Below are 55726 nucleotides of genomic sequence, written 5' to 3' on the forward strand. Positions count from 1 at the left end.
CCGGCTACGGCGTTGCCGTGGTCAACGACTCGACCTACGGCCACGACATCAACCGGACCGCCCGCGACGACGGCGGCACGACCACCACGATCCGTACGTCGCTGATCCGCGCGCCGCGCTTCCCCGACCCGCAGACCGATCAGGGCGTGCACGTGGTCAACCACGCGCTGGTGGTCGGCGCCGGCATCCCGGACGCGATCGAGGAGGGCTACCGGATCAACCTGCCCGAGCGGGTCGTCACCGGTGCCGCGGGCATCGACCCGATCGTTGCCCTGGACAACGGCAACGTGATCGTCGAGGCGGTCAAGCTGGCCGACGACGAGTCCGGCGACGTGGTCGTCCGGCTGTACGAGTCCAGCGGCGGCCGGTCCCGCGCGACCCTCACCCCGGGTTTCGCGGCCGGCACCGTCACCGAGGTCGACCTGCTGGAGCGCCGCCTGGCCGACCGCGAGCTGAAGGACGGCGGCGTCTCGTTCGAGCTCCGCCCGTTCCAGATCCTCACCCTCCGCTTCACCCGCGACTGAGCACCACCTACGCCAGCAAGACCGGCAACTGAGCAACGCCTGACAGCTGGAGCAACGCCTGACTGCTGGAGCCAAGAAAGGGCCGCCCTGTCCCGGGCGGCCCTTTCGCGTTCCGGGGAGCGAGCACGCCACCTGATCGATCCGCGGCGTTCACAGTCCTGACGTAGCGTTGGTGGGGCCGACGTTGCCGACCTCGGGAGCTGGCATGACACGGACGCCTCTGCTCGGAGCGCGAACCCTCGACCGGGAGACGGCCCGCGCCCTACCGCCCGGCCCGCGGCTGCCGACGCTGGCCCAGACGGTGCTGTTCGCCGGGCACCGCATGACCTTCTTCCCGCGGATGCGCGAGCGGTACGGCGACGTCTTCACCATCCGGCTGGTCCCGTCGAGCCGGGTCGTCGTGGTGCTCAGCCGGCCGGAGCACATCCGCGAGGTGTTCACCACCCCGCCGGGCATCATGCACGCCGGCGAGGGCAACACCGTGCTGCAGCCGATCATGGGCGACCACTCGCTGCTCCTGATCGACGACGACGACCACGCCCGGATGCGCCGGCAACTGATGCCCGCCTTCAACGGCCAGGCCCTGCGCGGGTACGCGGAGATGATCGCGCGCCTCGCCGAGCACGACGTGCAGTCCTGGCCGGTCGGCGAACCCTTCCGCCTGCACGACCGGATGCGGACCCTCACCCTCGAGGTGATCCTGCAGGTCGTCTTCGGCGTGACCGACCAGAACCGGCTGGAGCAACTCCGCCCACTGGTCGAGCGGGTCGTCTCGGTCCGCCCGATCATCATGCTCGGCGGCTTCTACCCCCGCCTGCTGCGGCTGCCACCGTGGCGCACCTACCTCCGCATCCAGCGCCGCCTCGACGACATCCTGTACGCCGAGATCGCGGCCCGGCGGAACTCCGAGAACCTTGCCGAGCGCAACGACGTACTCTCCAAGTTGCTGGCCGCGGGCACCTGGTCGGACGTCGAACTGCGCGATCAGCTGGTCACCCTGTTACTGGCTGGACACGAGACCACGGCGACCGCACTGGCCTGGGCGTTCCACGAGCTGGCCCGCAAGCCGGACGAGCTCGCCGCCGGGCAGCGGGCCGCCGACGCCGGTGATGACGACCGGCTGGAGGCGATCACCAAGGAGTCGATGCGGCTGCACCCGGTCGTGTACCAGGTCGGCCGCCGGGTGACGGAGACCGTCGAGATCGCCGGCTACCGGCTGCCGCGCGGGACCACGATCATGCCGGCGATGGGACTCCTGCACTCCGACGAGCAGCACTACCCGCAGCCGCTGGAGTTCAGGCCCGACCGGTTCCTCGGCGACAACCCGCCCGCTCCCGGCACCTGGATCCCGTTCGGCGGCGGAGCCAGGCGCTGTATCGGGGCCGGCTTCTCCCTGCTGGAGGCGACCGAGATCCTCCGCGCCACCCTCACCCGGTACGGCGTCCGCGCGGTACGGGGGGCTCCGGAGACAGCGCAGCCGCGGAACGTGACCTTGGTCCCGTCCCGCGGCTGCGAGATCGTGGCGGAGCGCCGAGTCGGTCAGGGCCTGTCGGACACGCCCTAGTCCTCGAGGTCGCCGACGTCGCCCAGGTCGACGTCGCGGACGTCCTCGAGGTCGGTGTCGTCCTCGTCGTCCAGCTCGAACGGCTCGTCGTCGTCCACCACGTGCACGGCCGCCTCCTCGGCGCTCGCCGCCGCACCGTCGAAGCCGACGTCCTCGGCGACCAGCTCCTGCTCGTCGTCGGAGTGGGCGCCCTCGTCCGGCGCGACCAGGCGGCCGGAGCGCACCTCGCCGACCTCCGGGCCGCCGACGTTCTCACCGTCCTCGGCGTACGGGTCCACGTCCGGCTCCTCCTGGGCGATCCGCTGGTCCAGCGTCTCCCCCTCCAGCGCCTCCTCCGCCGTACTGCCGAAGCCTTCACCCGCGGACCACTTCTCCGGCGGCGAGTAGCCCTCGTCCAGGAGGTCGTCCACGCCGCGGTTGTCGAGGGTGTCCTCCGGCTGCAGCTGGTCCTCGTCGTCGACGCTGTAGCTGCCGTAGTCCTCACGGTTGTTCTCGGTCATGCCCCCAACCTTCGCTGTCCGGGCGGTGGGAAGCAAGGCGGCACCCGGCGCCCCGGTGCCGGAGCCCGCGCCCGCCGTCCCCCGTCCATGCCCTGGTGCCGTCGGGTCCGAGCGTGGAGTGATCCCCGATGATGGGGTGATGGACCCGGTCAGGCTGACGATGGCGCAGCTCCGTGAGCTGCGGGACGACATCGCACCGCGGGCCGCGCGCCGCTCGAAGGCGTCCGTTAACCGGCGGCTGGACCGCTGGCGCGACCGCGCGTTCTTCATCGCCCAGTGCTCCCTGGCCGCCGCCACCGCCTGGGCACTGGCCCGGTACGTCGTCGGCCACGCGCAGCCGTTCTTCGCGCCGGTCGCGGCGATGGTCTGTCTCGGGTTCAGCTTCGGACAGCGGCTGCGCCGGGTCACCGAGGTGATGGTCGGCGTCGCCGTCGGGGTCGGGGTCGGCGACCTGTTCGTGAAGCTCTTCGGCACCGGCGTCGTGCAGATCGTCTTCGTGGTCGCCCTCGCGATGAGCGTCGCCGTGCTGCTCGGCGCGGGCAACCTGATGACCACCCAGGCCGGCGTACAGGCGGCGCTTGTGACCACCCTGCTGCCGGATCCGGGCGCGGGCTTCAGCCGGTGGCTGGACGCTGTCATCGGCGGCGTGGTGGCACTGGCCGCGGCGACGATCGCGCCGGCCGCCGCGATTCGTCGCCCGAGGCAACAAGCCTCGGGGGTGCTGAACGAGCTGGCGGAGATCCTGATCGAGGCCTCCGACGGCCTCCAGGCGGGCGACGAAGAGGCTGTCACCGACGCGCTCAGAAGAGCCCGGGACAGCGAATCCCTGCTGGACGACCTCCGCAGCGCGGCCGACGAAGGAGTGGCCGTGGTCCGGATGTCGCCGTTCCGCCGCCGGCACCGCGGGCGGGTCCAGGAGGTCGCCGACCTGGTCGTACCGCTGGACCGGGCGATCCGGAACATCCGGGTCCTGGTCCGCCGCGTGGCGGTCTCCGTCTGGCGCGAGGAGCGGATGCCCGACGAGTACCCGATGCTGCTGGACCGGCTCGCGGACGGCACCCGGCTGATCGCGGAATCCCTCTTCGAGCCCGCCGCCGACGTCGCCGCGCACCGCGTCCTGGGCGAGCTCGGCCGCCGTACCGCCGTGATGCCGACGCCCCCGGGACTGTCCGCGGTGGTCGTCCTCGGCCAGATCCGCTCGACCATCGTCGACCTGCTCGAACTGACCGGTACGACATACGACGAAGCGCGTGAGCTCGTCCCGCTCCGGCACGACGGGCTGGATGAGAAGTAGGTCACTCCAGAACGGTTTGCCGGATCCCCGTCATAGCCGGCGCCGCGGTGCGTCTCACAGGCATGACGGTGGCGGCGCACCCGGACGGTCTTCCCCGCCGAGGTAGACCGCACGGAATTCGCATAACGCACGAGGCGCCCTGATGCGAGGCGTCGCCTGTTCCGTCGCCAGTGCCCCGCTCACGCGGAGCACACAGAACCACCCGCTGGCTGTCCTGACGCCGATTGCGCGAGGCTCAGGGCAGCCAGCAGGGTGGTTTCGTCATTTCCAGCCGCTACTTCTCAACCAGTACTTCGGTGGTCACCGAGTTCGCGATGAAGCACTCCTGGTGGGACAGGTGGTGCATCCGCTCCAGCGTCGCCTCGTCCGGGGTCTCGCCCGCGAAGGTGATCTCGGGGTGCAGCGTCACCCGGGTGATCGCGATCCGGCCGGCCTCGTTCTTCTCCATCACCCCGACCGCGCGATCGACGTACGAGTCGACCACCAGCCGCTTCTTCGCCGCGATGGCGAGGAAGGTCAGCATGTGGCAGGACGACAGCGCCGCCACGAACGCCTCCTCGGGGTCGACCCTCGCCTCGTTGCCCAGGTAGACCGGGTTGGCCGACCCGGGCACGGTGACCCCGTTGTCGAAGCGCCACTCGTGGTCGCGGCTGTAGGTCTGGTAGGTGAACTCGTGCTCACCACGGCTCCAGCTGATCGCGGCCACGTGCTCCGACATTTTCGAGTCACCTCTCCGAGACGTTCCCCCGGCACCAGGACGGCGCCGCCACGGGATTGCATCGTACGGGGGTGTCCCCAGGCAGCTTCGCGAGGAAGTCACTGTCGTACCGCGCGGTCATCCCCGCCACCGGGAAGTCGGTGGTGACCCACTGGGCACCGCTCGAGCGCGATCCCGATCCGGCTGGTCTCGTTCGCCAGCACCGTCGCCATCGGCTCGTCCGACCCGGGGCGGACCAGGTAGCCCTTGCGCACCAGCCGCTGGATCTCGGCCTGGTTGCGCGCGGATGTTCTGCTCCTGCAACTGCGGCGGGATCGAGGCGTGCGAGTAGAACAGGTTCAGGTCACCTGCAGCCTGCATCGAACTGTCATCGAGGTGAACGCTCCAGGAGTGGCAACGTTGTCCCCCTCGGCGTGCACAATGGCCCCATGGTCACCCCTTCTTCTGCCGGCGAGGATCCGGCAGCAGACAGCGGCACGGCGTACCCGTTGCGCCGGACCCCGACCCAGGACCGCGCGAGCCGCCAGGTCGAGCGGATCCTCGACGCCGCCTGCGCCGAGGTGGTCGAGCGTGGGTACGACGCCGCCTCGACCAGCAGCATCGCCCGCCGCGCGGAGATCGCGGTCGGCAGCGTCTACCGGTACTTCCCGGACAAGCGGACCCTGATCCAGGCGATCGAGCGGCGCAACCAGCACCGCTACACCGAGGCTGTCCGCGAGCGTCTGGCCGCGGTGGCGGACTGGCGCGAGGCGGTCGACGTCACCCTGGACACGTTCCGCGAGATGCACCGGACCGACCCCGGCTTCCGGGCGGTGGTGCTGAGTGGTCTGGGTGATCCGGACCTGGAGGCGACGCCTGGCGAGTTCGACGACCAGCACGCCGGCGAGTTCGCCGAGTTGCTGGTACTGCGCTTCGGCGCCCGCGACAGCCATGAGTTCCGGCTGTCGGTGACGCTGACCATCGCGATGGGCGAGGCCCTGTCCCACCTGGCCGAACGCCTGCCCGCGGACGACGTGGAGTACGTGCTGGCTCAGGGCCGGCCGGCCCTCCACCGCCTGCTCGAGCCTCACCTCCCTTGAGGCCGGCTCGAGCAGGGCTGACAAAATCAGAAGACCCCCGCCACCCGGGCGAGGGATCGAGGGGCGCCGGCTCTGCCCGTGTGACAGCCCCGGCTGAAGGAATGATCTAGGGCAGCGGAACCGGTGACCTCGGGCCGAACTGCGGCCAGTGGCTCACCTTGCCCGCGATCCTGGCCCGACGAGGCGCCCGGATGTCGTAGCTGACGATCACCCTGTCGTCCTTGACGTAGCTGCTCGCCGACGCCAGCGGGATCATCCGCTGGACCTCGAACGGGCCTTCGCCGTGTCGCGTGTAGTACTCGACAGTGATCTCCAGGCATTCCGCCGTCGTACCGCTGTCCAACTGACCGCGCACCGGTCCCCGCACCCGGGTGACTCGCCCCGCCGTCTTCTCCACTCCGTCGCCGCTGCGCTTCACACCCGCAACAACATCCGCCACGATGCATGCCGTGACCAGCAGCACCAGGCCGAACCCACCGATTACAACGATAGTCAACATGGCACTCACCCCCGACGCGCCGCCCGCTAGCGACGCGGTCGTCGTTCCGAAACTGCCTTGTGCGGGCCCTCCCGCACAAACGGTGAGACGCCACCTGGGGGTCGCAGGTTCCCAGGTTCTGACAAATGAGTTTCAGTTGTCGCCGAACATGCCGAACTCGTACTGCGGGGGCACCGGCCGCCCGGTGCCGAGGTCGCGCTGCACCCGCTGCCAGTACTCCGCGAGCGGGTTCGCTCCCTCCCGTACTCCGGCCAGTTCGATGCCCTCGTCCAGCAGGGCTTCCGCACCGGCGGGGTCACCGGTCTGGAGGAGGTACCGGACCCGGGCGAGCCGGAGCCGCGGGTCGTCCCGGACCTCCGGCGCGACGCGATGGAAGATCTCCTCGGCGCGGGAGTTCTCGCCGGCTTCCAGGCAGGCGTTGATCGCCTCGGCCATCAGCGGCACCACGCTGCCCGGGGCCAACTCGGTCGCCTGCTCGTAGTCGGCGAGGTTGTTCGTGCAGACCGCGAGGTTGCGGCTCGCCCAGGCGTTCGGCTGCCTCGTCCGGGAGGTCTCCCAGGCTGTGAGGGCGCCCGCCCCGTCACCGGCGTACCAGCGGGCGACACCGCGGTGGTACCAGACGAGCCAGTTGTCGTCATCGGCTGATTCCAGCAGATCCTTCCAGCTCACCAGGGTCCCGTCCGGTGTCTGGTCGGTCCCGGTCTCGGGGAGGTGTCCGTCCAGCAGTGGCAGCCAGGCACGCTCTCTTTCGGTCATGGTGTCCTCTGTGAACGGGGTCCCGCTGGAGACCTTCCAGCCGGTCCGCCGCAACTCCAGCGCACCCCAGCCTGACCCGGTTGCGAGCGACTGCGTCGGCTCGGCGTCCGCGATGGTCAACCACTCTTGCTCGCGATCCGGCAACGCTGCGAGCACCGACTCCAGTACTGCGCTCGCTCCGGTGCGGGCGGTCTTCCAATCGTCCGCATGAGCTGTGGTGGGGTCCACCGACAGGCGGCCGTAGGCCTCGAGCCAGTGCCAGTTGGTTGCTGCTGGCAACTTGACGTGTTCCATCTGGGTCCGGGCCAGGCCGGCCTGGATCTCGGCGTACCCGGCGCCTTCGAGTCCGGGGGACAGCCAGTCCTGCCAACGGCGGCCGCCCTTGGCCTCGCCCCAGACGAACAGCTTCCGGCCGCGCAGCCGCTGCGTCGACGCCTGCGCCAAACCGTTGCCCTCAGCATCGAGTGACGCGATCCAGGGGCGCTCCTCGGGCGGCAGTTCGAAGAAGAAGTCGACGGCTCGCTTGTGCCGCATCGAGTAGGTCAGGTCGAACCCCTCGTACTCCGGTACGCCGACCAGGTCGAGGCGGTTGCCGTAGCCGAAGCGCCAGGCCTGGTCCGCGGGCACGAGCACCCGGGTCTCCGGGGACTGCTCGACGGCGATGTTGGACCACCAGTACGCCGGGACCTCCTCGCTCGACGGGTTCTGGATCCGCGCGCCGACGTACAGGTGTTCGGAGTCTTCGGGGAGCCAGAAGTCGAGTTGGGTGACGAGGTTGCGGGTGCGTTCCCATTCCCAGAGGCGGAGCATGGGGGTGCCGTCGGGGCCGTCGACCTGGGCGGCGTGCAGGGGTGAGCAGGTGCCGGTCCAGTGGCCGGTGCTGCCGAGGTTCCACTCGACGCCGCCGGCGAACCAGGCGTTGCGCAGGGCGAGGTTCGCGGGTTGCAGGACGGGGTTGCGGTAGAGCAGCTCCTGGCCGGAGGTCTTGTGCACGAGAGAGTAGAGGCGGCCACCAAGGCTGGGGAGGACGGTCGCGCGGAGGTTGTCGTTCTCCAGCACGAGCGACGGCAGTGCGCGGTCGACCAGGTCGCGGTCGTAGCCGTCCTGGTCCAAACAGGGCAGGGTGCTGGCCAGCCGGCCGTAGCCGATGTTGTCGCGCATGTCCGGCGGCAGGTCGTCGGAGTTCTCGACCTGGTGCATCTCCTGCTGGCTGCGGAGCGGCGGCAGCGGGTTCTCGTCTCCCAGGGAGGCGGCGGGCAGGGTCAGCTCTTGCGCGGAAAGGGTCGTCACAGCCTTGATTCTTGCAAGTTCGAGCAGGTCCGTCCATCGTCCGTCCATCGTGGTCCGGTGTCCGCTATACATGGACTCCACCGGACGGTGAGGGGATGGACTGATGGACGCGGATGTGATCGTCGTCGGCGCGGGGCTGGCCGGGCTGGCCGCCACGGCGGAGCTGGCCGACGCGGGCAAGAAGGTGCTGCTGCTCGACCAGGAGTCGGAGGCATCACTCGGCGGCCAGGCGTTCTGGTCGTTCGGCGGGCTGCTGTTCGTCAACTCGCCCGAGCAGCGCCGGATGGGCATCAAAGACTCGCGTGACCTCGCCCTGCAGGACTGGCTCGGCTCGGCCGGGTTCGACCGGCTGGACGACGAGGACAAGTGGGCGCGGCAGTGGGCCGAGGCGTATGTCGACTTCGCGGCCGGGGAGAAGCGCCCGTGGCTGCATGCCCAGGGCGTGCGGCTCTTCCCGGTAGTGGGCTGGGCCGAACGCGGCGGGTATAACGCCGACGGCCACGGCAACTCGGTGCCACGCTTCCACATCACCTGGGGAACTGGCCCGGGTCTCGTCGCGCCGTTCGAGCGCCGGGTCCGCGAGGGGGTCGCCAAGGGGCTAGTGGAGTTCCGGTTCCGGCACCGGGTGGACGAGCTGACGGTGACGGGCGGCGTCGTCGACGGTGTCTCCGGCAAGGTGCTCGAGCCGAGTGACGTCGCCCGCGGCGTGGCCAGCTCGCGGGTCGAGGTCGAGGACTTCGCGCTCACGGCGCAGGCGGTGATCGTCACCTCGGGCGGCATCGGCGGCAACCACGACCTGGTCCGGTCGAGCTGGCCGGCGCGGATGGGTAAGCCGCCGACGGAGATGATCTCCGGCGTACCGGCGCACGTGGACGGCCGGATGCTGGGGATCACCGAGGCGGCCGGCGGCCGGTACGTGAACCGCGACCGGATGTGGCACTACACCGAGGGCATCCGGAACTGGGACCCGATCTGGCCGATGCACGGGATCCGGATCCTGCCCGGGCCGTCCTCGCTCTGGTTCGATGCCACCGGCAAGCGGCTGCCGGTGCCGCTGTTCCCCGGCTTCGACACCCTCGGCACGCTCGAGCACCTCATGACGACCGGCTACGACTACAGCTGGTTCGTGCTGACCCAGAAGATCATCGAGAAGGAGTTCGCCCTGTCCGGGCAGGAGCAGAACCCGGACCTTACCGGCAAGGACATCCGCGGCGTGCTCGGCCGGGCCCGCGGCGGTGCGACCGCGCCGGTGCAGGCGTTCATGGACAAGGGCGCCGACTTCGTCGTCCGGGAGAACCTGGCCGACCTGGTCCGCGGGATGAACGAGGTGGCCGGCAATGACCTGATCGACCTCGCGGACCTGGAGCGGCAGATCAAGGCCCGGGACCGCGAGATGGACAACACCTTCACCAAGGATCTTCAGATCACCGCGCTGCGCGGCGCCCGCAACTACCGCGGCGACAAGCTGATCCGGGTGGCGTCGCCGCACAAGATCCTCGATCCGAAGGCGGGACCGTTGATCGCGGTCAAGCTCAACATCCTGACCCGCAAGTCCCTCGGCGGGCTCCAGACCGACCTCGACTCCCGCGTACTGCGGGCCGACGGGACCCCGCTGCCCGGGGTCTACGCGGCAGGCGAGGTGGCCGGCTTCGGCGGTGGCGGCATCCATGGCTATCGCTCCCTGGAGGGCACCTTCGTCGGCGGCTGCATCTTCACCGGCCGTACTGCGGGGCGCGCCGCGGCCAAGGCGGTGTCCTGACGGCCCATCCGCGCACGGGCTCTTGTGTGGCGTGATCCCCTGTCCGTGAGTCGGCCGGCCTTCTAGCGTTGCGCGCAGCCAACTCTGGGAGGACCTCCTATGCGCCGCCTCGCTTTGTCTGTTGCCGTGTTGTGCCTGGCTGGTGGTCTCACCTTGCCCGCCGAGGCTCATGGGTGTCCGCGGCTGCGGGTGCCAGGGGCGGAGTACCAGGTTGTTGCTTGTCTGGATGAGCTGACGACGGCGGGGACGGTCGCGTCGGGGCATACCAATCCGGCCGACTACGCAGGGCTGACGCATGCGGGGTTGCCTCAGCAGTCGGGGGTGCCCGGGGTGCAGATCGACGGGTACTTCCCGGACACCTCGCGGACGAATGCCAATCACGGGTGGAACCACGATTCGCAGTACGTGATCCGGCTGCCGGAGAAGTGGAACGGCGGGCTGGTGGTGGCGGGGTCGCCCGGGGTGCGAGCGCAGTACGCGAATGACCGGGCGATCTCGGACTGGGTGCTTGCGAAGGGGTATGCGTTCGCGGCGACCGACAAGGGGAATACCGGGGCGAACTTCTTCACCGACGGGGTGAAGCCGGGCGATGCGATCGTCGAGTGGAATCAGCGGACGACGCAGCTGACCCGGGCCGCGCGGGCAGTCGTCGCCCAGCGCTACGGCCGCGCGCCGCGTGAGGTGGTGGCCGCGGGCATCTCGAACGGCGGCTACCTGGTTCGCTGGCAACTGGAGAACCACCCGGAGCTCTACACCCGTGGCGTGGAGCTGGAAGGCACGCTGTGGACCGCCAACGGCCCGAACCTGCTGAACTTCCTGCCGCCGGCGATCAAGGGCTACGAGCAGCACTCACCCGCACAGATCGTTGCCGCGGGCTTCGATCCTCGGTCGGACTTCCTCTGGGACTTCCACTACACGGTCTACTGGAAGCTCACGCAGCGGATCTACGCGGCCGAGCTGGACCCGACGTACACCGGAACCGAGGCCGACTACGACTACGCGTCCCGCCCCGCCGCGCAGGAGGCCGTACGACGGATCGCGCTGACCGGGAAGATCGGTAGGCCGCTGACCACGTTCCACGGCACGCTCGACAGCCTGCTGCCGATCACGCAGGACTCCGACGTGTACGCCGACCTGGTCCGGCAGGCGGGGAGATCCCGGCTGTTCACGTACCAGCGGGTCGAGGCAGGCAACCACGTCGACGGTCTCGTCGACGCCCACCCCGACCAGCTGGTGCCGCTGGTTCCCCTACTGCAGAAGGCGATCGCGCGTTAGATCACCCGTCAGAACACCATGGTGAGGAGATCGGCGAACAGCTCCTGCTCGTCGATCTCCAGGCCACGGCTGGTGAACCAGGTGCACATGTTGTGGCAGTCCCGGAGCAGGAAGTCCATCCCCTTCGGGTTGCCGACGATGTCGACCACCTGCGGCAGGTCGATCATCACGATGCGGTCGCCCTGCGCCAGCACGTTGTACGGCGACAGGTCTCCGTGGGCCAACCCCGCCCTGGCCAACTCGCGCATCCCGTCCCGGAGCTGCTCGAAGTACGACGCGAGCAACTCCCCCTTGGGCCGGACCTGCGCCAACCGCGGCGCGGCACCGCCGTCGCCGTCGTCGATGAACTCCATCAGCAGCTCGGTGCCGTCCACCTGGACCGGGTACGGCACCGGGACTCCCGCTTTCCAGAGCCGGCAGAGTGCGTCCCACTCCGCGTAGGCCCATTGCCCGGCCGCGACGCTGCGCCCGTGCGAGGTCTTCTTCGCCAGCGCCCTGGTGTCCCGGCTGTTGCGGGTCCGCCGTCCCTCGACGTACGAGGTACTGCGGTGGAACGAGCGGCGTTCCTCGGTGCGGTACCGCTTGGCGGCCAGCAGCGAGCGCCGGGCGGGGTTGTCGCCGATCTGCTCCACTGCCCGTTCGAGCAGGAAGACGTCGGCTTCCTTGCCGGTTTTGAGGATGCCGAGCTCGGTATCGATCGCGGCCTGTTCCGTCACTACCCAGTGGGGCCGTGGATCCGGGCCGCGAGAACCGCGCTCGACATCCAGCCAGGTAGACCAGCGTTGGTCCGGGCCCAGCTCTTCCTGGATTGTGTCGAAGCGGAAGACGAAGGCGTCGGCAACATCTGGTTCGGACTCGTCGCCGGCCAGTTCGGCCCAGCGGGCGTCGCTCCAGCTGGAGTCGTTGAGTTCGGAGGATTCGGTGGGGTCAGAGAGATCGTGGTCGGTACGAAAGACGTCGGAAGACATCTGATGTGCTCCTGAAGGATGAAGTGAGGCTGACGCGGGCATGCCGCAGCACAGTGATGGACATCCGTTCAGCCCTCCTTCGGTTCAGGCAGCACTCGCAGCTGCACAAGTGGGTCCAGCATGCAGTCCCCCGCAGCCGGCCGCAAGGTATTTATCACCGTGCGCGGACGGTGTGCTTGGCCACCGCCGCGGGGGTTACCCCACTGGCACAGCAGTGGGGCAACCCCCACCCGAGGGGCGCAGCACCCACTTCGGCGCGAAACGCGCATCGCGGGTCACGGCGAATGATTGGAAGGACGGGAGCAGTTCGTCAGGTGCTCAGAGGGTGGAGGACGACGGTTTGGCCGGGGGCGGAGGGCAGGCGGGTGATGCCGGCGGGGAGTTGGCGTGAGGTGGTCTCGTCGACGGCGCCACCCAGCCAGGGAAGGTCGACCGCGAGATCAGAGCCGGTTTCGCTGAGGATGCGGATTTCTTCGATCTGGCCGCCCCGGAGCGTCGCGCTGACCAGGAAAGCGCCCGCCGCCCGGAGGGTGGTGAAAGATGCGTCGACCTCGTGCGGCCAGTTGGGGAAGAAGCGCAGTACGCCGTCGTAGCTCTGCAGCAGGCACTCGTTGATGACCCCGGGCAGGGCGAAGTTCTCCACCCAGATGCCGCCGCGGCTCATGAAGTCGAAGGAGGTGGTGTCGTCGTAGCGCCCGTGTACCGCGCGGACGCGGTCGGTCGCAGTACCGTTCGGCAGCAGGCAGTAGCGGACGTCACGCTTGAAGCGTTCCAGGTCGAGGATGCCCAGCCGGGCTGCCTGCAGGGCGGCGAAGACGAGTTCGTTGCCGCCCTCGATCGTCTGGTTGCGCCACGTCCGGCGCAACAACTCCAGGTCGGCCGGGTCGCTGCCAAGGCCGACCTGCTCGGCCGGGAAGGCCGGGACGGCGGCCACGGGCACGTTGTAGACGATGGCCGGATCCTCGCCCGGCGTCGACACGACCACCTGACCATCGCGGGATTCCGCGAGCGGATAGTCGACCAGGCCGAGCAGAACCTCCTGCACCTGGGACAGCAGTTCCGCCTCTTCGGGCGAGCGCTCGAGCACCCGGGTCGCTTCGGTGAAGGCGTTGAGGAGGAAGCGGCCCAGCGCCAGATCCACCACACAGTCGGCGTTGTAGCGGAACCCGGGCCGCAGTCCGTACAGCTCGGGCGTCACCGTCGGGAAGACGTGGAGCTTCCCGTCGTCGACCGCCCCGCGATCGGACGAGGAGAGCACGTAGTCGACGAAGAAGAGCGTTGCCTCCTTCAACGGCCCGAAGGCGCGATCCCGCAGATAGTCGAGGTCCTGGGTGTAGAGGTAGTGCCACCAAAGGCTCTGCACCGCCCACGGGGTTTCGCAGACTTCCCAGGCCCAGGACGGATCGGGGTACGGGTTTGTTGCCATCAGCACCGGATATGCGGAGTGCGGGAACGCCGCGCCGCGCAGACCGTAGTACCGGCCGGCCCAGTCGCGGCTGATCGGCAGCAGGTGGTCGACCATCGACACGTACGGCTCGTGCAGCTCCGGGTGGTTGCTCGAGAAGACGCCCCAGAACGGCTGCTGCACGTTGTAGTTCAGGTGGTAGTCACCGTGCCAGTCACTTCCGATCCGCCGGAACGACCATGGCCCGAAGAGCCCGGGGCAGGTCTTGCCCGGGGCTGACGCGCAAGCCAGGAAGTAGGAGTTGCGATACCAGAGCTCGGTCAGGAACTCGTCCGCCAGCTCGACCGCCGAAGCCTGCCAGTACGACGACCAGAACCTCGTCGTGCGCTCGCGATCCACCGAGTAGTCGCCCAGCGCGACCACTCCGGCGACCGCGGCCTCGTACTCGACGCCATGGTTCAGAGACACCACGACCCGTAGGTGGGCCGAGTCCGCCAAGGTCCGCTCGAGCGCGCCGTCGGAGTGGAGCTTGCCGTCCACGCCGCGCCGGGATCCCTGCTGCAGCACAGCGTTGGTCGTTGCCGTGAGCACGAAAGCGTTCGCGTCCACGGCCGGGTCGATCGCCGGCAGCACCTGGCGGAAGCCGAGACCCGAAGCCGGCAGCACCTCGGGGGCAGGACCGGTCGCGCCCGTCCGCGGATCCGGGATCAGCCCGACCGGATCGGGAAGCAACTTGATCCGGTCGAATACCGCGGTACCGGCCTGGCTGACCCACAGGCGATCGTCCTCGCGCGCGACGAACACCTCGACCTCCACCGGCGCACCGTCGGCGAGCAACGAGATCGTGCAGGTCGCGGTCGTCACATCGAGGCGGTGGCCGAGCATCTCCACCCGGCGCGGGTCGAAGCCGAGGATCAGCGAGCCGCAGGGGAACGGCCGCGGGAACGGCAGGTCGTAGCTCGCCCTGACGAGGTCGTTGTACTGCGCGAACCACGGGTCGTCGGTCAGATCGTCGAGCGTCGGGTCGATCGCGGCGACCTTGGCGAACACCTCGGCGAAGGTGCCGATCCCCGGGGCGTGCCCTTCCTCCACCCGGATGTCCCACACCTCGTTGTGGCCGAAGTGGATCACCACGGCATCGGGCCGGGTGGTGACGACGGCCCCGAGCCCGCCGTTGCCCAGCAGCGCGCCCTCGAAGAAGTCCGGAGCGGCGCCATCGTGAGTGATCGATCCGTGCTTCATGAGGAGTCCCCGCAGCAACTGTTCGGCCAGATTACTTTCTGCGGGAAAAATACTAGTGGAACTGCGAGCGCGCGGTCGGGCGCAGTCTCAGGTTCTGCGGGGGCGCGACGGAACGGCGGGTGAGCTCGGGGAGCACCTCGGTCTGCCAGGCCGGGGAGGCGTCGAGCCGGCGCCGGTGCTCGGCGTACGCGGTGTCGTCCGGGAAGGTGGCGAACCAGGCGAGCACAGTCTCGTCCCGGAGTGGGAGGGCCGGGAAGTTGTTCTCGGCAGGGAGGGTCTCGAATACCGCCGCGAGGACGGCACCCGTCGCGGCCAGGACGGGCGCGACCTGGTCAGCGAAGTACTTCGTGAACCCGTCGTCGGGCGAGCGACGGTGGTAGACCGCACCCGCGACCACGGAGGGCGGGATGTCGCTCGCGCCGATAGGCGGACGTGGTGCGTCGAAGGCGGGATAGCCGGGCTCGAGGTCGATCGGCTGGAGTAGCAGAGCGTTGTCGGAGTCCGCCATGGTGGCGTTGGCCGCGGCGCTGTGCTTCCGCCAGATCGGGCCGTAGTAGAAGCCGTTCAGGGCGTCCGCCCGGGCCGGCAGGTCGGTGAAGCCGCGCAGCCAGACGAAGCGGTCCGGGTCGTCGAGATCGCGGAACTGGGCAGAGACGTGCATGCCGTACTGCTCCTGCCCTTCGACGAACGACTCGTCGAAGATGTCGATCAGCACGTCCCGCTGACCGGGGTGCAGGGTGTACTGCCGCAGATCCACCACCGCACAGCACTTGTGCCGTTCCTCGCCCATCCGGCTGCTCCTCTCGTCTGCCACTGTGAACCCCGGAGCCCCAGTCAACCGGTCAAGGCTGACAGCAGACGTCAGTGTTCGGGAGTTCGGCGGTTGGGTACCTGGCTCGGAACACCCTCGTCCCCAGGAGCCGCTCATGATCGACGAAGGACGACTCGGGCACTACCTCCAGGACCACTACGCGGGCTCGGCCGCGGGAATCGAGCTGTTCCGCCGGGCCGCGGACCAGCAGACCGACCCGGTCGCCCGGACCACCCTGACCGCGATGATCGCGACGGTGGAGGACGAACGAACCGCCCTCGAGCGGTTCCTGGCGGCGATCGGGGCCAAGCCGGATCCGGTGAAAAACGCGGGCGCCTGGCTGGCGGAGAAGATCGGCCGGTTCAAATCGAACGGTGAGCTGATCCGGCGGTCGCCGCTGAGCGATGTGGTCGAGCTGGAGACACTACGGCTCGCCGTCGAGGGAAAGGCCGCGGGCTGGCGGGTACTGCGGCAGCTGGCCGAGGACGACGCCAAGTTCGACGCGGCCGAGCTGGACAAGTTGCTGTCCGCGGCCGCCGACCAGATCGTGCAGCTGGAGAGCCTCCGGATGAGCGCGGCCAACCGCGTCTTCCGCCAGACCCCCTGAGCGCAGTACACCTGAGCGCAGTACACCTGAGCGCAAACCCTGAGCGCAAACCCTGAGCGCAGGCCGACTGAGTGACAAGCCGGCACCTGTGCGTCAGCGGCCGGAACCTGGTGGACCCCAGCCTCCGCGCGGGAGGCTGGGGTCCTGAATCAGGTGGGGTGTTACGTGAAGATGCTGACGCCGCCGGGGCCCACCAGCAGGCCTACGACGATCAGAGCGGCGCCCATCAGTAGCTGACCGCGAACGAGTGACACGATTCCCGAAATGACGAGGATCGCCGCGATGATCCAGAGCACTAGGCCCATGGCCGTTCCTTTCTCGACGGGCCGGACCTGACACAGCGTCCGGCGGCTGAACTCCCCGTGCGGTCGGACGCCGGGAATCACCCCGGCGTCCTCCTGAGCGGTCGCCCGCCTGGACATCTGGTGCCCGTCGCGAACTCGCGCAAACGGGGTCCGGAGGACCAAAAGAGCACGATCGTCCGGATGGTAAGGCAGTAAGCACGATCGTCCGCCACGCATGGCGGGCACTGATCGGGGCACCGGGCCAGGGACCGAACGATGGCACCAGAGAGCTCGGGAGACGACGTGAGAATCGGGTATTTCCTGTCCAGCGAGGAGTACACGCCGTCGCAGCTGATCGAGCAGGCCCGGCTGGCCGAGGAGTCCGGGTTCGACGGACTGTGGATCTCCGACCACTTCCACCCCTGGAACGACGAGCAGGGCCAGAGCGCCTTCGTCTGGGGTGCGATCGGCGCGATCTCCCAGGTCTGCGAACTGCCGGTGACGACGGCCGTGACGTGCCCGACGGTGCGGACCCACCCGGCCGTGATCGCGCAGGCGGCGGCCACCAGCGCGGTACTGCTGAACGGACGGTTCACGCTCGGCGTCGGTACCGGTGAAGCCCTCAACGAGCACATCGTCGGCGGTCCTTGGCCGACGGTCGACGTTCGGCTGGAGATGCTCGAGGAGGCCGTCGAGATCATGCGGCGGCTGTGGACCGAGGACGGCTTCGTCACGCACCACGGCAAGCACTACACGGTGGACACGGCACGGATCTACACCCGGCCGGACACCCCGCTGCCGATCTACATGTCGGGCTTCGGACCCGAGGCCACGGATGTCGCCGCGCGGATTGCCGACGGCTTCATCACCACCTCACCTGACAAGGACCTGCTGAAGCGCTTCCGGGACAACGGCGGCGGCACGAAGCCGACGCAGGTCGGGTTCAAGGTCAGCTATGCGCCGACCGAGGAGGAAGGCATCGAGCAGGCACACCGGATCTGGGCGAACTCCGGCCTGCCCGGCGAGCTCGCCCAGGTGCTCCCGTCACCGCGTCACTTCGAGCAGGCCAGCGAACTGGTGACGAAGGAGCAGACCGCGAAGTCCGTTACCTGCGGCTCGAAGGCGGACGCGCACGTCGAGGCCTTCAAGCCGTACGTCGAGGCCGGCTTCGACGAGATCTACGTGGCGAACCTGGGACCGCACTCGGTCGACATGATGAAGCTGTATCGCGACGAGGTACTCCCCGAGCTCCGTCGGTCCGGCCGGTAGAGCCGCGGCAAGGCCTCAGCGCAACGGGAATCAGGGCAGCAGCGAGACGGCGGTGCGGAGATCGCGCACGAACAGCTCGAAGTCCCGCCGGTACTCACGCGACCGCACCACCGAGGACGGATGCACCGTGGCCATCGCCGCGGTGCCGTCCGGCAGCTCGACCGGCTCACCGCGACGCACGGTCACCTTGAAGCCGGTACCGAGGAGCGCGCGGGCCGCGACCGCGCCGAGAATCACCACCAGCGAAGGCTTCACGATCTCCAACTCACTGACCAACCAGGGCTTGCAGGCAACGATCTGGCCGACCGCCGGCGTCTTGTGGATGCGGCGCTTGCCCTGGCGCTCGAACCGGAAGTGCTTGACCGCGTTGGTCAGGTAGACCTCGGACCGCTCGATCCCGGCCTCGGCCAGGGCCTTGTCCAGCAGGCGACCTGCGGGGCCGACGAAAGTCCTGCCCTCGTGGTCCTCGACATCGCCCGGCTGCTCACCGACGAGCACCATCCGCGCCGACGCGGGACCTTCGCCCGGTACGGCCTGGCCGGCGTACTGGTAGAGGTCGCAGCCTTGGCAGGACGCCAGTGCGGCCGTGAGTTTCTTCACTCCGCCGGTGGCCGGGACCCATTCTGAGGCGCCAGGGAACTTCTCCACGCTGATCAGGTGCCCGTTTTCAAACACCTGTAACAGTTCGGGGGTTGCAACGGGCGCTCGAGTTTGGTCTGGTGGAAGGCAAGTGGTTCAGCAATGACGCCACCCACCGCAGGACGACACGACGAGGTCTCTCACCGTGACGATCGCACCTGTCAGCGCTCCCGACTCGAAGCAGCGCATCGCCGATACCACCCAGGAACTACTGGTCGAAGCCCACCAAGTCCCCGATCCCCGGCACCAGCAACTGCTCGACGAAGTGGTGATCCTGAATGCGCCGGTCGCGCGTTCGATCGCCTCCCGCTACCGCCGCAAGGGGGTGGACGAGGACGACCTGGAACAGGTCGCCTACCTCGGCCTGGTGAAGGCCGCCAACGGCTACATGCTGGATACCGACACCGCCTTCCTCGCGTACGCCGTACCGACCATCCGCGGCGAGCTGAAGCGATACTTCCGTGACTGCGCGTGGACCGTCCGGCCGCCGCGCCGGGTGCAGGAGATGCAGGGCAGCATCGCCGCGGCCGAGCCCGAGCTGACCCAGAAGCTGGGTCATCTGCCGTCGGACGCGGAGACCGCCGCGGCGCTCGGCACCGAGACCGGCGAGATCACCGAGGCGTCCTCGGTGCGCGGGTGTTTCAGCACCCTCTCACTGGATGCGCCCGGGCCGGCCGACGGTGGCGCAAGCCTGATGGACACGGTCGCCGACGCGGAGGACGGCTACGAACTGGTCGAGAACGTGCACACACTGACTCCCGTTGTCGCGGAACTCGGCGATCGCGACCGGCGGATCCTGGAGCTGCGGTTCTGCGCCGGCTTCACCCAGGAGGAGATCGGCAACGAGCTCGGCGTCAGCCAGATGCAGGTGTCCCGCCTGCTGCGCGGCATCCTCGATCGCCTCCGCAGCGAACTCAGCCACCAGCCGGGCATCACTCGAGGACGGCGCGGGCCGGCCTACCCCTGCTGACCCCAGCGCCAGCCGCGCACCTCCGGCAGATCCTCGCCATGGGTGGTGACGTAGGCGTGGTGGCGGGTCCGCTGGTCTGCGAAGTACTGGCGGGCCGAGATCGCGCGGCTGCGCAGGGACGGCACGCGGTCGATCACGTCCATCGCCAGGTGGTAGCGGTCCAGGTTGTTGCGCACGACCATGTCGAACGGCGTGGTCGTGGTGCCTTCCTCGATGTACCCCCGGACGTGCAGGTCGTTGTGGTTGTTCCGCCGGTAGGTCAGCCGGTGGATCAGCCACGGGTAGCCGTGGTACGCGAAGATCGTCGGGACGCCCGGCGGGAAGATCGCGTCGTAGTCCCGATCGTGCAGACCGTGCGGGTGCTCCGTGGCGCCCTGCAACCGCATCAGGTCGACCACATTGACGACGCGGATCTTCAACTGGGGAAGGCGTTCCCGCAACAGGTCGACGGCCGCCATGGTCTCCAGCGTCGGCACGTCACCGGCGCAGGCAAGCACCACATCCGGATCGCCGTCGTCGTTGCTGGCGAAGTCCCAGACGCTGATCCCGCGCGCACAATGCAGCGCCGCGGCGTCCCAGTCGAGCCAGTTGGGCTGCGGTTGCTTGCCTGCGACAACCACATTGATGTAGTTCCGGGTCCGCAGGCAGTGGTCCATCGTGGACAGCAGCGTGTTGGTGTCCGGCGGCAGGTAGACCCGGACCACCTCGGCCTTCTTGTTCACCACGTGATCGATGAAGCCGGGATCCTGGTGCGAGAAGCCGTTGTGGTCCTGGCGCCAGACGTGTGAGGTGAGCAGGTAGTTCAGCGACGGGACGGGCCGGCGCCACTCCAGCCGGTTCACCGTCTTCAGCCACTTGGCGTGCTGGTTCACCATCGAGTCGACGATGTGCACGAACGCCTCGTACGACGAGAACAACCCGTGCCGCCCGGTCAGCAGGTACCCCTCGAGCCAGCCCTGGCAGGTGTGCTCGCTGAGGATCTCCATCACCCGGCCATCGGCCGCGAGATGCTCGTCGGTGTCCAGCACCGCGCCGTTCCAGGCCTTGGCGGTGGTCTCGTAGACCGCGGACAAGCGGTTCGACTCGGTCTCGTCCGGGCCGACCAGGCGGAAGTTCCGGTGCTGCTCGTTCGCCCGGAACACGTCGCGCAGGAACGTGCCGAACACCTTCGTCGGCTCCCCGTCCTCGGCCCCGGGCGCCTTCACCGGTACTGCGTAGTCGGCGACGGGTGGCAGCTCCAGATCCCGGGTGAGCACGCCGCCGTTCGCGTGCGGGCTCGTCCCCATCCGCAGCGACGGGCTCGGTGCGAGGTCGAGTACTTCCGCGACAGGACGGCCCGTCTCGTCGAAGAGCTCCTCCGGCCGGTAACTCTTCAGCCAGTCCTCCAGTTGGTGGAGATGCTGGTCGTTCGTGCGGACACCGGACAACGGCACCTGGTGGGACCGCCAGATGTCCTCCACCGGCAGGTCGTCCACCGTGCGCGGACCGGTCCACCCCTTCGGCGTCCGCAGTACCAGCATCGGCCAGGCCTGGCGCGGTACGGCGGACGTGGCGGTGCGGGCCTCGAGCTGGATCTCGTCGATCCGCTGGAAGCACTTGTCCAGCGCGGCCGCCGTCGACTGGTGCACCTTGGCCGGGTCCGAGCCCTGGACCAGGAAGGGCTCGTGACCGTAGCCGCGGAGCAGCTCGGCCAGCTCCTCGTCGCCGATCCGGGCGAGCACCGTGGGATTGGCGATCTTGTAGCCGTTCAGGTGCAGAATCGGCAGCACCGCGCCGTCGCGGCGCGGGTCGAGGAACTTGTTCGAGTGCCAGGAAGTTGCCAACGGCCCCGTTTCGGCCTCGCCGTCGCCGACCACACAGGCGACCACCAGGTCCGGGTTGTCGAACGCGGCGCCGTACGCGTGGCTGAGCGAGTAGCCCAGCTCGCCGCCCTCGTTGATCGAGCCGGGCACCTCGGGGGCCACGTGACTGGGGATGCCGCCGGGGAACGAGAACTGCTTGAACAGCCTCGCCATCCCGGGCTCGTCCAGCGTGGTGTTCGGGTAGGTCGCGGTCCAGCTGCCCTCGAGCCAGCTGTTCGCGACGATCGCGGGACCGCCGTGACCGGGCCCGATCACGTACATCAGCTCGCGCTCGCCGTGCCGGATCACCCGGTTCAAGTGGGTGTAGATCAGGTTCAGCCCGGGCGTCGTACCCCAGTGGCCGAGCAGCCGCGGCTTGATGTGCTCGGGCCGCAACGGCTCCTTGAGCAACGGGTTCGCGAGCAGGTAGATCTGCCCGACCGACAGGTAGTTGGCGGCTCGCCAGTACGCGTCGAGGCCCTGCAGCTCCTCGTCGCTCAGCGGGGTGGCGTCGACTTGCTGCACGATGGCGCTCCTCGTCAGGGGGTGAGCAGTACCTTCACAACACGGTACTGCGTCAGCGGCCGACGGCCTTCTCCAGTTCGGCCTTGGTCATCTTGGAGCGGCCCTTGATGTTCTTCTGCTTGGCCTCGTTGTAGAGCTGGTCCTTGGTCCGGCCCTGCGAGCCGCTGTGCGAGCGGAACCCACCGCGACGGCTGGAGGAGATGTCGTGCGTGGAGCTGCGGCTCTTCTGCTTCGCCTCGCCGGAGCGGGCGCGCTCCTTGTTCACGGTGCGGGCCGCGATCTCCTCCGCGGTGTCCTCGCTGCGGCCGCGCTTCTTCAGACCGGCCTTGATGTGCTCGTACTGCCGCTCACGTTTCTTGCTCGATCCTGCGGGCATCCTCGACTCCTTCCGTGCGTGCGCGCCCTGTACCCCGTGTCGACCGCGAGCAATCAACTCGGCGACACCGCTATTCGTCACCGCGGGCGACCAGGCGGGCCACTGATGGGTCGATCGCTTCGCGGACCTCTTGGCGCTCGAGGTCGTCCGAGCCGGTTTTTCTGATCGCTCGGGCGACCGTTCGGCCCTTCTCGTACTGCGTGATCACGCGCGGGTCGACGTACGAGGCGCGGGCCACGGTCGGGGTGTTGCCGAGGTGTTCGGCGACCTCGGTGAGCATCTCCTTGACAGCCTTCTTGGCGGCCTTCTTCGTCTCCGGCGGATCGGCCTCGGCCAGTTCCACCGCGGCGTGAACGGTCGCGGTCCAGGTCCGCAGGTCCTTCACGGTGTACTCGTCGCCGACGATCTCCTGGAACCTCGCGTTGATCAGGTCGGCGTCGATCTCATGCCAACTCTCCTGGTCGCGGTAGACCAGGAGTCGTGGGTTGTCGTGCCGGCTGCGCTTGAGCGCGGAGACCGCGGCCGCGAGCTTGTCGTCCTCGAGTTCGAGCGTTCGCTGGATACCGCCCTTGGCGATGAAGTCGAAAACCAGCAGTCCCTTGCGGACCCGGACGTCCTTCCGCAGCAGGGTGGCGGCTCCCCGGCTGCCGTATTCCTCGGCGTACCGAGCGTTGCCGGTCCGGAACACCCCGTGGTCGAGCATCCGGAGAGCTACTGCGAGAACCCGCTCACGGCTGAGTCGCTTCAAGCAGAGATCCCGGTCCACCGTCTTGCGGAATTCCGGCAGCCGACGGGCGAGGCGGCGTACCCGGTCGTGCTTGTCCGCGTCCTGGGTGGCCCGCCACTCGTCGTGGTACAGGTACTGGCGGCGGCCGGCCTCGTCGGTGCCGACGGCCTGGATGTGGCCGTTCGGGTACGGGCTGATCCAGACGTCCTGCCAGGCCGGCGGGATCACGAGCGCCCGGATTCGCTCCACCACCTCGGCGTCGGTGATGACGTTGCCGTCAGCATCGAGATAGCTGAAGCCCTTGCCCCGCCCGCGCCTGGCCAGGCCGGGCTTGTCGGGGTCGCTCCGTCGTAACCGCATGCCTCCCGGTACCCGCTTGGAAAACCGCTCTCCGGCTTGCGGGCGGACTCTGGAAGGCGGCATGGCCTGACGTGCATGGGTTGGTTGGCGCTGGGCACCGGAGCGGGGGTCAGATCCGGCTGCACGGAGGAGGAACCGATGGGTATCGGGGACAAGATGAAGAACGCCGCCGAGAGCGCCAAGGGCAAGGTGAAGGAGAAGACCGGCGACGCGACCGACAACGAGGACCTGCAGGCCGAGGGCCAGGCCGAGAAGTCGGTGGCCGACCTGAAGCAGGCCGGCGAGAAGACCAAGGACGCCTTCAAGGACTGAGAACGTCCAGAGGGCTGAGGACCGGACACACCGTGTTCGAAGGATTCCGGCTGGAACGGATCCTGGTGGGCGACATCGCTCTCAGGGTCCGTTACGGCGGCCGTGGTGCTGCTGCACGAACACCCGCGGACGCACACCACGTGGTACCAGGTGGCCCGTGCACTCGCCGACGCCGGATACACCGTGGTCTGCCCGGATCTGCGCGGGTACGGCCAGTCGAGCAGATCTACGGCGACCCACTGGCCGTATGGCGCCCGTGGTGCAAGGAGCCCGTGGTGGGGCACGGCATCGACTCGACCCACCACATCGCCGAGAATGCCCCGGCCGAACTCGTTCAGAGCCTCCGCGAGTTCCTGTAGCGTCGGGCGGGTGGACTTCGAGGAGGCAGCGAGCGCGCTCTACGCGGCATCGGCGGCCGACTTCATTGCTACTCGCAACGAGCTCGCCAAGCAACTGAAGGCGGACGGCGACCAGCTCGGGTCGACCCGGCTGAAGGCGCTGCGCAAACCCACCGTGGCGGGCTGGCTGGCCAACCTGGTCGCCCGGGAGCGGCCCGACGACATCGACGACCTGCTGGCGCTCGGCGACGAGTTCCGCGAGGCCACGGCGGATCTCGACGGTGAGCGGCTCCGCGAACTGACTCCGAAGCGGCACAAGCTGATCGACAAGCTCTCGAAGTCGGCCATCGGTCTGGCTGAGCGGGAGGGCCAGAAGGTCAGTGCGGACGTCGCCCAGAAGCTTCGCGAGACTCTGGACGCGGCCTTGGTGGATCCGTCCGCCGGCGAGGCCGTTCGCGAGGGGCGGCTGAGCAGCGCCCTGCGGCACGTCGGGTTCGGAGTCGTCGACGAGAGCGGCGAGCCGTCCAACATCACGCCGATCACCGACGAACGCCGGCAGCGGGCCCAGGCCCGCCGCGCCAAGGCCGGTGAGTCCGAGAAGGCAGCAGCCGACAAGGCAGCCGAGAAGGAGTCGGCGGCGGAGAAGGCCAAGCGCGAGAAGGCCGAACGCGAGCAGGTAGAGCGCGAAGCCGCCGAGAAGGCGGAGGCGAAGCAGGAACTGGACGACGCCATCGCCGCCGCCGAGGCAGCCGACGCGACGGTGGAAGACCTCGACAGCCAGCTCTCCGACGCCCGCGACGCCCTCGCCGAGGCGCAGGAAGCAGTGCACCGGATCGGCGAGGAGCTCGACGAGGCCCGCAAGGCAGCCCGGGCCGCGCAGAAGGAGTCGCGAGAGGCGCGCAAGCGGTACAACAGGCTCTGAACGGGTGACTTCCCGCGGCCTGAGGGTTGGCGGGATGGGTACTGGCGGTCTGGATACTGGTGGTCTGGGCAGTAGCAGTGTTGTGCTGCAGTGATCGGAGAGAGGGCGGCGGTCATGGCGCGGGCGATCTGGAGCGGGTACATCAACTTCGGGCTGGTCTCGGTGCCGGTCGGGCTGTTCAGCGCGACCAAGGAGCACGAGGTCGACTTCCACCAGTTCCAGCGCGGCACCTCGGACCGGATCCGCAACAAGCGGGTGAACGAGCGGACCGGCCGCGAGGTCGACTACGACAAGATCGTCAAGGGCCACGATGTCGGCGGCGGCGAGTACGTCATCGTCGAGCAGGAGGAACTGGCCGACATCGCGCCCGGCCGGTCCCGCTCACTGGAGATCTCCACCTTCGTCGACCTGGAGGAGATCGACCCGATCCACTTCCAGAAGACCTACTACCTCGGCCCCTCGGACGAGGAGAACGCCTCGTCGTACGGGTTGCTCCGCGACGCCCTGGCCAAGACGAACCGGGCCGGGATCGCGACGTTCGTGATGCGCGGCAAGGAGTACCTCGCCTCGATCCGGGCCGACGGCAAGGTGCTGAAGCTGCACACGATGTACTTCGCCGACGAGATCCGGGATCCCGGGGAAGTGGGCACGCTGCCGGCGAAGGTGAGCCAGGGCAAGCAGTTGTCGATGGCAGTGGACCTGGTCGAGGCGATGAGCGGCGCCTGGAAGCCCACGGAGTACAAGGACAGCTACACCGAGCGGGTGCAGAAGCTGGTCGAGGACAAGCGCAGAGGCAAGGAGATCGTCTTCAACGAGGAGGAGCCCGAGGCGACCTCCACGACCGATCTCGTGTCTGCGCTGCGAGCCAGCGTCGAAGCCGCCCGGTCCCGTCGCCAGGGTGGCGCCAAGAAGAGCCCGGCGAAGAAAGCCGCGTCGGCGAAGAAGAGCCCCGCGAAGAAGACGGCCAAGAAAGCCGCCAAGAAGAAGGCGGCCTAGGCGAACTGCCGCAGCAGCTCGGCCCGTACTACGCTCGCCGCGCTCCGGTGCCCCGCGTCGGACCGCGTGACGACGTACAGGGTGTTGAGCGGTGGTAGTTCCGGCTCGGCGAGCAGCCGCAACTCGCCGGCCTCGATCGCCTGGCCGCACAGGTACAGCGGGAGCACGCTCGCCCCGGCGCCGGCCCGTACTGCGGCGAGCACCCCGCGCAGATCCGGTACGACGAGGTCGGCCGCGCGGGTCAGCCGTACTCCGAACACGCTGCGCCAGTACCGCCGGATGATCGGCGCGTCCTCCGCGTAGGCGACCAGCGGGATCTTGCGCAACGACTCGGGCATGGTCACCGGCGTACCGGTGAACCAGCGGGGCGCGGCGACCAGCGCGAACGTCTCGTCGCACAGCGGGGTGATGCGCAGCCCGGCCCGGCGTGGCCGTACCGAACTGATCACCACGTCGAGGCTCCGGGCGGCGAGGCTGTCCAGCAGTTCGTCAGGCAGGCCGACGCGGGTCCGGAGCTGGAGACCGTCGCCGAGCCGCTCGGCCAGCGCCGGCAGCACCCGGTCACACAGGAAGTCGACCGGACCACCGAGCTGGACCGTCGCCGCGACCGGTTCCTCGAACTTGTCGACCACCAGCCCCTGCAGCACGTCGATCGGCTCGGCGATCCGGCGCGCGAGCTCGTCACCGGCGGTGGTCGGCCGGACGCCCCGCGCCTGCCGCTCGAACAGCGGCCGCCCGAGCGCCGCCTCCAGCGCCTTGAGGTGGGCGGTCGCCGTCGGCTGGGACAACCCGAGCGTCTCGGCGGCCGCGGTGATCGACCCCGTCCGGTAGATCGCCAGAAAGGTCCGCAACAGGTCGAGGGAAACACTCAAGTCAGACGTCCTCCGTCAGGTCTTCGCTGCTGCTGGTCACCGCGCAGAGCCCGGCGTCGGCCCGGCCGGCCGTCGTCGCGCCGGCCATGCTCCTCAGGCGCCGCTGACCTCTGGGCTCATTCGTTGGAGTTGGGGAGGAGGTAGCTGCTGGGGTCGCCGGGAGCGCCTGCCTCGATCCAACGCAGGAAGCCGTCCGGGTTGCGGCGCTCGAACTCGTCCAGGCAGATCCGGCGTACCTCGGCGACCGCCTGCCGGTCCCGCGGCCCGGCGCCCTGTGCGAGCGTCGCCGTGGTCTCACCCCATACGCTGCAGAGTTCCTCGATGCTCAGGGGGCACTGGAGCGAGGCGATCAGCTTCTCGTCCTCGAACTCGTCGGCCCTGCTCAGCGCCGCGAGGCCGCGGTACTGCGTCTTCTGGCGACGGCGGTCCCTTCTGCGCGGGCGGCGGTCTCCGGGCAGCGCGAGGTCGATCAGCACGAAGACGCCGGCTGCGAACAGGGCGATCACCAGGCCGACCGCTCCCCAGCTGAGCAGCTTGACCATGCCCGGGACACAGAGCACTCCACCGGCGGAAGCGGCGGCTACCAGCACGGGCGACCGGTACGGCACCTCGTCCGCGATATGCAGGACCACCGCGGCCAGAGGCCAGGCGAGGGTGAACACCACTGCGAGCAGGATCGTGGCCGCGAGCGGGCCGAGTACCAGCACCCCGGCCAGCAACCCGGCCGTACCGACCCCCGCGCCGGCCGCGGTCGCCGTGCGCTGCGCTCTAGGGGATAGGTGCATCTCGCCGGACTCACTTGTCATCGTGAACGGGACATGGCGGTGGGCACCGCCGACGGTCCCCACCAAACGGCCGCCTCGCTCCCCACAGCGCCGACAGCCTGTACAGGAACAACGAACTGGCCACCGGAACTGTTCCCGCCGATCGGTCCCGATTGCGGAGCTAGGCCGGCGGCTGGTGCGGCCGGGGTGATGTGTGAGGGTTGGGCGGTGGCGACGATCGAGGTTCGGAAACGGGTCGAGGGGGACCTCGACGAGTGCGTTCGGCTCCTGCGAGGCGTGCAGGAAACCGCTGGTTATCCGGTGAACTGGCCCGAGGATGCGGCGCACTGGCTGACTTCGCCGGACGCTCTCGGTTGCTGGGTGATCACCGTTGATGAGCGGGTCGCCGGGCATGTCGCGCTGACCGCGGACAGGACTTCGGACGTTCTCGTGGAGCGGTTGTTCGTGGATCCGGAGCAGACCGGCGCGGGGCTCGGCCGGCGGCTGCTCGACCACTGCGTCGCCGTCGCCGGTGAACACGGCCGGCGGCTCGGGCTAGAGGTTGCTGACAACTGCGGCGCGGCGATCGCCATGTACCGAAGGGCGGGCTGGCGGGAGGCCGGTCGTACGCCGGTCGACTGGGGTGGCGATCAGGCGTCGGAGCTGATCCGCTTCGAAGCACCAACCGAGTCCGCCACACCCGCCACCAGCGCCTGATCCACTGCCGCCGGCTGATCCTGCACCGGCTCCTGATCCACTGCCTCGTGGTCCAGGGGGTTGGCAAGCTCGTCGGAGGGCATCCGGCCGAACCAGATCACCACGAAGCAGATGATCGCGGGACCGACACCGGCGACGATGAAGACCGCGGTGACCCCGAAGAGACTGCCGGCCGGACCCGCGAGCGCCATCGACACCGGCATCAGCAGCAGGGATACGAAGAAGTCGAGACTCGCGATCCGCCCGCGCAGATGGTCCGGCACCCGCCGTTGCAGCAGCGTCCCCCAGATCACCATCGCCGCCGACCCGGTCGCGCCGACGACCGCGGCACCGGCCGCCATCACCCAGAGGTCCGTCGCGAAGCCGAGCAGCACGAACGGCAGCGACCCGACGCCCCACATCAACGTCATCACGGTCAGGTAGCGCCTCGGCAGACTGCGTGACGAGATCAGCAGCGCACCCACCGCACCTCCGATGCCGAACGCCGCGAGCACCAGCCCGAAGTCCTTCGGCCCACCGCCCAGTTGGTCGCGGACCGCGAACGGCAGCAGCACCTCGAGCGGTCCCAGGATCAGCAGCACGAACACCGTGCCGAAGAGCAGTGAGGCGAGCAGCCACCGGGTCTCGCGGACATAGCTCCACCCCTCCCGCAGGTCCGCGAGCATCGCCCGGGCACCCGTCGCCGCCGCCTCATCCGACTCGCCCGGAGCTTCGGCAGGCTCCGGCCGGACCCGCATGGCGACCACACACGCAGCGGAGAAGAAGTAGGTCAGCGCGGCCACCAGGATCGCGACCCCGGGAGACAGCGCGGCGATCGCCAGACCACCGAGCGCCGGACCGGTCGCCTGCTGAGCCAACGGCCTCAGAGTCCCCTCCAGACCGTTGGCCGCCAGCAACTCCTCCTGCGGCAGCAGCCGCGGTACGAGCGCGGTGTAGGCCGGGATCAGGAAGGCCTCACCGGCGCCGATCAGTACTGCGCCCGCCGCCAGGTGCCAGATCTCCAGCCACCCGGTGAGCGCGAGCGCGGCGACCACCAGCAGCACGGCACCTCGTACGGTGTCGGCCGCGATGATCACCGACCGCTGCGAGAGCCGGTCGGCCGCGATCCCGCCGAACAGGACGCAGACCACCAGGCCGATGCTGTACGCGGTGGTGACGACCGAGAGCTGGACCGGACCACCGCCGAGCTCGATCACCTGCCAGGCGAGCGCGACGAGCCACAGCCCGCTGCCGAGCAGCGCGACCGCCAGCCCGGTCCACAGCAGCCGGTAGTCCCGGTGCCTCAGCGGCCGGACTGCCTTCCAGCGGACCTTGCTCACGATGCCCCATCCCCTCGATCCAGAACGTCCGGCCACCATACACAGGTGAACAGTTTACATGTCAACAGTTGCGTCGTATACTCACCGGCATGGCGACGAAGCAGATGAGCGTGGACCAACTGGGTGCCTGGCGGGCGCTGTACCGGGCGGATACGTTGCTCTTCACCCACCTCGACAACACCCTGCGCAGCAACGCGGGCATGACGTACTTCGAGCACGAGGTGCTGCAGATCCTCGACCAGGCAGGCGGGCGGCTCCGGATGGCGCCACTCGCGGAGCGGCTGATGATCTCCCGCAGCGGCGGCACCCGGCTGGTCGGCAAGCTCGAGGACAAGGACGGCTGGGTGGTCCGCAAGACCTCGCCGGAGGACCGCCGGGCCACCTGGGCGGAGCTCACCGAGTCCGGCCGGAAGGCGCTCGCGAAGGCTCAACCCGTGGTCGACGCTGTGGTCGCCACCTTCTTCGCGGATCATGTTTCGAGTGAGGACCTACGACGCGCGGCCCGGATCCTGGACAAACTGGCCGACGCCAACCCCAACGACGACGGCTTCGACTGCGGACTCTGACCGGTGACCCAGGTCGACGAACTCTTCGCCGAACGGGTCCGGGCGCTGAAGCCGGCTCCCTGCGACCACCCTGTCGACCTGCTCAGAACCCTGTACGACGCTCAGCTCGGCAGCAGGCACGCCGACCTGGCGGCGAGGTGGCTCCAGTCCCAGGGGCACGGGTTCTACACGATCGGGTCATCCGGCCACGAGGGGAACGCCGGGATCGCGGCCGCCCTCCGCCCGACCGACCCGGCGCTGCTGCACTACCGGTCCGGCGCCTTCTACCTGGCCCGCGCGCAGCAGCACCAGGACAAGGACGGGATCCGGGACATCCTGCTCGGCGTGACCGCGGCGACCACCGAGCCGATCGCGGGCGGCCGGCACAAGGTGTTCGGGCGGCACGACCTGGCGGTCATCCCGCAGACCTCGACGATCGCCTCGCACCTGCCCCGGGCGATGGGCGTCGCCTTCTCGATCGCCCGGGCGGCCAAGCTCGGCGTACCGTCGCCCTGGCCCGCGGACGCGGTCGTGGTGACCAGCTTCGGCGATGCCTCGGCGAACCACTCGACCGCCACCGGGGCGATCAACGCCGCCCTGCACGCGTCGTACCAGGGCATCCCGATGCCGTTGCTGCTGGTCTGCGAGGACAACGGGATCGGGATCAGCGTGCGCACCCCGGACGGCTGGATCAAGCAGGCGTACGGGCAACGCCCCGGGCTCAGGTACTTCGATGCCGACGGCACCGATCTGGACGCGACGTTGACGATGGCGACCGAAGCGGCCACCTTCGTACGGCGGAACCGACGACCGGCGTTCCTCCGGCTGCGAACCGTGCGGCTGATGGGCCACGCCGGATCCGACGTGGAGGCGGCTTACCGCAGCCCGGCCGAGCTTCTCGCTGACGAGGAAATGGATCCGCTGCTCGGCACGGCGCGGCTGCTGCTGGGAGCCGGGCACCGGCCGAACGATGTGATCGACCTCTACGAGTGCAAGCGGACCGAGGTGATGGGGATCGCCCGCGAGGTGGCCGGACTCCCCCAGCTCGAGTCGGCCGAAGCCGTGGCCGCGCCGCTGCGGTTCCCCGATCGGGCGATCGTCGGCAAGTCGTTGCCCGGTCACCTCGTCGACACGGAGCACACCGAACCGCTCACCCTGAGCCAGGCGATCAACCGCGCGCTGGCGGACGTGCTCGCGTCGTACCCGGAGGCGATCGCGTTCGGCGAGGACATCGGCCGCAAGGGTGGGGTCTACGGGGTCACCCGCGGGCTGCAGAAGGCGTTCGGCGCCGCGCGGGTGTTCGACACGTTGCTGGACGAGCAGTCGATCCTCGGGCTGGCGCTCGGTGCGGGCGTGTCCGGGCTGCTGCCGCTGCCGGAGATCCAGTACCTCGCCTACCTGCACAACGCGGAGGACCAACTGCGCGGTGAGGCCGCGTCGCTGAAGTTCTTCTCGCAAGGGCAGTACCGCAATCCGATGCTGCTGCGGATCGCGGGCTACGGCTATCAGAAGGGGTTCGGCGGGCACTTCCACAACGACGACGCGATAGGCGTACTGCGGGACATCCCGGGGCTGGTGATCGCTTCACCGTCCCGGCCCGACGATGCCGCCGCGATGCTGCACACCTGTGCAGCGGCCGCCCGGGCCGAAGGCACCGTCTGCGTTTTCCTCGAGCCGATCGCGTTGTATCACCGGCGCGATCTGCACACCGAGGGCGACGACCAGTGGCTGGCGTCGTACCCGACCGCGCATGTGCCGATCGGCAGCGGCCGGACGTACGGCGACGGGGACCGGCTGACGATCGTCACGTTCGGCAACGGGCTGCCGATGAGCCTGCGGGTGGCGGCGAGGCTGCCGCGGACCAGGGTTCTCGACCTTCGCTGGCTTGCGCCGCTGCCACTGGAAGATTTGTTGCGCGAGGCAACAGCCACCGGCCGGGTGCTGGTGGTCGACGAGACCCGTCGCTCCGGCGGCGTCTCCGAGGGCATCCTGGCGGCACTCGTCGACGCCGGCTACACCGGCCGGATGGCGCGAGTAACCAGCGAGGACTCCTTCGTCCCCCTTGGCGACGCAGCCCGCCAGGTCCTCCTCAGCGAACAAACCATAGAAACGGCAGCCCGAGCCCTCATCAACATCTGAACAACACCCGGAGCACACCTACACAGGCCAGCCACCACCGACCATCGCGGCTGGTGGGAGCAGGGTCTCGAGCCTGGTGGACGTTCCGGAGTACGAGCGGTCTGCCCATGCCCGTTCCGACATCGTCGCCGACCGGCGCGGCACGCAGTACCCTCCGACGCGCTGGTGACGGCGTGGTCCTCGCCGGAGTGGGGGGCCGGCGGGGCCAGTGGGTCATTGCTGCTGCGCCGCGACTCCGCGGTGCGGGTCAGGTGGACGGTGCCGCGGTGCGGGTCAGGTCGACGGTGCCGCGGTGCGGGTCAGGCAGGCGGTGCCGCGGTGCGGGGGTCAGGTCGACGGTGCCTCGGTGCGGGTCAGGCAGGCGGTGCCGCGGTGCGGGACAGGCAGGTGGTGCCGCGGTGCGGGACAGGCAGGTGGTGCCGCGGTGCGGGACAGGCAGGCGTTCCGCGGTGCGGGTCAGGCAGGCGGTTCCCGGTGTAGCTCAGGCAGGCGGGCGCTGGCCTCGCGCGAGTAGGGAGATCTTCAGTTGCCCTTCCCGCACGAGGTGCGCAGCGTCCTGTGAGATCGTCAGCCCGGTGCGGCAGCGTCCTCTGTGATGGCCCGGATCGGGCTCTCGGTGTTGCGCCGGTCCCGGTCATCGGTGGCAACCGGTGGCGGGTTGTCGGCGTGGTGATGGTCCCTGTGACCTGGGGTTGGGTCGTCGGGTGGATGGGGGTGTTTGCCGGAGGCTGGGTCGGGCGGGTCCGTGGCGCCCCACGGGTCGAACCGGGCGGCGGTGGTTGCGGTGGTCGTGTGCGCTGAGTCGTTGGCGCGGTCCCGGGCATGGCTAGCCACCACTCCGAGGCCGCCATTACCGCCGCCGTGACTGCCGCCGGGCGTGCGAGTACCACTCGCGGCGCTGGCAGGGCTGTGGAGGGGTCTGCGGTAGCGGTGCCGGGTCGGAGTGGGTTCGGCCCAGGTGGGTCTAGCCACGGTGACCCTGCCGTTTTGGAGGGTGATGTTCCAGTGGCCGTGGTGGGTGTCGATGTGGTGGCGGCGGCAGAGCAGGACCAGGTTGGTCAGGGCGGTGGGGCCGTGGTCGATCCAGGAGATCAGGTGGTGGGCGTCGCAGAAGATCGGCGGTGCTTTGCACACGACGCAGCCCTTGTCGCGGGCGTTGAGGGCGCGGCGCATGGCGCGGTTGACGAAGCGTTGGGCCGTGCCGACGTCGAGGGGTTCGGAGTTGGCGCCGAGCACGATCGGGATGAGCTGCGCCTCGCACGCCAGCCGGCGGATCGCGCCGGCGGACAGTCCCTCGCCGTGGACCAGGGTGCCGACCGCGTGGGCGCCGGCGTCGGTGAGGTCTTTGAGGTCGATGGTGATCGTGATGTGCGCCTTCGGGCCGTGCCCGGCCGCCGCGGCGCTGCTGGCTGCGGCACCGGTCTGGGCGGCGCTACCGGCCGTGTCGGCCGGATCGGCCGGGTCGGGTGGGGTGGCGGTGGTGATGGCGTTGGAGGTGACGTTGAGGATGTCGGTGAGGGCGTCGGCGCGGCGCTTGTCCGGTGAGCGGGGGTCGAGTTCGCCGGTGACGGTCTTGCGGGGCTTGGAACCTTCGAGGATCAGGGCTTGGAACAGTTCGGCGTTCTCGTTGGCCAGGTAGCCGCTGAACTTGACGCCCCGGTCCGCGGTCCGCACCCGCAACTCCTCCCGGGCATAGGCCTTGTCCTCTTCCGGTGCCGGGCCGTCGGCGTCGAGCAGGTCGCGGGCCCGGCGCGCCGCCTTGCGCAGCTCCGACGGGCCGAAATGGCGGGCCAGGGCGACGAGTTGTTCCTCGGCGACGGCCAGGTTCTCGACCGCGACGGTCTTGGGGACGGCCTCCAGCTCGGCCACGATCGCCGCGGCCTGCGCCGGCGACAACACCACCCCCACACCCGCACCGGCGTCGGCGCCCGGGTCGCTGTCGGGCTCGTTCGGATTGGCGTCTGCGTCGCTGCCGTCGGCGTCCGCACCGCCGGCGTCCGCACCGCCGGTGTCGGCGTCGTGCACGGGGTCGGGGTGGACCGGTGGCAGGGCGTCGGCCACGGCGGGGTACTTCTGGAGGGCCTTGGCCAGGGCCAGGTCGCGCTTGATCACGCCCGGGTCGAGCCGGTGCCGAAACGCCAGCAGCCGGGCGGTGTCACCGGCACCGAGGCTGGCGGCGTGACCGGAGGCGTCGTAGCCGGCCAGGACCTGCAGGCGGTAGGTCTGCAACCGGGAGACCTCGGCGTCGAGCGCGTCGAGAGTCGCCAGCTGCTCGCTGTCGCTCATCGACCACACCGGCCGCTCACCCAAGATCTCCATACCCCAGACCCTAGACACCGGCTCCGACAGTTTCCGGCTCGGAAGGCCCTTATTTGTAAGGGATTCCGATGTTCGTCCGGAATTGTGCCAACACTCCGGATCCGGACGAGTTGTCCACAACCCACCGCACCTGTGGACTCGCCAAGGGGGTAGCGAAGGCTGCGTCGAACGCGCGCGGATGCAGATGCAGCTGGCCCGCGGTGGGATCTCCGGTGCACACCACCCCGGCCACTTCTGCGAGCTTGCTCGCGTGGCCGGCCGAAGAGGACGGTCAGGCGCCGAACAGGCGTTGCCACAGGGAGCGCCTGGCGGAAGGAGGCTGCTCCGGCTCGGCAGGGCGCGTGTTTGCGGGTGGGCGGTCCAGCAGCCACTTTTCGACGAGGGCCTCCTCGTCGACGGTGCCGACCGGGACGACTGCTCCGGTGGCGTCGCGGATCTGGATCAGGATGCGCTTGTTCAGGTCCTGCAGGTAGTCCCGGACCTCGCTCTCGCGGCGCATCTTGCGCAGCTTGTCCGGGATCTGTTCCTTCTCCTTGCGCAACTGCACGGACACCGGCAGCAGCGCGTCGGTCTCGATCTGCTCCCGGCGGATGAAGTCCTTCACCCACCAGTCCGGGTCGTGCGCCTCACCCAGCTTCGGGATCGGCTTGCCCGCACCGGCCAGGTTGTCGAACTCGCCCTGGTTCTGGGCCCGCTTGATCTGCGCCTCGACCCAGTCCTCGGTCTTCATCCCGGGCGGTTTGCGCTCCGTCATCTGTACGCCCTCCCAGTCACTGCGACATGGTTGCTGTACACCGCCGATCAGGCGACCGCCGTTCCCAGCGGACCACCATTCTACCGTTTGTGAATGCAATCACAAGATCAACCGGGAGGAATTCTGCGCTGCGGCCAGAGCTCCGGCATCGGGATCGGCATCCGCCACATCGGCACGTCGGCCCCCACCAGGCCGTTGCGGATCGCGACATACCGGAGCAGCCGCAGCGGGCCGGCGATCAGGATGAAGGCGAGCGGGAGCTCCCCCAGGAACGCGGTGAGCAGGGCCTGGACCAGGTCGGCGCCCCGCTGGCTGGTCAGGACGTCGAACCACGCGTCGCAGACGAGCAGGACACCTGAGGCGAAGGCGGCCGGGAAGAGCAACAGCCGTCGCCGCCAGCCGAACACCGCGGTCGCGACGAGCATTGCCAGCAGGATCACGTCGAACCCGACCCAGGTGGCGACCCAGTTCCGTGCCTCGTAGTGGCTGGGCAGGGTGATCGCCAGGTAGACGGTCCACGGGATCAGCGCGGCCACACAGGCCAGCATCAACGCCAGCCGCCACCTGCGGATCCGCTCCATCGTCCGCGGTGCCGGCAACAGCCCCGCCGGCACCGGGGCCAGCCGCAGGATCAAGTCCCGCCGCTCGGCTGGAGTCATCGCCGCGATCTCTTCATCGGACAGCCGTAAACCGCTCACACTGCATGCTCACACGCCTCACCAACCAACCCCCGCCACCGCCCCGCAGTACTGCGCTCGCCGTGGCGGGGTGCTCCACGAGACAGGCGGGGGATCTCCCGCGGGGAGGGGTGGAGATGAGCGCGGGGGTGGGACGGGGATGCGCGCGGGTGGGGGTGGGTGCGGATGCGCGCGGGGCGGGGCGGGTGCGGATGCGCGCGGGGCGGGGCGGGTGCGGATGCGCGCGGGGCGGGTGGGTGCGCGCGGGGCGGGTGGGTGCGCGCGGGGCGGGTGGGTGCGCGCGGGGCGGGTGGGGGTGTGGTCTGTTGGGGTGGGGCGGCGCGCGGGTGGGTTGGCAGGGGTGGGGTGGATAGCGGAGGCTGGCTGGACCGTAGTTCTGAGTGAGAGGACCCACCTGTGTCGTCTGCCATCTTGTCCGTCGTCGCCGGAGAGCGGGTCCCGGATCCGGTCCGCACCACGCCGTCCACCAACCCGGCGAACACCGCCGACGTGGTCGGCACCATCGGCGTCGCCGGGCCGGACGTGTTCGTCCAGGCTGCCCGGGCCGCGCGAGAGGCGCAGGCCGGTTGGGCGGCGCTGCCGGCCCCGCAGCGTGGCCAGGTGATCGCGAACGTCGGCCGGCTGATGACGGCGAACAAGGACCGGCTGGCCGCGCTCGTCACCCGCGAGATCGGCAAGCCGCTGGCGGAGGCGCTCGGCGAGGTGCAGGAGATCATCGACACCTGCGACTTCTTCATCGGCGAGGGCCGCCGGCTCTACGGCCAGACGGTGCCGTCGGAGATGCCCGACAAGCAACTGTTCACCTTCCGCCGCCCGGTCGGCGCCGTCGCGGTGATCTCGGCCGGCAACTTCCCGGTCGCGGTGCCCTCCTGGTACATCGTGCCGGCACTGCTCTGCGGCAACACCGTGGTCTGGAAGCCGGCGGAGTACTCCGCGGTCGTGTCCGACGCGTTCTACCAGATCTTCGCGCACTCCGGCGTACCGGCGGGCGTCTTCAACCTCGTGTACGCCGACGGGCCCGACACGTTCGCCGGGCTCGAGCAGGCGCTGGCAGCCGGGCTGATCGACAAGGTCGGGTTCACCGGGTCGAGCGAGGTCGGCAGCCGGATCGGCGAGCTCTGCGGCCGCCACCTGCAGACCCCGTGCCTCGAGCTCGGCGGCAAGAACCCGATGGTGATCACCGAGGACGCCGACCTCGACCTGGCCGTCGAAGGCGCCCTGTTCTCCGGCTTCGGTACTGCGGGTCAGCGGTGCACGTCGCTGGGAACGGTGATCGTGCAGGAGTCGGTGCACGACGAGTTCGTCCGGCGGTTCAGCGCGGCGGTGGCCTCGGCGGCGATGGGCGACCCGACCCAGGACGTGCTGTTCGGGCCGCTGCTGGACGAGAAGTTCGCGGCCGGCTTCGAGAAGTCGCTGGGCTGGATCGCGGCGCACCACACCGTGATCGGCGCGACCGGCCGGGTCTCCGCAGACAGCCCGCGCGACGGTTTCGTCGGTGATCCCGCCGCCGGGCTGTTCTACCACCCGGTGATCGTGGACGGCGTCCGGTCCGACGACGAGCTGTTCCTGAACGAGACGTTCGGCCCGGTCGTCGGGATCACCAGCTACACCACCCTCGACGAGGCGATTGCCCTCGGCAACAAGTCGGGGTACGGGCTGTCCAGCTCGATCTACACGACCGACCCGAACAAGGCGTTCCGGTTCGCGCAGGGGATCTCGGCCGGCATGGTCAGCGTGAACAACTCGACCTCCGGCGCCGAGGCACACCTGCCGTTCGGCGGGAACGGCAAGTCCGGCAATGGCTCGCGGCAGAGTGGCATCTGGGTGCTCGACCAGTTCACCCGGTGGCAGTCGCTCAACTGGGACTACTCGGGCAAGCTGCAGAAGGCGCAGATGGATACCGTGACCGTCGAGGCGGACTACAACTTCCTACTGCCGTGACTCTGCCCGAGCGCGCCGAGGTGGTGATCGTCGGCGGCGGGGTGATGGGCACGAGCATCGCCTTCCACCTCGCCGAGGCCGGCGTCACGGACATCCTGCTGCTGGAGCGGAACGAGCTCGGTTCGGGTTCGACCTCGAAGGCGGCGGGCGGCGTCCGGGCGAACTTCTCCGACGAGCTGAACATCGCGCTCGGCGCTCGCAGCCTGGAGGCGTTCGCCCGCTTCGGCGAACGCCCGGGGCAGGAGATCGACCTGCATCGGGTGGGCTACCTGTTCCTGCTGTCGTCCGACGAACAGGTGGCGCTGTTCGAGGAGAGCACCCGGCTGCAGAACGCGGCCGGGCAACCGACCCGGATGCTGGAGGTCTCCGAGGCGGTCCGGCTCGCCCCACTGCTGTCGCCCGACGGCCTGATTGCCGCCTGCTTCTCCCCGAACGACGGGCACTGTACGCCGGAGTCCGTCGTACTGGGGTATGCCACGGCCGCACGGAGGCTCGGCGCGACGCTGGTCACCGGGTGCGAGGTCACCGGGATCGATGCCGTTGGCAACGAGATCCGCGGGGTCCGGACGCGGCGTGGCCGGGTCGCGACGTCGACGGTGATCTGCGCGGCCGGAGCCTGGTCGGCACCGCTCGCGGCGATGGCCGGCGTCGAGCTGCCGGTGACGCCGCTGCGCCGGCAGATCGTGGTGACCGAGGCGATCCCCGATCTGCCCCGCGACCTGCCGATGACGATCGACTTCAGCAGCACGTTCTACTTCCACCGCGAAGGCCCCGGCCTCCTGGTCGGCCTGTCCGACCCGGAGGAGGAACCCGGCTACCACCTGTCTCCCACGGAAGCCTGGCTCCCTCGCCTCACCGCCGCGATGGAACAGCGTGCTCCTTCGCTGCTGGACGTCGGCCTGGCGAGTGGCTGGGCCGGCCTCTACGAGAACACTCCCGACCACAACGCCCTGATCGGCGAGGCCGACAGCATCAGCCGCTTCCTCTACGCCACGGGCTTTTCCGGCCACGGCTTCCTCCAGGGCCCTGCCATCGGCGAGATCCTCCGGGACCTCTACCTGGGCCGGGCGCCCTTCATCGACGTCTCCCCCTTGGACGCCAACCGCTTCCGTACCTCGAGCCAACGAGCCGAGCAGAACATCGTCTGATCACTGACCTGCTTGATCGTCCGTTCGAGGCTCAAGCCGCTCGCCGACGCGGTAGTCCAGCAGCACGAGACGGTCGTCGAGGACGGTGGTGCCGACCAGGTCCAGGGTGACGTCGGGCAGGTCGGTGAAGACCGGGCCCTCACCACTGGTGCCGTGGATCGTCGGGAAGACCATGATCCGGAGCCTGTCGACCAGGTCGAGCTGGAAAAGGCTGCGGATGAGAGACGGGCTGCCGATGGTGCGCATCGGGAGACCGTCGTCCATTGCCTTCAACGCGGGCACAGCGGTTTCGACCGGCTCCTCGATGATCGTGGTGTTCGCCCAGCTCAGCGGCGGGATCAACGTCTTCGAGAAGACGAGCTTCGGAAGTTCCGCCATCCGGTCGAAGCTCGGGTCGGCATCGGTCGCGACGATCTCGGACATCTCCCGGTACGTCGTCGCTCCCATCAGCATGACGTGGTCCTGGGCGAGCTGCTGGTTGACCCAGTCGTACAGACCGGGCGCACCGTAGCCCCAGTACGGCGCCGACTGCGGGCCGCCGCCGCCGTACCCGTCGACGGTGCTGAACATGTCGACACTCAACTCACGCATGTCGGGCCTCCTTGGCCAGTCGGGTCACCAGATCGTCGAGCTTCGCCATCGAGGCACGGATCCCGGTCTCCATGTCGGCGCGGACGTAATCGTCGCGCTCCTCGACCGTCTGGAACACCGTGTTCTGGCGCAGCGTCGTCGTCCCGTCGTGTTCTTCGAAGGTGATCGTGTTCAGGTAGACGTGCCCGGGCCGCTCGCCGAACTCGTAGGTCTGCACGATCCGCTCGGGCGACGGCGTCCCGTGATACAGGCCGTGGAAGACGTAGCCCTTGCCGTCCGCGTCGTAATGGGTCCAGCGCCAGCGGCCACCGTGCCGCACGTCGAGCTGGTTGACGGTCAGGGTCAACGAGTCCGGGCCGAGCCAGCGGGCCAGCAACTCCGGCTCGGTGTAGGCCCGGAAGAGCAGTTCGCGCGGCGCGGCGAACTCCCGCGTGATGATGACCTGCGGCAGGCCCAGTTCGGCGATCACCTTCATGATTCGTCCTTCAGTTCGTCGAGCAGTCCGTCGAGGCGGTCGTAGCTGGCCGACCAGTAGGCGCGGTAGTCCATCAGCCAGCCGACCGCCTCGCGCAACGGCTCCGCCTCCAGGTGACTCAGCCGCGCTGTGGCCCGCCGGCTCCGGGAGATCAGGCCGGCCTGCTCGAGCACCTTCAGGTGCCGGGAGATGGCCGGCTGGGAGACGCTGAACGGCGCGGCCAGCTCGGCGACGGTCGCGTCCCCGTCCGTGAGCCGGCGCAGGATCGCCCGCCGGGTCGGATCGGCGAGGGCGCTGAACACCTCACTGAGTTGATCGACAGCCATTCATAACCTCTTCGTTCTGAAACAGATAGGTTATATATTGCTGGGACACCTCGCGGCTGTCAAGAGGCCCGTGGTGGTCCAAGGTCCGGGAAGCCAGAAGCTCCGGACGCGGAAGGCGTCCGGAGCTTCTGTCGCTGTGACTGCGGTCAGTGCTGATCAGGGACGGTTGCGGGGCGGGTCGGACGGCCAGTTGTCCGGATCGCACCACTTCGTGTCCAAGTCGTGCTTGGCGCAGTACTCCGCGAGGATCTCCTCGCGGGTCGGCCGACGCGACGGCGTCGGCCGGGGCGGGCGCACGGTCCGGGTCGACGTGTTGGTGGGCGTCGGCTGACGCTCCTCAGTCTCCTCGGCCTTCCGCGTCGTCTTCGTCTTGGTCGGGCGTGGGCGTCGGCCTGACCGTCATCTTCTGCACCGACGGCGGCGGCGAAGGCACCGCGGTGGTCATCGACGGCACCGTCGGGGTCGCCGTGACCGACGGCGTCGAACTACTGTCGTCGAGCACCGGAGCTGCCTGGTCTTTCGGGTCGTCCCCGCCGAACAAGCCGATCGCGGAGATCGCCCAGAGGTTCACCGCGAGGAACAGCACCAGGCCGCCGGCTCCGGCGAACACCATCCGCTGCGAAGGTCCGCCGTACCGGCCGACGGGTCCGCGGACCGCATTGCCCTTGCCGTCGACCCAGAACTTCCAGTCGTCGGGCGCGGGCGGCCAGGAAGCATCTGGACGCCAGGTCTTCGGCGGCATCCAGTTGCGGCGGGGCGGCGTGGGCCAGCTCGGCGGTACTACGAACCGCTTCACGAATCCTCCACGTCGCCGACGAAAACCCGATCCAGGCTAATGGATCGGGCGAGTGCACGAACAGGGCCGGACGGGTCAGCCGCACGGGCACGATCGACCGCCCTGCACGAAGCCCAACGACACAAGAGACGGAAAAGCTACTCCCGCTTCGGCGTGTCGCCTTCAGCTCCTGCGATTCGCCGCCCGGACGGCATCGGCCGACACCAGCTCATCCCGCGCCTCGAGCGAGGCGATCACGCCGTCGACATCGGCTTCCGACCGGTTCTGGCTCATTTTCGCCTTCGCCTCGATCCGGGTGATGACGAGCTCGAGCCCGACGATCGCGCGCAGCTGACCGGCGACGAAGGCGGCCGGCGCGTCATCCACCGACCACTGCTCCTCGAAGGCCGCTTCGTGCTTGGTCGTCAACCTGCGAACGACATCCTCGAGCCAGGCAGCATCGTCGTGGACGACGAGCTGCCCGTAAACGTGGGCGGTCACGTAGTTCCAGGTCGGTACGACGCGGCCGTGTTCGGCCTTCGCCGCATAGGCCGAGGGACTGATGTACACGTCGGGACCGGCCACGATGGCCAGCGATTCACCGAGCGCGGGAGCTTTCCACTGCTCGTTGTTCCGCGCGACATGCCCGAGCAAGGCGCCGAGTTCACCGACAGCCGGGTCGTAAATAAAGGGAAGCAACGTCGCGAGCAGGCCATCGCCTGTGTTTGTGACCAGGTTCCCCGCCCCATGGTTCACGAGCAGATCCCGTACTACGTCTTCGTCGGCCGCGAAGTGCTTCGGTACGTACATACCCACCATTCTCGCCGCCGCCAGCGGCAGCCAGTAGCTATTTGCCGATCAACTGCGGGGTGGACCGCTGGTGTCGCGGACGTGCAGGGTCATCGGCAGGTAGAGCGGGTCCTCGTCGTAGCCGTTGACCAGGAGCCGCTCGAGGATCTCGCCGGCCCGACGGCCGAGTTCGTCGCGCGGTACCGAGACCGTGGTGAGGTTCGAGTGCGCGACCCGGTCGAGCGAGATGTCGTCGAAGCCGATCACCGAGACCTCCTTGGGCACCTCGACCCCCTGTTCGCGCAGCTTCGACAACGCCCCGAACGCGACGAGGTCGTTGTAGGTCAGGATCGCCGTCACGCCGGATTCCAGCACGCCGGCGACAACGTCGTACCCGGCCCGGCTGGTGGCTCCACAGTCGACGACGGTCACCTCGAGACCGAAGGCGCGGGCGGCCTCGAAGGCACGGATGCGCTCGGCGTTCGCCCAGGAGGCGGACGGCCCACTCAGGTACGCCGCGCGCCGGTGTCCGAGCTGGGCGAGATGCCCGCAGACCTGGGTCATCCCGCTGTGGAAGTCGACCGAGATCGACGGTACGGCGAACCCCGGGACGACCCGGTTGAACAGCACCATCGGGTGCTTGCGCGAGACCAGTTCGGCCAGTTCGGCGCGCGGCATCCTCGGCGAGCAGAGCAGCACGCCGTCACAGCAGCGCATCAGATCCTCGACCAGGTCGTGCTCGACGGCGGGATCCTCGTCGGACTCCATCACCATCATCCGGCGGCCGTGCGCCCGGGTGACGGCCGAGACCGCCTTGAGCACCTCGGGGAAATAGGGGTTCGCGAGGTCCGGCACGAGCACGCCGATCGTCCCCCATTCACCCCGGGCAAGTCCCTGGGCGGCGGCGTTCGGGCGATAGCCGAGATCGCGGACGGCGTCGTGCACCCGGTCGACGAGCGACGAGTCGACCTTCGCGGTGCCGTTCAGGACCCGGGACACCGTCGCCGCGGAGACGCCGGCCGCCGTGCTGACGTCGTTGATCGTGACGCGAAGGGATCGACCCGGCCGGTTCTGCACGCACTCCTCCCAATCCTCAGAAAGCGTTTGCACAGAGTGGCGCAAACCTCGCCCGGCTGCAAGATCCCACGACTGACTCAATGATCGGAGAACGGCGCGCTGGTCGTGAAATCGCTTTCAGGCGACCTCTTGCCGGACCTCCGCTCGACGACTAGGGTCTCTTGGCAAGCGCTTACCGATCCGTCGCCAGTGAGGTGCCGCCGATGCAGTTGGACCGTCTTTCCTCCTTCCCCGTGACCGCCTTCGACGCCGACGGCGCCCTCGCGCTCGGCCCGTACCGCGAGCACCTGCGCCACCAGATCGACGCCGGCCCGGCGGCGATCTTCGCCTGCTGCGGGACCGGGGAGTTCTTCTCGCTCACGCTCGACGAGTACGCCGCCGCGGTGCGCGCCGCAGTACAGGAGGCCGCGGGAGCGTTGCCCGTGTTCGCGGGCACCGGCTACGGCACCGCGATGGCCCGGCAGTTCGCGGCGGCCGCACGGGAAGCCGGGGCGGACGGGCTGCTGGTGTTGCCGCCGTACCTGATCAAGCCCTCGCAGCAGGGATTGCTCGACCACTTCCGCGGACTCGCCGCGACTGCGGGGCTGCCGTTGATCGCGTACCAGCGCGACAACGCGATCTTCACCGCGGACAGCGTCGCCGAACTCGCCCGGATCCCGGGAGTGGTCGGCTTCAAGGACGGTCTGGGCGACCTCGATCTCCTCCAGCGGATGATGGCGGCGGCCCCCGAACTCACCTATTTCAACGGGCTCCCGACGGCTGAGGTGACGGCTCGCTCGTACGCCGCGATCGGAGTACGGGCGTATTCGTCGGCGGTGCACTGCTTCGCGCCGGAGATCGCACACGCCTACGAGGCCGGGCTGGACGAGTTGCTGCCGGAGTTCTACCTGCCGCTGGTCAAGTTGCGGGACAAGGGTGCGGGGTATGCCGTCTCGCTGGTGAAGGCGGCCGTCCGGAAGCGCTGGACCGACGTCGGCTCCGTCCGGTCGCCGCTCACCGACCCGCTGCCGGAGCACCTGGAGGAGCTGGACCAGATCCTCGAGAACGGCCTGACTCTCGTCCGGAAGGAAACCGCATGAAGATCACCGACGTCGTCATCACCCCGATCGCGATGAAGGACCCGCCGCTGCGCAACATCCAGGGCATCCACCAGCCGTACGCGCTCCGCTCGATCCTGCAGGTCGGCACCGACGAAGGGCTGACCGGCCTGGGTGAGACCTACGGCGACCTGGCGATCCTGTCCGCGCTGCGGAAGGTGGCGCCGCGGCTGACCGGCCTGGATCCGTTCGACCTGAACGGCCTCGAGCGGATCATCCGCGAGACCCTCGGTGCAACGGCAGGAAGGGCGACCCACGGCCTGGTCGGCGAGGCGAGTGACGAGAAGACCCTGGCCACGGTGCTGTCGGCCTTCGAGGTCGCCTGCTGGGATCTGCAGGGTCGCGCTCTCGGACGGCCGGTGGTGGAACTGCTCGGCGGCAAGGTCCGCGACACCGTGCCGTACAGCGGGTACCTCTTCTTCAAGCCGTCCGTGCACAACCCCGACCCGGGGTACGAACCGGATCGCTGGGGCGAGGCGATGGATGCCGAGGGCATCGTTGCGCAGGCGCGCCGGATGGTCGACGGCTATGGCTTCAAGTCGCTCAAGCTCAAGGGCGGCGTGCTCCCGCCGTCCGAGGAGGCTGACGCGATCCTCGCGCTCCGTGACGCCTTCCCCGAGCATCCGTTGCGCCTCGACCCCAATGCCGGCTGGACGGTGGAGAGCAGCATCGCCGTGGGCAAGAAGCTCGACGGCGTGCTGGAGTACCTCGAGGATCCGACCGGCGGGATCGACGGAATGGCCGCGGTGGCCCGCGAAGTATCGATGCCGCTGGCAACCAACATGTGCGTGACCGCCTTCAGCCACATCCCGCCCGCCGTGAAGGTCGATGCCGTCCAGGTGGTGCTCTCGGACCACCACTTCTGGGGTGGGCTGCGTCGCTCGCGCGAACTGGCCGCGATCTGCCGGACCTTCGGGATCGGCCTGTCGATGCATTCGAACTCGCACCTCGGCATCAGCCTGGCGGCTATGACCCACCTGGCCGGAGCGACTCCAGAGCTCACCTACGACTGCGACACGCACTACCCGTACCTCGTCGAGGACGTAGTACAGGAAGGGGTGCTGGAGTTCATCGACGGAGCTGTGCGGGTGCCCTCGGCGTCTGGGCTCGGTGTCGACCTGGACCTGGACTCTCTGGCCAGGTTGGCCGAGCAGTACGACAAGTGCGGGTTCGACACCCGGGACGACATCACGCCGATGCGGGCGGTGCAGCCGGGCTGGGACCCGGTGATCCCCCGATGGTGAGGCACGGCGCCTTCGCTTACACCCGGGACTTGGTCGGCGATCCGACCGCGGCTGCTCGCTTCGCCGAGCTCGGCGTCGACACGGTCACCCTGCAGGCGGCGTACCTCACTCTTCGTTGCTCGGGTGGTCCGCGCCGGATCTGACGGTGCGGAACGCCTTCGGCGAGCGCTTCGGCTATGCGTTGTGCCCGGCGCAACCGGGCGTACGGGAGTACGCGTTGACGCTCGTGCGGGAGATCGTTGAGCTCTACGACATCCCTGCTCTGGTGCTTGAGGCCTGCGGCTGGCTCGGGTTCGAGCATTTGAGCCAGCATGAGAAGACCTCCGGCGCCGATCTGTCGGCTTGTGCGCGGGACCTGTTGTCCATTTGCCGCTGCCAGGCTTGCTCCCGATCTTTGGCTGAGTTGGGCGATTTTCTACTATCCGGAACTGGTGGCACATGCGGCCGGGCGAGGTCCGGGGTTGGCCGCGGTCCCGACCTTCTGGCCCTCCACGTCGTAGACGTCCTTGCCGATGGCCTTTCCAGTTCCTGCTCGGTGCTCATCGCTGTCCATCCCCGTTCAGAGCACGGTGTCGAGCAACCGGCCCACATCTACACCGAACGGCCGGTCGGCATCGATCGCCGGTACGACGTCCGCCACGGAGCCGAGAAAGTCCCGTAACCCTTGCGGCACAGGCCTTTTCGACAGCGTGAAGGCCTGGTAGACCGCGAGCAATTCACACGCGGCGACCTCACGCGTCAGCCGCACCGCCTCACCCAACACGCCGACGGCCTCCCACGAGAAGCTCTGCACATCCTCTTGCCCGTTTGAGGTCTCGAGCGCACCGATTGCCGAAGGCAACGCCAGACGGCGCAAGTAGTGGACGGTGGCAACGGCTCGTTTGTGCACAGTCACCAGCCCCGCCTGCGGACCGGGATCGTGCGCCAACTGTGCAGATAGTCCGGTGACGGCAGGATCGAGCAGCCGATGGATCCGGGCCGTCGACACCTCGGCCGCATGAGTCAGCGCAGCGACCAGTTGATCGCAGTGGGCGGCCAGGTCGATGCCGTGGAATCCTGCTGTTCCGATGAAGGTTTCCTCAAGAAATGCAGGCGAATCCGTCACACCCGCCAACGCGCGCTCCACCGCCTCGTCGAGACGCGCAACGGACCGCCTGACATGCGAGATGACCTGTCCCGCGACTCGGAACGACACTGGCGCTTGCAATGACCGAGGCTCATCCTCCGGTCCGGCGAGCCGCAGAATCCGCTCCAGTTCAGCCGTCAGCAGGTTGTCTCCCCTGCCACACGAGGGGTTGTACGGGTCGCGATTCGCTCCGATCACCGCGATGGAGCCAGCGGCAACCAAACTCAGGTGGTCCGCGAGCCGTCGCGCGCGCCCGACCTGCAGCCACGCTCTACCGGTGGCGCCGGGGATACCGGCGAGCAGCGAGATCCCTTCCTTTGGACCCAGCTCGAAGGGTGGCAACACGCCGTCGGCGTGCCCGATCGTCCCGTCTGCTTGAAGAATCGAGCCGATGCCGACGAGCGGGCCGAAAGCGTGGGCCAGCGGGATGATCTCGCCGGCCGAGCCCGCACCGCCGACCGGGATCGCGGGCACCAGTCCACTGTTGAGCAGAGCCACCAGCTGCAAGCAGAGCTCGGGCGAGACACCCGCATCGCCAGTCAGGAAGGTCCTCAGGCGCGCGACCACGACGGCACGAGCCTCGTCGGGCGGCAACCACGGCGGTCCGCCCGCAGCTCGTCCGAGCAGGAGATTGCGTTGGTGGACCCGCTGCTCCTCGTCGGTGAGCCGACGCTTGCTCATGGCCCCCATCCCGGTGTTCACGCCGTAGACGGGATCACCGGTGCGCAGAGCACCGAGTACGGCGTACCGGGTGGTGGCGAGGCGGTCCAGGAGGCTGCGGGAGAGTTCGAGCGGCTCGGTATCGATCAGTTGCCGGGGGCCAAGGTCTTCGGCGCGGTCGATCAGCATGTCAGTGGAATCTCAGCATCGTGCCGACGTCCGCGGCCTCGGCGCGCCGGAGGATCAGGTGCGCTATGGCGACGTCGAGCAGGGACAACCCGCGGTGCCAGAAGAGGATGCGCTCGGCATCCTTCTCGCGTCCCGGCTTCTGTCCGGCGACGATCTGGCCGAGTTCGGCGTACAGGGTCTCGGGTGAGAGTCGGCCGGAGTCGACGTGCCGGCGGAGCGCGCCGAACCGCCCGGACTGCGCCTCGCGCCAGTCGTCGACGACCACCTTGTCCATCACGTCCAGCAGGTCCAGTTCGACCGCGCTCACCGTGCCGTAGGGGACGACGAAGGCGCCGGGGCGGACGGCCGCAGTACGCAGGAGTGGTTCCGGCTCGGTCAGCCGGGTCGCTTCGACGATCACATCGGCGCCGTCGAAGGCCTCCTCCGCGGTGGCGACCCACCCGGACCGGCGTGGACAACTCCGCGGAGAGTTCCGCCGCGAACCTCTCCCGGGACTCGGGCCGGCGCGACGTCACCCGGATCTCGTCGAGATCGAGGAGATCGTCGAGCATGGTGACGTTCCACCACGCCGTACCGCGTGCGCCGGCGTGCGCGAGGATCTTGCTGTCCGGGCGGGCGAGGTACCGGGCGCCGACCGTCGTCATCGCGCCGGTGCGCGCCGCGGTGATCATGGTCGCGTCCAGGACGGCCAGCGGGACGCCGGTGGTCGGGTCGAACAGGGTCGCCATCGCGAGCTCGCTCGGCAGGCCGACCTGGTAGTTCGGCACGAAGTCGCCGACCACCTTCACACCGCTGACGCCGTTCTCGCCGAGCCGGTTCAGGTGGCCGCGCAGGACGTTGAAGTGCCCGATCCCACCGTTGTCCGGCATCAGGTGCACCCGCGGCTCGAAGCTGGTCTCGCCCTCACCGTGGTCCCGCACCGCTTCCTCGACCGCGTCGACGAGCTCGGTCCGGGTCAGCCCGAGCGAATCGATCTCCGGTCCTGACAAGAACCGCAGCCAGATCCCGTCCCTGTCCGCCATCCAGTTCTTCCTCTCGTCGGCCTGGTCGTCGTTCCCGGTCGTCGTCGGGGTCCTCTGCTCCGGTGCCTCCTTTGCATGGTGTCAGGGTGGTCGCGCGAGGCTCCAGAGTGTCTCAGCGTCTGACCGATGAGCCCGGCTGGCGGCGTACATCCGCTCCCGGCTCGCCTACCTGCGCGACAACCAGTCCCGGCTGGTCGCGGTGGCGGAGATCATCGTCAACCACCGCGCCCCGGACGGAAAGCCGGTCTTCGCCAAGCGCGAGGCGGTTCCCGGCGCCGAGCTGGTCGCCACCTTGCGCGCCGACAAGTTCCCGCCGCTGGGTGGAGGACGACCCCGAACTCCCGCCTGCGGTCAACGCCGCCCTGAAGGCGCGCTCGAAGGCCTTCGCCCTCGGCGACAAGGGCAAGCCCGACGTCCGCGAACTCCGCGAAGAGGGCGCCAAACTCGGCTACACCGTCCGTGACGAGGACAAACGCCAGTACTGGTGCCCGACCACCCCTGACCCGCACCCTCAGGACGCCGCACCCCGGTGGTCCCTGTCTCGCTCTGTGGGCGGGCGCGCGGTGGAGGTGAAACGTTTGCCCGCGATGGGCAGGATGGAAGTGTGATCACGGTTGAGCAGGCGAAACGACTACGCAAAGCCGGAGCTCTCTGGGTACCGGGAGCCGGGGACCGGTTCGTGGTACCGGACCGCGACATGGACGATGACGTGTTCGTGGTCAGCGACATGACCGTCGAGGTGCACGACTACCCCGGCGGCAAGGTGATCGGGTTCAACGGCACCACCGAGTGGGCGCTCGACAGCATCGAGCAGCGCGAAGTCATCTGGCTCCCGCGCGAAGACCAGCTCCGCAACCTCCTGGGCACCCACTTCCAGGCCCTGGAAGCAACGCCCGGCGGCTACACGATCCGCCTCACGGACGACAGCACCTTCCCGGCCCCGGACGCCGAACAGGCCTACGCCAACGCCCTCCTCCACCTCCTCAACGGCTGACCTTCAGCAGCTTGAGGCTGTCACTGCGGTCAGGTGGCGGGCCGGGCGGTGGAGCTTCGGATCACCAACTGAGTGGCCAACTCTGTGTGGCGGGCGCCCGGTGGTTCGCCGTCGCGGACGCGGAGCAGTGTGCGGAAGGCGAAGGCGCCCATCTCTTGCAGGGGCTGGCGGACCGTGGTCAGCGGTGGAGTCGACGATTCGGCGAGATAGGTGTCGTCGAAGCCGACGACGCTCAGGTCCGCCGGTACGGCGAGCCCGCGTTGCCGGGCGGCCTCGATCACTCCGATGGCGATCGAGTCGTTCCCCACGATGACAGCCGTGGGTGGCTCGTCCAGCCCGAGCAGGCGTTGTCCCTCGGCGAGACCGGTGGGGGTGACGAACGGACCGTGCGACACCAGGTCCGTGTCGACGGGCAGACGGGCATTGCTCATCGCGGCAAGGTAGCCGTGCAGCCGCGCTTGTCCGCAGGTCGACGTCACCGGTCCGCCGACGAAGGCGATTCTCCGATGGCCCAGACCGACCAGATACTCGGTCGCATCGACGCCCCCAGCCGCGTTGGTCGACCCGACACTGGCCACCTCGACCGAGGGAAGGCTCAACGGATCGATTGCCACCAGCGGCATCCGCGCCCGGTCGAGGGCAGTGAGCTGAGCGTCCGTCAACTCGCAGGCCACCACGATGATGCCTTCGTGCCCGGCGGCGCGGAGTCGCCTCGTCCAGGCCTGCGGGGTCGATCCGGCCACATCCTGGAGGAGCGCCACGACGACGTCCATCTCCTCCAGGTTCGCCGCCTTGGTGACGCCACGCAGCACCTCGGAGGTGTACGGGGCGAGCAGATCGTCGCAGACCAGATTGACGGTGTGGACCCGCCTGCGCTCCTGGTTCTGCGGCGGGACATATCCGCAGTCCGCCAGGGCCTGCTCGACCCGCGCACGGGTCGCGGCTGCCACATCCGGGCGCCCATGCAGCACCTTCGACACCGTCGGCGTCGACACACCGGCCGCGGCGGCAACCATCGCAAGAGTTGCCCGCCCACCAGCGACCGCCTTCGACACGATGACCTCCCGACCAGGATTCTCCTACAGACCTCCGACAGATTGCGCGAAATGGCGCTCGCCCACCGGCCCGATGGCTCGACCGAGGACGCCACTCGACCCAACCGCACTGAAGGCATGGCAGACGCAGAACGCTTCTGAGATAGGCACCAAGGATCCCCGAGATCCAGCGGATCTCGCCAGAGAACTGGCATGAGGTACTTCGGGGCGACCCAGCCCGGGGTACGGCGGACGACCGGGGTGGGGGTCTGGACGGCGGGGGCCGGCCGGGGTCGGGTTTGGCCCCTCAGCTCTCACCCGTTCCCGGCCGGCCGGTGGCACGTCCTCCTGTTCTGTTGAAGGTGATTCGCTGGTACTACCCGGGTGGGCGTCCGCCCGGTGGGCGGGCGCGGTCAGTGGGTTAGGGCGGCGCGGAGTTCGGTGGCTCGGTGGGCGATGCGGTCGCGCGATGCAGCCGTGAAGCGGTCCAGCGGGAGGTCGAGGATCGCGGTGGCCTGGAGATGTGTGATCTCCAACAGGTCGCGCAGGCTGCGGATGGAGCTCTCGCGGTCCAGGGAGGTGGCGATCACGTCGAGGACCTCGGCGCGGTGGTCGATGGCCGCGAGGATGCCGTCGTAGATCTCCAGTTGGGTGAAGGCCGAGCGGTCCGGCTCGGCGTGCGCCGGTTCGGCTGTCTTCGACGCGCCGCGGACCACCTGACGCCACAGAGCCGGTACGACGTGGCGGTGGCCGGTGGATCGCCGGATGGTCGGCTGGGCATATGTCGTCATCAGTTGCGCTCCTGATTCGGTGGTGGGTCAGTCGGCCTTGGCGACCGCGTGTGGTTCACGGGCCGGGCATCGGTTGCCCGGCGTGGTGAGCGCCTCGAAGTGCCAGGGCTCGTTGTCGTAGCGGCGACAGACGCCGTAGCGCCAGCCGTTCTTGTTCAGCCAGACCATCGCCGCCTGCGGGCCGATGTCGACCGCCTTGCCCTGGACGTGTGCGGACTGCTCGGGCGGCAGCACCCAGCGGGTGGCCGCTTTGTACGAGCCGTACTTCGCGATGGCTTCCCGCAGCAGTCGCGTCTGCTTGGCGGCACTACGCCGCGCCGACGTGATGCTGATCCGCACTCCGTCGGCCTTCGCCGCGGTGATCGCCTTCTGCAGGCGGGTCCGCAGCTTCAGCGACAGCCCGTCGATGTCCTCCTCGCTGTAGCCGGACGAAAACCTGGTCGGCGTCTTCGTCGGCTTCCGGGCCGGCGTTTTGGAGGGCTTCACCGGAGGCGGCGTGCTCTTGCTGACCTCGACCACGGGCGGCGGCGAACCACCCGGCCCGCTCGCGACCACCGGCCGCTTGTCGGCGGAGGTGTCGAAATCGAGCAGGTCGACGAGCTGGGCATGCCACATCACGAGCGAGGCGACCACGGCCAGACCCGTCACGGACAGCAACCAGGCTCGCACCGGGACGGTGCGGCGGGGCGGCAGGTGGTTGCTCATGGGGTACAGCCTCTCGGGTCGGCGGGGTTCGCCACATCGGTCCCAGGGACCGTCTCGGACGGCCGGAAGTCGGACCTGGGTAGGGGGTCGGACGCCTCGCCTCCTCCGAAAGTTGGAGAGACGGCCCGTTCGGGCGCACGAGCCGCCTATTCTCACACGCGACTACGCTGAGCTAGTGCAGTGTCAAGCAGATTCGCCGACGGGGCGCTGAGGGTGTGGGCCCTCTGGCGCCGGATGCCGTCTGCGCAGCAGGATCTGCTGCTGGCGGCACTCATCGGCATCGTCTGGTTCTCCGGCCTGGCGCTGATCAACAACAGCGGCCTGCGCCCGGCGAACCCGAGCGTCTCCGTCGTCACCGGGATCTTCCTGGTCCTGACCGTGGCCCTGGTCCGGACGATTCCCCGGACGACGCTCGTCCTGGTCTCGCTGCTCTATCCCCTGCTGTACGCGTCGGCGGGGACCGGGCTGGCCGAGCAGCTCGGCCTGACGATCTTCCGGGCGCCCGCGATCAGCGACGCCGCCCTGCAGTCCGAGCTGCATCTCGTGCCGCTGCTGGTGGTCGGATACCTGGCGGCCTCGAGCGGAGTCCGAAGGCTGGCTTGTCTCTTCTTCACCATGGGCAGCCTGGCTGCCCTGATGATCGGCCTGCCCACCGTCGTCGCGATCGTGCTGAGCTACAGCCCTCCGAACATCACCCGGTACGGCGAGCGCTACCGGAATCTGCCGACCGACCTTTCCAGCCTCTACAGCTACATCGACGTGTCCCTCTTCGTCTTCGCCGAGGCGTTGATCTGCGGCATGGTGCTGCTCGGCGCGAACTCGCTGCGGCACCGCAAGAGCCTGCTGGTGCTCGAGCAGCGCAACGCCGCCCTGGTGCGGCTGCGCGCGATCGAGGCCGAGCGGATCGCCAACGCCGAGCGGACCCGGATCGCCCGTGACCTGCACGACGTGGTCTCGCACCACATGAGCGCGGTGGTGATCAGGGCCCAGGCCGCGGACCGCGTCGCGGACCAGAATCCGGCCGCGCTGCGCGAGGCCGTCCGCTGGATCGCTGCCAGTGGCAAGGAAGCGCTGACGGCGATGCGGGAGACCGTGCGCGTCCTGAACAACGCGACGCCACCCGGCATCGGCGCGGAGACAGCCCCGGTACCAGGGCTGCCTGACGTCGCGCGGATGGGTGACCGGTTGAAGGCGGTCGGCGTGGACGTGACGATGACCCTGCCCACCCGCACTCGGCAACTCACGTCCGCCACGGATCTGACCGCGGTACGGATCATCCAGGAGGCGTTGACCAACGTGATGGTGCATGCGAAGGCGACCGCGGCTCATGTCACTTGGCAGAGTGGGGCGCAGGGTGAACTGCTGACGATCGACGACAACGGCAGCGGCGGACCACCGCCGGTGAACGTGCTGGAGACAGCGCGGCGCAACGAGAGCGGCCGCGGCAACGGACTGATCGGAATGCGCGAGCGCGCGCACGCGAGCGGCGGCACCTTGACCGTCGCCGCCGGACCACTGGGTGGATGGAGAGTGCAGGCATGGTTGCCGCCGCAGAGGTGACGGAACAGATCCGGGTCCTGGTGGCCGACGACCAGGGCGTGATCCGGATGGGGCTCGCGATGATCCTCGACCACGAGCCGGACCTGACCACGGTCGCGCAGGCCGGCGACGGCGAGGAGGCGCTCCGGCTGATCGAGCAGTACGACCCGGACGTGGTGCTGATGGACATCCGGATGCCGGTGATGGACGGGCTCGTCGCCACCGAGCGGATCACCGCCGCGGCCAAGGAGTCCGGCAGCAACCGGCCCGCGGTACTGGTACTGACCACATTCGACGACGAGGCCTATGTACTGAGTGCGGTCCGGGCCGGGGCGTCAGGATTTCTGTTGAAGGACACGGATCCGGATCTGCTGGTGTCGGCCGTGCGGGCTGTGCACCGCGGCGATTCGCTGGTCGATCCCGCATCTACCCGCGTGCTGCTCGAGCGTTGCGTCGAGCTGGAACGGCAGGTCGGCAACGGGCCTGCGGAGGCACCGACGCCGGCCGCCGGGCGGTGGACCGGGCCGCTCGCGCAGTTGAGCGAGCGCGAGCGGGAGATCCTCGTCTGGATGGCACGCGGGCTGTCGAACCGTGACCTCGCCGCGAAGCTCTTCGTCAGCGAGACGACGGTGAAGACCCACGTCAGCAGCGTGCTGTCGAAGCTGGGGCTGTCCAGCCGGGTCCAGGCCGTCGTGGTCGCCTACGAGGCCGGCGTCGTCCGCCCGGGCGAAGCCGAGGTCCGCTGGGAAGGCTGATCGACGGTACTGCGAAATCGGCCGCGCGTGGCACCGGACGCTCACCACATGTGGGCTGATTCAGCGGTTCACGACGAGATAGACCGCCCCGGTCGCGGCAGCGACGACGAGAACGACGGTGACGAGCTGGGTGCGGACCGACGCCTGGCGGCGGCGGGGTAGGAAGTCTCCGGTCATGCTTCAAGCGTGCGGCGCGGACAGCTTCCGGGCATCGGCCTCGAGGACGGTCTTCGCGTGGCCCCGGTCGCCATTGGGAGGGCTGCTTCTCATACCCAGGGATGAGAGGAACATCAATTGTTGCCCTAGGCCCCTGTTTCGGTACTGACTGTGATCGCTCTGCGGAGTCAGCCAGGCGCATCCTGGTCGGTTGACGCCAGGTAGGCGGCGGCGACCTTCTTGGGGACACACATGCGCCAGGCGTCGAGGACGAGTTCGCGGAGTTCGTCGACGTCGATGGCGTCCAGGTGCACCCGGATCCACTGGTACCGCTCGTCCGACGGAATAGGCCGGAAGAACTTGTCCGGCTGGGCGGCGATCATCGCGTCCCGCTCCTCCCGCGGGAAACCGATCCCCATGGACAATTCATCCGGCGCGACCGCGAGATAGACGATCTGGCCGACCCGGAACTTGATCCGGTCCCGGACCAGCACCTCATAACTGCGCGGCAATCCTTCAGTCGCCGCCCGGATATCCGCGAGATCGACCACCGCAGTCAGCCTCCCATTTGCGCAAACGGTTCCGGATGTCACAGCCGGATCGCAGCGACCTTACCTCCCATCAACGACAGATGCTGTCAGTGTTTTCCGATTTTCCCCGTGATCACAGTGGAAATCGGTACCCTCTGCTGAGCCGACGCCTCGGACAGCCGTGCTGGGCCTTTGCGGGATGAGAGCGCTCCCCGCTAGCGTCACGAATTGTCATCGAGCGATTCGAACGAGTTATCCGGGAGATGAGGGGAATGACCAGACAAAAGGCATCCGCTGCCCTCGGAATTGCCGCACTGGGTATTTCTGGGGTGGTAGCAACGAATCCGCCGGCACGGGCGGCCGGAAATAGTCCGCAACATTGTGTCAGCCAGCTCGGCAGCACCGGCCAGCAGTGCTTCGCCAGTCTCGGCGAGGCGATCAGCGCGGCCACGAACGGCATGGTCAGCGACGCACCGGCCGCAGGTCCGCCCGCGGGTCAGGAGTAACGCGCCTGGCGAAGCGCTCTGGCCATTCGCAGGAGATACCCGGGAGTCGGCTGGACCCAGCCGAGCTGGGCCGCCTGGGCCAGATCGTCGCGGTTGGCCCAGTGCTCGAAGACCTTGCCGTCGCGGAGGCGGAGCCAGTGGGTCTGGGTGACGGCGAAGCTCTTGCCGGTGGCGGGGATCGTCTAGGGCCGGCTGGTCTCGTCGTAGGAGACGAAGGTGTTCACGTGCCGGCCGGACTTGGTCGTGTGGAAGACCACGAGACCGCGGTCAGCGGACGAC

Annotated in this window: 58 protein-coding genes and 1 pseudogene (2 of these 59 cut by a window edge); 25 read left to right on the plus strand and 34 right to left on the minus strand. The window is 68.9% G+C overall.

Features of this window, described 5'->3' with window-relative positions; all coding sequences use genetic code 11:
* Together EV644_RS16420 and EV644_RS16425 are read left to right on the plus strand one after the other, a co-directional pair.
* A protein-coding gene (locus tag EV644_RS16420) for an alpha-mannosidase (RefSeq protein ID WP_132189142.1) crosses the window boundary here: on the plus strand, positions 1–524 show its final stretch. It extends 2494 nt beyond the left edge of the window; the window shows 524 of its 3018 coding nt (coding positions 2495–3018); the start codon falls outside the window, past its left edge; the stop codon is at positions 522–524.
* 205 nt (positions 525–729) lie between these two features.
* The gene (locus EV644_RS16425; RefSeq protein WP_132189143.1) at positions 730–2088 is read left to right on the plus strand and encodes a cytochrome P450; all 1359 of its coding nucleotides are present in this window, start codon (positions 730–732) and stop codon (positions 2086–2088) included.
* Here EV644_RS16425 and EV644_RS16430 read toward each other — a convergent pair.
* Entirely contained in the window at positions 2085–2588 is a 504-nt protein-coding gene (locus tag EV644_RS16430) for a DUF5709 domain-containing protein (RefSeq protein ID WP_132189144.1), read from the minus strand. The genes EV644_RS16425 and EV644_RS16430 overlap by 4 nt on opposite strands.
* Before the next feature lie 139 nt (positions 2589–2727).
* Here EV644_RS16430 and EV644_RS47510 point away from each other — a divergent pair, with 139 nt between their 5' ends.
* Positions 2728–3882, plus strand: coding sequence for an FUSC family protein (locus EV644_RS47510; protein WP_132189145.1), 1155 nt, complete (start codon positions 2728–2730; stop codon positions 3880–3882).
* Positions 3883–4156: 274 nt separating this feature from the next.
* Here EV644_RS47510 and EV644_RS16440 read toward each other — a convergent pair whose 3' ends face one another.
* Both EV644_RS16440 and EV644_RS46290 read right to left on the minus strand, forming a co-directional pair.
* Positions 4157–4600 carry an OsmC family protein gene (locus EV644_RS16440; protein ID WP_132189146.1) on the minus strand — a complete coding sequence of 148 codons (444 nt, stop codon included), beginning with the start codon at positions 4598–4600 and terminating at the stop codon, positions 4157–4159.
* A gap of 98 nt (positions 4601–4698) precedes the next feature.
* Positions 4699–4854: a phosphatidylinositol-specific phospholipase C1-like protein gene (locus EV644_RS46290; RefSeq protein ID WP_241998235.1), complete on the minus strand. Its 156-nt coding sequence runs from the start codon at positions 4852–4854 to the stop codon at positions 4699–4701.
* A 174-nt stretch (positions 4855–5028) separates the two neighbouring features.
* Between EV644_RS46290 and EV644_RS16450 the strand changes: the two genes are divergently transcribed.
* Complete coding sequence (locus EV644_RS16450; RefSeq protein WP_132189147.1) at positions 5029–5679, plus strand: TetR/AcrR family transcriptional regulator; 651 nt, start codon at positions 5029–5031, stop codon at positions 5677–5679.
* A gap of 106 nt (positions 5680–5785) precedes the next feature.
* On the opposite strand, the gene EV644_RS16455 is transcribed toward EV644_RS16450, so the two are convergent.
* Positions 5786–6178 (minus strand): DUF3592 domain-containing protein, encoded by a 393-nt coding sequence (locus EV644_RS16455; protein ID WP_241998237.1) that lies wholly within the window; start codon positions 6176–6178, stop codon positions 5786–5788.
* A gap of 132 nt (positions 6179–6310) precedes the next feature.
* Positions 6311–8224, minus strand: coding sequence for a DUF5107 domain-containing protein (locus EV644_RS16460; protein WP_241998239.1), 1914 nt, complete (start codon positions 8222–8224; stop codon positions 6311–6313).
* A gap of 103 nt (positions 8225–8327) precedes the next feature.
* Between EV644_RS16460 and EV644_RS16465 the strand changes: the two genes are divergently transcribed.
* Both EV644_RS16465 and EV644_RS16470 read left to right on the plus strand, forming a co-directional pair.
* Positions 8328–9983, plus strand: coding sequence for an FAD-binding dehydrogenase (locus tag EV644_RS16465; RefSeq protein ID WP_132189148.1), 1656 nt, complete (start codon positions 8328–8330; stop codon positions 9981–9983).
* A gap of 99 nt (positions 9984–10082) precedes the next feature.
* On the plus strand, positions 10083–11258 hold the full coding sequence (locus tag EV644_RS16470; protein WP_132189149.1) for an alpha/beta hydrolase family protein: 1176 nt from the start codon (positions 10083–10085) through the stop codon (positions 11256–11258).
* Positions 11259–11266: 8 nt separating this feature from the next.
* Here the strand turns inward: EV644_RS16470 and EV644_RS16475 are convergent, their stop codons facing one another.
* From EV644_RS16475 to EV644_RS16485, 3 genes are all read right to left on the minus strand, one after another.
* The gene (locus EV644_RS16475) at positions 11267–12226 is read right to left on the minus strand and encodes a serine protein kinase RIO (protein ID WP_132189150.1); all 960 of its coding nucleotides are present in this window, start codon (positions 12224–12226) and stop codon (positions 11267–11269) included.
* Positions 12227–12536: 310 nt separating this feature from the next.
* Entirely contained in the window at positions 12537–14873 is a 2337-nt protein-coding gene (locus EV644_RS16480; RefSeq protein WP_132189151.1) for a glycosyl hydrolase family 95 catalytic domain-containing protein, read from the minus strand.
* A gap of 52 nt (positions 14874–14925) precedes the next feature.
* A complete protein-coding gene (locus EV644_RS16485; protein WP_241998241.1) occupies positions 14926–15663 on the minus strand; it encodes an NIPSNAP family containing protein in 738 nt (245 codons plus the stop codon).
* A 136-nt stretch (positions 15664–15799) separates the two neighbouring features.
* On the opposite strand from EV644_RS16485, the gene EV644_RS16490 reads away from it, so the two are divergent.
* Positions 15800–16291 carry a hypothetical protein gene (locus EV644_RS16490; protein ID WP_132189152.1) on the plus strand — a complete coding sequence of 164 codons (492 nt, stop codon included), beginning with the start codon at positions 15800–15802 and terminating at the stop codon, positions 16289–16291.
* 161 nt (positions 16292–16452) lie between these two features.
* On the opposite strand, the gene EV644_RS45350 is transcribed toward EV644_RS16490, so the two are convergent.
* On the minus strand, positions 16453–16596 hold the full coding sequence (locus EV644_RS45350) for a GPGG-motif small membrane protein (RefSeq protein ID WP_012918574.1): 144 nt from the start codon (positions 16594–16596) through the stop codon (positions 16453–16455).
* Positions 16597–16878: 282 nt separating this feature from the next.
* Between EV644_RS45350 and EV644_RS16495 the strand changes: the two genes are divergently transcribed.
* Positions 16879–17844 (plus strand): TIGR03557 family F420-dependent LLM class oxidoreductase, encoded by a 966-nt coding sequence (locus EV644_RS16495; protein ID WP_132189153.1) that lies wholly within the window; start codon positions 16879–16881, stop codon positions 17842–17844.
* A gap of 30 nt (positions 17845–17874) precedes the next feature.
* Here EV644_RS16495 and EV644_RS16500 read toward each other — a convergent pair whose 3' ends face one another.
* Positions 17875–18519 (minus strand): UdgX family uracil-DNA binding protein, encoded by a 645-nt coding sequence (locus tag EV644_RS16500; RefSeq protein ID WP_241998243.1) that lies wholly within the window; start codon positions 18517–18519, stop codon positions 17875–17877.
* A 109-nt stretch (positions 18520–18628) separates the two neighbouring features.
* On the opposite strand from EV644_RS16500, the gene EV644_RS16505 reads away from it, so the two are divergent.
* A complete protein-coding gene (locus EV644_RS16505; RefSeq protein ID WP_132189154.1) occupies positions 18629–19453 on the plus strand; it encodes a sigma-70 family RNA polymerase sigma factor in 825 nt (274 codons plus the stop codon).
* Here EV644_RS16505 and EV644_RS16510 read toward each other — a convergent pair.
* From EV644_RS16510 to EV644_RS16520, 3 genes are all read right to left on the minus strand, one after another.
* A complete protein-coding gene (locus EV644_RS16510) occupies positions 19441–21819 on the minus strand; it encodes a phosphoketolase family protein (protein ID WP_132189155.1) in 2379 nt (792 codons plus the stop codon). The genes EV644_RS16505 and EV644_RS16510 overlap by 13 nt on opposite strands.
* Before the next feature lie 52 nt (positions 21820–21871).
* Entirely contained in the window at positions 21872–22195 is a 324-nt protein-coding gene (locus EV644_RS16515) for a plasmid stabilization protein (protein ID WP_132189156.1), read from the minus strand.
* A 70-nt stretch (positions 22196–22265) separates the two neighbouring features.
* Positions 22266–23282, minus strand: a complete 1017-nt coding sequence (locus EV644_RS16520; protein WP_132189157.1) for a DNA topoisomerase IB — start codon at positions 23280–23282, stop codon at positions 22266–22268.
* 138 nt (positions 23283–23420) lie between these two features.
* Between EV644_RS16520 and EV644_RS16525 the strand changes: the two genes are divergently transcribed.
* From EV644_RS16525 to ku, 3 genes are all read left to right on the plus strand, one after another.
* Positions 23421–23594, plus strand: a complete 174-nt coding sequence (locus tag EV644_RS16525; protein ID WP_132189158.1) for a CsbD family protein — start codon at positions 23421–23423, stop codon at positions 23592–23594.
* 369 nt (positions 23595–23963) lie between these two features.
* Positions 23964–24854, plus strand: coding sequence for a hypothetical protein (locus EV644_RS16535; protein WP_132189159.1), 891 nt, complete (start codon positions 23964–23966; stop codon positions 24852–24854).
* 114 nt (positions 24855–24968) lie between these two features.
* On the plus strand, positions 24969–25850 hold the full coding sequence (gene ku, locus EV644_RS16540; RefSeq protein WP_132189160.1) for a non-homologous end joining protein Ku: 882 nt from the start codon (positions 24969–24971) through the stop codon (positions 25848–25850).
* On the opposite strand, the gene EV644_RS16545 is transcribed toward ku, so the two are convergent.
* Positions 25847–26722 carry a LysR family transcriptional regulator gene (locus EV644_RS16545; RefSeq protein WP_132189161.1) on the minus strand — a complete coding sequence of 292 codons (876 nt, stop codon included), beginning with the start codon at positions 26720–26722 and terminating at the stop codon, positions 25847–25849. The genes ku and EV644_RS16545 overlap by 4 nt on opposite strands.
* 116 nt (positions 26723–26838) lie before the next feature.
* Positions 26839–27528 (minus strand): hypothetical protein, encoded by a 690-nt coding sequence (locus EV644_RS16550; protein ID WP_241998246.1) that lies wholly within the window; start codon positions 27526–27528, stop codon positions 26839–26841.
* Between the two features lie 186 nt (positions 27529–27714).
* Between EV644_RS16550 and EV644_RS16555 the strand changes: the two genes are divergently transcribed.
* Complete coding sequence (locus EV644_RS16555) at positions 27715–28203, plus strand: GNAT family N-acetyltransferase (protein ID WP_241998248.1); 489 nt, start codon at positions 27715–27717, stop codon at positions 28201–28203.
* Here EV644_RS16555 and EV644_RS16560 read toward each other — a convergent pair.
* Positions 28137–29522: an MFS transporter gene (locus tag EV644_RS16560; RefSeq protein WP_199239852.1), complete on the minus strand. Its 1386-nt coding sequence runs from the start codon at positions 29520–29522 to the stop codon at positions 28137–28139. The two genes, EV644_RS16555 and EV644_RS16560, sit on opposite strands and share 67 nt — an antisense overlap.
* Before the next feature lie 89 nt (positions 29523–29611).
* On the opposite strand from EV644_RS16560, the gene EV644_RS16565 reads away from it, so the two are divergent.
* Positions 29612–30088 (plus strand): MarR family winged helix-turn-helix transcriptional regulator, encoded by a 477-nt coding sequence (locus EV644_RS16565; protein WP_132189164.1) that lies wholly within the window; start codon positions 29612–29614, stop codon positions 30086–30088.
* 3 nt (positions 30089–30091) lie between these two features.
* The gene (locus EV644_RS16570; RefSeq protein ID WP_132189165.1) at positions 30092–32206 is read left to right on the plus strand and encodes a thiamine pyrophosphate-dependent enzyme; all 2115 of its coding nucleotides are present in this window, start codon (positions 30092–30094) and stop codon (positions 32204–32206) included.
* Positions 32207–32773: 567 nt separating this feature from the next.
* Here the strand turns inward: EV644_RS16570 and EV644_RS16575 are convergent.
* From EV644_RS16575 to EV644_RS16585, 3 genes are all read right to left on the minus strand, one after another.
* On the minus strand, positions 32774–34525 hold the full coding sequence (locus EV644_RS16575) for an HNH endonuclease signature motif containing protein (RefSeq protein WP_132189166.1): 1752 nt from the start codon (positions 34523–34525) through the stop codon (positions 32774–32776).
* Positions 34526–34796: 271 nt separating this feature from the next.
* Positions 34797–35279: a DnaJ family domain-containing protein gene (locus tag EV644_RS16580; RefSeq protein ID WP_132189167.1), complete on the minus strand. Its 483-nt coding sequence runs from the start codon at positions 35277–35279 to the stop codon at positions 34797–34799.
* 107 nt (positions 35280–35386) lie between these two features.
* Positions 35387–35977 carry a hypothetical protein gene (locus EV644_RS16585; RefSeq protein ID WP_199239853.1) on the minus strand — a complete coding sequence of 197 codons (591 nt, stop codon included), beginning with the start codon at positions 35975–35977 and terminating at the stop codon, positions 35387–35389.
* Between the two features lie 396 nt (positions 35978–36373).
* Here EV644_RS16585 and EV644_RS16590 point away from each other — a divergent pair, with 396 nt between their 5' ends.
* Positions 36374–37918 (plus strand): aldehyde dehydrogenase family protein, encoded by a 1545-nt coding sequence (locus EV644_RS16590; RefSeq protein ID WP_241998251.1) that lies wholly within the window; start codon positions 36374–36376, stop codon positions 37916–37918.
* Positions 37915–39066: an NAD(P)/FAD-dependent oxidoreductase gene (locus tag EV644_RS16595; protein ID WP_132189168.1), complete on the plus strand. Its 1152-nt coding sequence runs from the start codon at positions 37915–37917 to the stop codon at positions 39064–39066. Before EV644_RS16590 ends, EV644_RS16595 begins: the two co-directional genes overlap by 4 nt.
* On the opposite strand, the gene EV644_RS16600 is transcribed toward EV644_RS16595, so the two are convergent.
* Genes EV644_RS16600 through EV644_RS16610 form a run of 3 tightly spaced genes read right to left on the minus strand, consistent with a single transcriptional unit; the run spans position 39067 to position 40458 of the window.
* Positions 39067–39657, minus strand: a complete 591-nt coding sequence (locus tag EV644_RS16600; protein ID WP_132189169.1) for a dihydrofolate reductase family protein — start codon at positions 39655–39657, stop codon at positions 39067–39069. It abuts the gene before it with no gap.
* Positions 39650–40132, minus strand: coding sequence for an SRPBCC family protein (locus EV644_RS16605; RefSeq protein ID WP_132189170.1), 483 nt, complete (start codon positions 40130–40132; stop codon positions 39650–39652). Before EV644_RS16605 ends, EV644_RS16600 begins: the two co-directional genes overlap by 8 nt.
* On the minus strand, positions 40129–40458 hold the full coding sequence (locus tag EV644_RS16610; RefSeq protein ID WP_132189171.1) for an ArsR/SmtB family transcription factor: 330 nt from the start codon (positions 40456–40458) through the stop codon (positions 40129–40131). The genes EV644_RS16605 and EV644_RS16610 overlap by 4 nt, the downstream gene beginning before the upstream one ends.
* A 136-nt stretch (positions 40459–40594) precedes the next feature.
* Here EV644_RS16610 and EV644_RS16615 point away from each other — a divergent pair, with 136 nt between their 5' ends.
* Complete coding sequence (locus EV644_RS16615; RefSeq protein ID WP_132189172.1) at positions 40595–40789, plus strand: hypothetical protein; 195 nt, start codon at positions 40595–40597, stop codon at positions 40787–40789.
* 6 nt (positions 40790–40795) lie between these two features.
* Here the strand turns inward: EV644_RS16615 and EV644_RS16620 are convergent, their stop codons facing one another.
* From EV644_RS16620 to EV644_RS16630, 3 genes are all read right to left on the minus strand, one after another.
* A complete protein-coding gene (locus tag EV644_RS16620) occupies positions 40796–41254 on the minus strand; it encodes a hypothetical protein (RefSeq protein ID WP_132189173.1) in 459 nt (152 codons plus the stop codon).
* A 162-nt stretch (positions 41255–41416) separates the two neighbouring features.
* A complete protein-coding gene (locus EV644_RS16625) occupies positions 41417–42043 on the minus strand; it encodes an FMN-binding negative transcriptional regulator (protein WP_132189174.1) in 627 nt (208 codons plus the stop codon).
* A gap of 48 nt (positions 42044–42091) precedes the next feature.
* Positions 42092–43099 (minus strand): LacI family DNA-binding transcriptional regulator, encoded by a 1008-nt coding sequence (locus EV644_RS16630; RefSeq protein ID WP_132189175.1) that lies wholly within the window; start codon positions 43097–43099, stop codon positions 42092–42094.
* Positions 43100–43302: 203 nt separating this feature from the next.
* On the opposite strand from EV644_RS16630, the gene EV644_RS16635 reads away from it, so the two are divergent.
* Genes EV644_RS16635 through EV644_RS45360 form a run of 3 tightly spaced genes read left to right on the plus strand, consistent with a single transcriptional unit; the run spans position 43303 to position 45583 of the window.
* Positions 43303–44178: a 5-dehydro-4-deoxyglucarate dehydratase gene (locus EV644_RS16635; RefSeq protein WP_132189176.1), complete on the plus strand. Its 876-nt coding sequence runs from the start codon at positions 43303–43305 to the stop codon at positions 44176–44178.
* Positions 44175–45440, plus strand: a complete 1266-nt coding sequence (locus EV644_RS16640; RefSeq protein ID WP_132189177.1) for a glucarate dehydratase family protein — start codon at positions 44175–44177, stop codon at positions 45438–45440. Before EV644_RS16635 ends, EV644_RS16640 begins: the two co-directional genes overlap by 4 nt.
* Complete coding sequence (locus EV644_RS45360; protein WP_199239854.1) at positions 45434–45583, plus strand: hypothetical protein; 150 nt, start codon at positions 45434–45436, stop codon at positions 45581–45583. Before EV644_RS16640 ends, EV644_RS45360 begins: the two co-directional genes overlap by 7 nt.
* A 416-nt stretch (positions 45584–45999) precedes the next feature.
* Here the strand turns inward: EV644_RS45360 and EV644_RS16650 are convergent, their stop codons facing one another.
* The 3 genes and pseudogenes from EV644_RS16650 to EV644_RS47190 form a co-directional block, all read right to left on the minus strand.
* On the minus strand, positions 46000–47415 hold the full coding sequence (locus EV644_RS16650; protein ID WP_132189178.1) for an aromatic amino acid lyase: 1416 nt from the start codon (positions 47413–47415) through the stop codon (positions 46000–46002).
* A 1-nt stretch (position 47416) separates the two neighbouring features.
* On the minus strand, positions 47417–47815 hold the full coding sequence (locus EV644_RS47185; protein ID WP_255511313.1) for a hypothetical protein: 399 nt from the start codon (positions 47813–47815) through the stop codon (positions 47417–47419).
* A 97-nt stretch (positions 47816–47912) separates the two neighbouring features.
* A pseudogene (locus EV644_RS47190) lies at positions 47913–48437 on the minus strand (ornithine cyclodeaminase family protein); the annotation flags it as partial.
* Between the two features lie 320 nt (positions 48438–48757).
* Here EV644_RS47190 and EV644_RS45365 point away from each other — a divergent pair.
* Positions 48758–49045 (plus strand): CysS/YqeB C-terminal domain-containing protein, encoded by a 288-nt coding sequence (locus EV644_RS45365; RefSeq protein ID WP_199239855.1) that lies wholly within the window; start codon positions 48758–48760, stop codon positions 49043–49045.
* Entirely contained in the window at positions 49042–49431 is a 390-nt protein-coding gene (locus EV644_RS16665; protein WP_132189179.1) for a pilus assembly protein CpaE, read from the plus strand. The genes EV644_RS45365 and EV644_RS16665 overlap by 4 nt, the downstream gene beginning before the upstream one ends.
* A gap of 29 nt (positions 49432–49460) precedes the next feature.
* On the opposite strand, the gene EV644_RS16670 is transcribed toward EV644_RS16665, so the two are convergent.
* From EV644_RS16670 to EV644_RS16680, 3 genes are all read right to left on the minus strand, one after another.
* Entirely contained in the window at positions 49461–50486 is a 1026-nt protein-coding gene (locus EV644_RS16670) for a LacI family DNA-binding transcriptional regulator (RefSeq protein WP_241998253.1), read from the minus strand.
* A 392-nt stretch (positions 50487–50878) separates the two neighbouring features.
* On the minus strand, positions 50879–51256 hold the full coding sequence (locus EV644_RS16675; protein ID WP_241998255.1) for a hypothetical protein: 378 nt from the start codon (positions 51254–51256) through the stop codon (positions 50879–50881).
* Between the two features lie 27 nt (positions 51257–51283).
* Positions 51284–51961 (minus strand): M15 family metallopeptidase, encoded by a 678-nt coding sequence (locus EV644_RS16680; protein WP_132189181.1) that lies wholly within the window; start codon positions 51959–51961, stop codon positions 51284–51286.
* Between the two features lie 180 nt (positions 51962–52141).
* Here EV644_RS16680 and EV644_RS16685 point away from each other — a divergent pair, with 180 nt between their 5' ends.
* Both EV644_RS16685 and EV644_RS16690 read left to right on the plus strand, forming a co-directional pair.
* On the plus strand, positions 52142–53521 hold the full coding sequence (locus EV644_RS16685) for a sensor histidine kinase (protein ID WP_241998257.1): 1380 nt from the start codon (positions 52142–52144) through the stop codon (positions 53519–53521).
* The gene (locus EV644_RS16690) at positions 53518–54255 is read left to right on the plus strand and encodes a response regulator (protein ID WP_199239874.1); all 738 of its coding nucleotides are present in this window, start codon (positions 53518–53520) and stop codon (positions 54253–54255) included. The genes EV644_RS16685 and EV644_RS16690 overlap by 4 nt, the downstream gene beginning before the upstream one ends.
* A gap of 344 nt (positions 54256–54599) precedes the next feature.
* Here the strand turns inward: EV644_RS16690 and EV644_RS16695 are convergent, their stop codons facing one another.
* The 3 genes from EV644_RS16695 to EV644_RS45375 all read right to left on the minus strand — a co-directional run.
* A complete protein-coding gene (locus EV644_RS16695) occupies positions 54600–54962 on the minus strand; it encodes an MmcQ/YjbR family DNA-binding protein (protein ID WP_132189183.1) in 363 nt (120 codons plus the stop codon).
* Between the two features lie 475 nt (positions 54963–55437).
* On the minus strand, positions 55438–55626 hold the full coding sequence (locus EV644_RS47760) for an ester cyclase (protein ID WP_199239875.1): 189 nt from the start codon (positions 55624–55626) through the stop codon (positions 55438–55440).
* Between the two features lie 3 nt (positions 55627–55629).
* On the minus strand, positions 55630–55726 hold the 3' portion of the coding sequence (locus tag EV644_RS45375) for a hypothetical protein (RefSeq protein WP_199239856.1). The gene runs 227 nt beyond the window's last position; 97 of the gene's 324 nt are visible here — the last part of the coding sequence; its start codon lies off the right edge, out of view — the gene reads right to left on this strand; it ends in the stop codon at positions 55630–55632.

This window comes from Kribbella orskensis (assembly GCF_004342085.1).
Classification (GTDB): domain Bacteria; phylum Actinomycetota; class Actinomycetes; order Propionibacteriales; family Kribbellaceae; genus Kribbella; species Kribbella orskensis.

Bases quoted from the DNA above. Each gene is read 5' to 3' on its own strand.
- EV644_RS16425 (WP_132189143.1), top strand. From the start codon at position 730: ATGACACGGACGCCTCTGCTCGGAGCGCGAACCCTCGACCGGGAGACG.
- EV644_RS16430 (WP_132189144.1), bottom strand. From the start codon at position 2,588: ATGACCGAGAACAACCGTGAGGACTACGGCAGCTACAGCGTCGACGAC.
- EV644_RS47510 (WP_132189145.1), top strand. From the start codon at position 2,728: ATGGACCCGGTCAGGCTGACGATGGCGCAGCTCCGTGAGCTGCGGGAC.
- EV644_RS16440 (WP_132189146.1), bottom strand. From the start codon at position 4,600: ATGTCGGAGCACGTGGCCGCGATCAGCTGGAGCCGTGGTGAGCACGAG.
- EV644_RS16450 (WP_132189147.1), top strand. From the start codon at position 5,029: ATGGTCACCCCTTCTTCTGCCGGCGAGGATCCGGCAGCAGACAGCGGC.
- EV644_RS16455 (WP_241998237.1), bottom strand. From the start codon at position 6,178: ATGTTGACTATCGTTGTAATCGGTGGGTTCGGCCTGGTGCTGCTGGTC.
- EV644_RS16465 (WP_132189148.1), top strand. From the start codon at position 8,328: ATGGACGCGGATGTGATCGTCGTCGGCGCGGGGCTGGCCGGGCTGGCC.
- EV644_RS16470 (WP_132189149.1), top strand. From the start codon at position 10,083: ATGCGCCGCCTCGCTTTGTCTGTTGCCGTGTTGTGCCTGGCTGGTGGT.
- EV644_RS16475 (WP_132189150.1), bottom strand. From the start codon at position 12,226: ATGTCTTCCGACGTCTTTCGTACCGACCACGATCTCTCTGACCCCACC.
- EV644_RS16480 (WP_132189151.1), bottom strand. From the start codon at position 14,873: ATGAAGCACGGATCGATCACTCACGATGGCGCCGCTCCGGACTTCTTC.
- EV644_RS16485 (WP_241998241.1), bottom strand. From the start codon at position 15,663: ATGGGCGAGGAACGGCACAAGTGCTGTGCGGTGGTGGATCTGCGGCAG.
- EV644_RS16490 (WP_132189152.1), top strand. From the start codon at position 15,800: ATGATCGACGAAGGACGACTCGGGCACTACCTCCAGGACCACTACGCG.
- EV644_RS45350 (WP_012918574.1), bottom strand. From the start codon at position 16,596: ATGGGCCTAGTGCTCTGGATCATCGCGGCGATCCTCGTCATTTCGGGA.
- EV644_RS16515 (WP_132189156.1), bottom strand. From the start codon at position 22,195: ATGCCCGCAGGATCGAGCAAGAAACGTGAGCGGCAGTACGAGCACATC.
- EV644_RS16520 (WP_132189157.1), bottom strand. From the start codon at position 23,282: ATGCGGTTACGACGGAGCGACCCCGACAAGCCCGGCCTGGCCAGGCGC.
- EV644_RS16525 (WP_132189158.1), top strand. From the start codon at position 23,421: ATGGGTATCGGGGACAAGATGAAGAACGCCGCCGAGAGCGCCAAGGGC.
- ku (WP_132189160.1), top strand. From the start codon at position 24,969: ATGGCGCGGGCGATCTGGAGCGGGTACATCAACTTCGGGCTGGTCTCG.
- EV644_RS16550 (WP_241998246.1), bottom strand. From the start codon at position 27,528: ATGACAAGTGAGTCCGGCGAGATGCACCTATCCCCTAGAGCGCAGCGC.
- EV644_RS16565 (WP_132189164.1), top strand. From the start codon at position 29,612: ATGGCGACGAAGCAGATGAGCGTGGACCAACTGGGTGCCTGGCGGGCG.
- EV644_RS16575 (WP_132189166.1), bottom strand. From the start codon at position 34,525: ATGGAGATCTTGGGTGAGCGGCCGGTGTGGTCGATGAGCGACAGCGAG.
- EV644_RS16580 (WP_132189167.1), bottom strand. From the start codon at position 35,279: ATGACGGAGCGCAAACCGCCCGGGATGAAGACCGAGGACTGGGTCGAG.
- EV644_RS16600 (WP_132189169.1), bottom strand. From the start codon at position 39,657: ATGCGTGAGTTGAGTGTCGACATGTTCAGCACCGTCGACGGGTACGGC.
- EV644_RS16605 (WP_132189170.1), bottom strand. From the start codon at position 40,132: ATGAAGGTGATCGCCGAACTGGGCCTGCCGCAGGTCATCATCACGCGG.
- EV644_RS16610 (WP_132189171.1), bottom strand. From the start codon at position 40,458: ATGGCTGTCGATCAACTCAGTGAGGTGTTCAGCGCCCTCGCCGATCCG.
- EV644_RS16625 (WP_132189174.1), bottom strand. From the start codon at position 42,043: ATGTACGTACCGAAGCACTTCGCGGCCGACGAAGACGTAGTACGGGAT.
- EV644_RS16635 (WP_132189176.1), top strand. From the start codon at position 43,303: ATGCAGTTGGACCGTCTTTCCTCCTTCCCCGTGACCGCCTTCGACGCC.
- EV644_RS16640 (WP_132189177.1), top strand. From the start codon at position 44,175: ATGAAGATCACCGACGTCGTCATCACCCCGATCGCGATGAAGGACCCG.
- EV644_RS45360 (WP_199239854.1), top strand. From the start codon at position 45,434: ATGGTGAGGCACGGCGCCTTCGCTTACACCCGGGACTTGGTCGGCGAT.
- EV644_RS16650 (WP_132189178.1), bottom strand. From the start codon at position 47,415: ATGCTGATCGACCGCGCCGAAGACCTTGGCCCCCGGCAACTGATCGAT.
- EV644_RS16675 (WP_241998255.1), bottom strand. From the start codon at position 51,256: ATGACGACATATGCCCAGCCGACCATCCGGCGATCCACCGGCCACCGC.
- EV644_RS16680 (WP_132189181.1), bottom strand. From the start codon at position 51,961: ATGAGCAACCACCTGCCGCCCCGCCGCACCGTCCCGGTGCGAGCCTGG.